Here is a 56,264-nt window from a genome sequence, read left to right on the forward strand (position 1 = left end):
GGCCGGGCGCGCGCCGTTGGCGTCACGAAATAAAGCGCGCCCTTCGGCAGGCTCCAATCGGTCAGGATCGCTTTCAGGCGTCCATCGACCAGATACTCATAGGCCATGAATTCCGGCAGCTCGACAATGCCGAGACCGCGTAAAGCCATAGGTATCAGCGCCTCCGAATTGGTTGCTCTCAGCGGCCCCGTCGGCACGACGATCTCCTCTTCTCCCGCCGTGTTGCCGAAGCGCCAGATATCCTGCCGCGGCCGATAGGCGTAGCCGAGGCAATGATGGGCGGCAAGCTCGCGCGGATGCTGCGGGCAGCCATATTTCTCGAGATAGGAGGGGGCTGCGAGAATGAACGGTGCCACCGGCGCCAGCCGCTTTGCAACCAGCGAGGAATCCGGCAGCACCGCGATGCGCAGGGCTGCATCGAAGCCTTCGCCCACGAGATCGACCACCGCATCGCTCATATGCATATCGATCGAGACATCGGGGTAAGTCTCGAAGAAATCGGGCAGGATCGGCGCCAGCCACTGCCGCCCGAAGACCATCGGCACGGCAAGGCGGATCAGCCCGCGCGGCTGGCTGGAAAGTTCGCGTGCCGCATTCTCCGCCGCTTCCGCCTCCGCATAGATGCGCTGCGCGCGGTCGACGAGCCGCAGGCCGAAATCGGTCAGCGCCAGTTGCCGGGATGTGCGGTTGAAGAGCCGCGCCCCGAGCCGGTCTTCCAGCCTGCTGACCGCCCGCGACACGGTCGGCACAGACACGCCGAGGGTCTTGGCGGCACGAGCGAAGGAGCGCTCCTCTGCGACCTTGGCGAACATCGCCAGCCCCTCGAAATCCGGAAAACTCATCGTTTCATTCCTGCAATGATACCTTTCATTTCTTTCTATTCAGAAACAAAAGCGGCGTCCACATCTTCAGTTCAGTCGAACAACAGGAGACGACAATGACCCAAACACTGAATGGATCGCAGAGACTGAATGGAAAGATCGCGGTCATCACCGGTGCTACTTCAGGCATCGGCCTTGCCACCGCAAAGCGCTTCGCAGCCGAAGGCGCGCGCCTCTTCATCACCGGTCGCCGTAAAGAGGTGCTGGATGCGGCTGTCGCCGAGATCGGTGGCAACGTGACAGGCATCCAGGCGGACTCGGCAAAGCTTGCCGATCTCGATCGCCTCTACGATCAGGTGAAGGCAGAGGCCGGCCGCATCGACGTGCTCTTCGTCAATGCCGGCGGCGGCTCGTTTGCGCCGCTCGGCGCCATCACCGAGGAACAGTACGACGATACCTTTGGGCGCAATGTGAAGGGCGTGCTCTTTACGGTGCAGAAGGCGCTGCCGCTGCTTGGCAAGGGCTCGTCGGTCATCCTGACCGGCTCCACGGCGGGAGCGTCCGGAACGCCCGCCTTCAGCGTCTACGCGGCCTCCAAGGCCGCAATCCGCAACTTCTCACGCAACTGGATCCTCGACGTGAAGGACCGTGGCATCCGCATCAACACGCTAAGCCCCGGCCCTACGGAGACGACCGGGCTCGTCGAGCTCGCCGGCCAGGACAAGGCACAGCAGCAGGGCCTGCTGGATTATATGGCCTCGCAGGTTCCGATGGGCCGCGTCGGCCGCCCGGAAGAAATCGCCGCAACCGCTCTTTTCCTCGCTTCCGATGACTCGAGCTTCATCACCGGCGCCGAAATCTTTGTCGACGGCGGTATCGCCCAAGTCTGAAACTCCTGATGGTCTGAATGGTACCACGGCCCGCTTTAAAGCGGGCCGTCTTGGCTCTGGCATCCGTCCCGCCTTTCCGCTACTGCTCCCGCAGTCGCCGAAATAAGAGGAATGATTGATGACCGGCTTTGAGATGTTCTGGCCCCTGCTTGCCCACGTCCTGCTGGTCTATCTCCTCTACGGGCTGCTCAGCCTGCGCCGGGGCAAGGATGTCCGCGAAGGCCGGATGAAGAAGGCCGGTTACCGCGAAAATCGCGATGAGCCTGTCGAAAGCCTTTACGTCAAGAACAGCATCGCCAACCAGTTCGAGTTGCCGGTGCTCTTCTATGCCTGCTGCATTCTTCTTTACGTTACCGAGGCTGATAATCTGGTTGCCGTCGTGCTTGCCTGGCTTTTCGTCGCCCTGCGATATGCTCATGCCTATGTGCATGTCACCAGCAACGATCTGCGCTTGCGCAGCCCGCTCTTCGCCGCCGGTTTTGTCGTGCTCGGTGCCATGTGGGCGTGGCTTGCCGGGTGGATGCTGTTCTCCTGATCCGGAGCCGGCAGTAACACAGTTTTGTTCCTGCGTTATCGGGCACTGACCTATGTTCTCTCCTGCCGATTGGGCGCGAGGTAGAGACCAGAGGAGGACTGTCATGGAAAAGCCCGTCATTACGCAGGCAATGATCAACGCCTATGATGAATATACTCATCTGACGTTGGATCGCCGCAGCTTCATGGACAAGCTCACGAAACTTGCCGGCTCGGCAACTGCGGCTGCGGCCATCGCGCCGCTGCTCGCCGCCAACAAGGCAGCCGCCGAGATCGTCGCCGAAAATGATGACCGCCTGATCGGGCAGGATATTACCTATCCCGGCAGCAGCGGTGACATGAAGGGCTATCTGGTGCAGCCGAAGAATGCCTCCGGCAAACTCGGCGCCGTCATCGTCATCCATGAGAACCGCGGCCTCAACCCGCATATCCGTGATGTCGCCCGCCGCATCGCGCTAGAAGGCTTCGTGGCGCTTGCGCCGGATTTCCTCTCGCCGCTGGGCGGCACGCCTGAGAATGAGGATCAGGCGCGCGACATGTTCAGCAAGCTCGATGCGGCCACGGTTGCGGCAAACGGCAAGGCGACGGTTGTCTATCTCTCGAAGCTCGATGTGACGAACGGCAAGGTCGGCGCAATCGGCTTTTGCTGGGGCGGCGGTGCCGTCAACAATCTCGCGGTGAAATCACCGGAACTGAAGGCGGCCGTCGCCTATTATGGCGCCCAGCCGCCGGCGTCGGACGTGCCCAATATCAAGGCGGCGCTGCTGCTTCACTACGCCGGCCTCGATGACCGCATCAATGCCGGCATCGAAGCCTACAAGAAGGCGCTGGAGGAGAATGGCAAAAAATTCGAGATCTATATCTATGACGGCGCCAACCACGCCTTCAACAACGATACGTCCGCTGCCCGTTATGACAAGGCGGCGGCCGATCTTGCCTGGGGTCGCACGGTCAAATTCCTGAAGCAGAACCTCGCCTGACCTCGCTTCGGCAGTATACCGCGCGGCAACGAAGCGGGCCGGCGAGCAGTCAGCCGGCCCTCTGAATGAAGTGCTACGAGGTCTCTTTGGACTGACCAAAACGGGGTGTAATGCTCCGTTTCGCCTGTGCTCTTGCCATTGGTTAAAATCCGACCATTTCCATTTACGACGGATGAATACGTGCATGTCATATCGACCTCACGCGCCGGTATGACACCTCGCTTCCGTCGCTCAATAACAAGACAGATGGGAACCAAATGGGCGCGGAGAGTTCGGATCGCATTGCGCTTCGCAGGAAGCCGAAACAGGAGCGCAGCATCCAGCGGCTGGATCTGATCCTCAACGCCGCCGCCACCATCATCGCCGAAAAGGGCGTCAGCGCCATGCGTATGACCGAGCTTGCGGTCGCCGCAAAGGTTCCGATCGGGTCTGTCTATCAATATTTCCCGGAAAAGGCGGCGATCGTCAAAGCGCTGTTCGACCGTCACGCCCAGGCGATCCAGCAGAAGACGGCGGAAATGTTCGCCAACGTTCAGTCCGTCGACGAAGCGCTCGACCTGATCGCTACAATGATAGATTGGTATTATGCCGAATATCGCAACGATGCTGCCTATCTCGGTGTCTGGATGGGCACGGAAACGGATCAGGATCTTCTGCGCCTGAACATCGAGCATAGCGGGCAGGTTGCAGAGATCTTTCAAGCCGCCGTGCGCCGCTTGGCGCCGGAATCTTGCGATGAGCAGATGCAAGCGCGTACTTACCTTTTCAGCCACCTGATCGGCGCGGCCATCCGCCTTGCGGTCCTCAGCGAAGACGGTTTCGGAGAGCGTATCCTTGATGAATGGAAGCGCGTCATCCGCGCTTCCCTCTTTGCTCCGACCTCCGCTTCGGCAGCCTGATATTACCAGCTCGGCATCATGCTGGCCGCAGCCTTGAGCCGCGGATAGTGACGAGCATAACCCGTCTTCACATCCTGCTCCAATCCGTCTTCGATGACGGTCGGCGTGATGTTGTCCAGGCAGGCTGTGATATGCGCAGTGATCGCATTCATCAGCGACAGCGAAACGCCGGGCCGCTTCATGATGCCGATTTGCACCGGCGGCAGTGCCGGGAAGCCGTCCGCCTGGCTCAACACCTTCATGCCCGTCCGCAGCGCCGATTCCGGCATGACCGAAACCGCCATGCCGGCGAGCACCGCGGAAGCGACAACAGTGCAGGACCAGCTCGTGAACAGGACCTGATACTCGCGGCCGACCGCATCGAGGGCCGAGCAGGCGAGCTGGCGCCACTGGCAGTCGCGCCGGCCGACGGCAAGCGGCACCGGGGCGTCGTCGCGGATCGGATGGTTGGCCGAGCTCACCCAGCAGAGCGGCTCCGTGCGCACCACGTCCGAAATGCGTTCGCGCGGATTGTGGGTGACGAGCGCGATATCGAGTTCGCCCTTGTGCATGCGCTCGGCCAGGTCGACCGAAGGCTCGCAGACGATATAGAGCTCGACATTCGGATGCGTCTTGGCGAAGCGGCCGATGATCTCGGGCATGTAGCGGTCGGCATAATCGTCGGGCGTGCCGATGCGCAGGGTGCCTTCCAGCCTGTTGTCGTCGAAGGCGGCGATCGCCTCATTGTTCAGGCGGATGATCCGGCGCGCGTAATTGAGCAGCTTTTCGCCCTCGACCGTCAACCGATTGCCGCGGCCGTCCTTGATGAAGAGCTGCTTGCCGATGCGCTCTTCCAGACGGCGCATCTGCATTGAGACGGCCGACTGTGTCTTGTAGACCTTGTCGGCGGCCTTCGTGAAGCTGCCGGAGTCCACGATTGCGATGAAAGTCTGCAACTGGTCGATATCAAGCGGCGCCGACATGATCATGTCCATCCATAAAGATCGCTGATGCTAATCATTAGAAACATTCGTTGGACTGATCAATAGCTCTTTGGCATCTTCGGGATGCAAATCAAGCAAAGTGAAGGACAGACGCCCTGCCTGTCCAGCCTGTGACCAGCCTTCACCCCACCTGCACGACCTCGCAGGCGGGGCGGGCTGTTCTGCGCCCGAAGAAAGGAGAGTTCGATGCGCACTCATGAACAGACACTAGAACTCGACTGCGGCAAGCTCGCCCCGACGTTTACCCAGCGTCTCATGGCCGCCCTTGCGCCGCTGGCAGCCGCTCTTCGCATTGTGCGCAATCGCTCGCAGGTGAATGGGCTTTACGACCTCGATGATAATCAGTTGCGGGATATCGGCCTGACGCGGGCCGATCTTACCTCCGCTTTCCTTGCTTCGACCTTCTTCGAAGATCCGTCGGAGCATCTGACGCAGGCAGCCAAGCGCCGCTGGCGCACCTCGGCCACGCCCCCCTACAGGGACTGAGCGCACACGTTTCCCCGCAGGGTGATAGCCAATAGCCCTGCCGCTTAACCCGGTGATCGGCTTTCCCAGCCATCTCCGGGTTTTTTTATGTCTTGGCAGCGGGAGAAGGGTCTTCAGGGGAGGTCGCCGTCTTCGGCCGGTAGGCCTCAAAAATCGCTTCGAGGCCCTTTTGATAGCTTTTCTGCACTTCGAGACCGCTGTCGAACATGGTGTTCAGCATCTGCGCGTAGCTATCGTTTTCGGCCTTCGGCTCCTCCTTCGGCGGCTCGGCAGCCTTCGCTGCCGGCTGTTGAAGCCCCGCCATCATGTCCTGGAATGCCTTGGCGAAAGGATTGTCGAGGAAGGGATTCGCCGGCTGCGGCTGAGGTTCCGGCTTCGGCACGCTGAACATCAGCTGCATGGCCTGAGTGAACGGATTGTCGAAAATGCTGGGTTCGGGTGCCGCTTTCGGCTTCGGTGCAAAGCCGGTGCTCTCTAGCCATTTCTGGATCGTCTCGCCCATGGCGGTATTGACGAAAGGATTGACCGGCGAGGCCATCTGACCGGTCGATTGCTTGAAAAGCCCGCCCATCAGCGTTCCGGCCATGACTGGCAGCATCTGCTTGTAGATTTCCTGGCCGATGCCGGTCATCTGTGCCGCCTGCGCGGCAACGGCGCGCGAGACTTCCTTGGAACCGAAAAGCTGGGAGAGGACGTTGTTGCCGTCGGAAATGCCTTCGGGTGTGAAAGCCTTGCTCATGTCCTCGAAATATTTGGCATAATTGCCTGATGCCACCGCCTGCATGAGGCCGACGAAATCATAGGGGTTGCTGGTGCTGCGCTTGAGGCCGGCAGAAAAAGCCGGCATCAACGCTGCCATCGCCTTCGCCGCCTGTTCCTGTGCGAGGTTGAACTGCCTAGCGATGGCATCCATCGCCGCCCCGTTCTGCGCCTGCATCATCATGTCGAAAAGCGGCAGCATGAAAGTCCCTTTCCCAGATTCGCGGCACATATGCCACTATAGCTCGAAATGGGAATGCGCAAACGGCTTTTTGGAAAGGGCGAACCGCCTCTTAGTATTGATATTCCTGGAAGACCGGTTCGACCGAGCCGTTCCAGCGGCCGTGATAAAGCGCCAGCAGATCCTCGGCCAGCGTCGCCTTCTTGGCCAGAACCTCGTCGAGTGGCTGAAGGAAGACGCTTTCGTCAACGCCGTCGCCGTTCAGCCTGTTGCGCGCCTTGAGACCCGCCCGGGAAATATTGACGACTTCACGCGCCGTCTCGATCAGCGCGTGGCCGCGGAAGGTGGCTTTAAGGCCGTCGTCCGGCACCACGTTGCGCAGAGCATTGACCTCGTCGAATCTCCAGTCCTTCGTCAGTTCGTCGGCCGCCTCGAGAGCGGCATCGTCGTAGAGCAAGCCGACCCAGAAGGCCGGCAGGGCACAGATACGCCGCCACGGACCGCCATCGGCGCCGCGCATTTCGAGAAAGCGCTTCAGGCGCACATCGGGGAACAGCGTCGAAAGATGGTTCGTCCAATCGCCCATCGTCGGCTCATATGCCGCGATCTCGCCCTTCAGCGCGCCGTTCATGAACTGGCGGAAAGTAACATGCGTCGCGCGGTGATAATGGCCGTCGCGCATCACGAAATACATCGGCACGTCGAGCGCCCATTCGGCATAGTCCCTGAAACCGAAATCGTCGCGGAACGTGAAGTCGAGCAGGCCGCTGCGCCGGTTGTCCACGTCGCGCCAGACATCGCCGCGCCAGGAAAGCGCGCCGTTCGGCTTGCCTTCGGTGAAGGGAGAGGAGGCGAAGAGCGCGGTCGCCAGCGACTGCAGCTTCATCGACACGCGCATCTTGCGGCGCATATCCTCCTCCGAGGAGAAGTCGAGGTTCACCTGGATCGTACAGGTGCGGTACATCATGTCGAGACCACGAGTGCCGACCTCAGGCATGTAGCCGGTCATGATTTCGTAGCGCGACTTAGGCATATGCGGGGTTTCCGCATAGGTCCATTTCGGGCTGCCGCCGATCCCAAGGAACCCGATGCCCATCGGCTCGGCGATCTCGCGCACCTGTGCCAGATGCTGGTTGGATTCCTTGCAGGTCTGGTGGATGTTTTCGAGGGGCGCGCCCGAGAGCTCGAACTGGCCGCCGGGCTCGATCGAGATGGCGCCCATGCCGCTTTGCTCGCCAAGGCCGATGATATTGTCGCCGTCCAGGATCGGCTCCCAGCCGCTCTTGGCCTGCAGGCCTTTCAACAGCGCTGAAATGCTGGCCTCGCCGAAATAGGGAACCGGACTGTTGTCCTTGCGGAAGAAGACGAACTTCTCATGCTCGGTGCCGATGCGAAAACGCTCCTTCGGCTTATTGCCGGCGGCGAGATAATCGGTCAGCTCCTGAACCGAAGAGATCGGCGTCTGGTCGGTAGTATCGCGAGCCATGAAAGTACCTGTATTCGAAGGCGCCGGGGCCGGGGCAGTTGGAAGGGTGATTAGTGCGCAAGCCAACCAAGTTGCAAGTGAAATTGTTTCAACAGGTCATCAAAAAAATAGCGGCGCCTTAGCCCAATCGGCATGCGGCACTCAATTCCAGTCGCCGATGGCAGCCTGTATCACCGCCATGGCTGCGACGGCAGCCGTATCGGCACGCAGGATGCGCGGCCCGAGCGGAATAGCGGTCACGAAATCGAGGCTGCGCAGCCGCGTCCGCTCCTCTTCCGAGAAACCGCCTTCCGGGCCCACCAGCAGCGCGAGCTTCCTTTCCCTCACCCGGGAAAGCAGCGGCAGCGGATTCTGCCCGGCATCGCCCTCGTCACAATAAATGATGCGACGGTCTGAAGACCAGCGGTCGAGCAGATCGGCAAGGCGCACCGGCTCGGCGACTTTCGGTAGGCCGAGGATGCCGCACTGTTCTGCCGCTTCGATAACATTGGCGCGGATCTTGTCGAGATTGGTAATCTTGCCCTGTACATGCTGGGTCATGACCGGCTGCAAGAGGCCGGCGCCCATTTCCACCGCCTTCTGGACTAGATAATCCATACGGCCGACTTTCAGCGGCGCGAAGAGATAGTGAAGGTCGGAAGGAGCAGGCTGCGGCCGGGTTTCCTCGGTCGCCGTCAGCAGGATGCGCTTGCGGGTCGGGAAGGAGAGGTTCGCCTTCCATTCTCCGTCGCGGCCGTTGAAGAGCAGGATTTCCGCGCCCTCTTCCATGCGCAGCACGTTGGCAAGATAGTTGAACTGGTCGGAATTGGCCTCGAAGGCGGCGCCTTTTGACAAGGGAACATCGATGAAAAGCCGCTGCATGCGGAAATTGGCGCGCATTCTGAAATCCCGACTTACATGAAGAGCGCGAACATAACCCAATAAATCACTGCCGCAAGCGCGGCCGAGACCGGCACGGTGATGATCCACGCCCCGACGATCGTCATGAAATGCGAGCGTCGGACGAGATAGCGTCGCCTGGCTTCATGAACGTTCGGCTCCGGCTCTTCGATCTCGAAAGTCTCGGCCTTGCGACGCACGAATTCGATACGGCGCTTTGAATAGCGCGTGTACCATTCGCGAAAAAAGCCGACCCCGAAGACCGAGCCGACGGCAATATGGGTAGTACTGACCGGCAGGCCAAGCCAGGAGGCGACGATGACGGTGAAGGCGGTCGACATAGCAACGCAATAAGCGCGCGTCGGATCGAGCTTGGTGATTTCCGAACCCACGAGCCGGATAAGGCGCGGCCCGAACAGCAGGAGGCCGACCGAGATGCCGAACGCGCCGATCAGCATGACCCAGAGCGGCGGGCGGCCGATCATGCTGCTGTCGGCGATACCAGCCGAATGAACGATTGCCGAGAGCGGGCCGACCGCGTTGGAAACGTCGTTTGCGCCATGCGCGAAGGAGAGCAGGGCGGCCGAGCCGATCAGCGGAAAATGGAACAATGTCCGAAGCGAGCTGCGACGATTTTCGAGATTCTCTGACTGCCGCAGGACGGCAGGCCGCACGGCCAGCCAGCTGACGATGCCGATTCCGATACCGATCAGGAGGATCGTCAGCGACGGGTATCGTCCATGCGGCGAGAGCTGCAGCACCATATAAGCCATGAAACCGCCGGCCATCACGGCGATCATGACAGGCACCCATTGCTTGGCAGCGGCGATCTTGTCCTCGCGATAGATAATCAGGGTCTTGACCAGATAGAGGAGCCCTGCGGCGATCAGCCCGCCGATCAATGGCGACGTTATCCAGCTCGCGGTGATTTCCAGCATCACCCGCCAGTTGACCGGGTGGAGCCCGACCGCTCCGATGCCGGCACCGATCACGGCGCCGACGATCGCGTGGGTGGTCGAAACCGGCGCATTCATCCAGGTGGCGAGGTTGATCCAGAGCGCGGCGGCCATGAGCGCAGCCATCATAATCCAGCCAAGCATGGCCCGTGGCACCGCCACGGTATCGACGATACTGGAGGAGATCGTCTTGACGACTTCGCCGCCGGCAATCGTCGCACCCAGCACCTCGAAGATGGCGGCTATGATCAGCGCCTGCTTCATGGTGATGGCGCGGGCGCCAACGGCCGCGCCCACATTGTTGGTCACGTCGTTGGCGCCGATATTCATCGCCATGTAGGCGGCGAGGGCTGCAGCCGCGATCACAAGCACTGCGCCCGGTCTGTCGAACACGTAAACGCCGGCAAAAAGCATGGCGAGGCCGAGAAAGATCAAGCCAAGCCCCGGCGCTACCAGCCGTCGCGAAACATATTTGGCAGCATCCTCGACATGGGTGACCTTGTCGAGATCCTTATCAAGCGTGCGTTTCGTAAGGACGGCGTTGCGTTGCTGCATTCTGGTTCCTGGCTGAGCATTGCTTTTGCGCTGCCATGCTTAGCAGCACAAGATGGCAAGACTCATTCTGCCGGAATTTGTTTCGGCATCCTGCCGGAACGCCGCTCCGCCATGCGTTGCTTGAAGGCAAGGAAGAGATCGCGCAGATCGGGTTCGTTCACGCGTTTGACGGCCTCATCGCAGGAAACCCACTCGATCGTCCTTTCACCCTTTTCCTTGAAGTTCTTCGCCATGCTTGTCACTTCAAGAGCAAAGACCTGGACCTTGCAGGTTACTTTGAGACCGTCGCGCAGAACCTTCGAATAGGTGTAGTGGCCGAGCGTTTCCGTATCGACCGTGCCGTGTATGCCGGCCTCCTCGAAAGCTTCCTGGGCTGCCACCTCATAGGCACATTTGCGCGCCATCGGCCAACCCTTAGGGATCACCCAGCGGCCCGTGTCGCGGCTGGTCATCAACAGAACTTCGAGCTCGCCCGTCTTCTTTTTGATCCGATAGCAAAGCGCAGCATATTGCTGTCGCGGCGGACGCCGAAACATCAGTTGCACATCGGAAGCCAAGCGGGCAAGAAGAGTCAATTGTCGGTTCACCTTTACGATCGTCAAGCCGAGTCGTTACTATATTAGTATGATATGGAAAGCTTGCGCGATCCATACGTTCAAAACGGCCGGCACAAGATTTGATTCATTGTACATAGGGAAAATCGAAGCTCGGCAGGTTCGGAAATTCCGCCATTTCCTGTCCCGAATGCGTCGTTTGCGCAGGTGTACAATATGGGCCGATCCGGCATCCTAATCAATGTCGCGATCATTTGTTCCAGCAGCATTTTCCGAAGTGTGGCAACCATGAGACTCCCACCCCTCAATGCGATCCGCGCCTTCGAAGCGGTCTGTCGTCACGGCAGCATTCTGAAGGCGGCCGAAGAACTGGGTGTGGTGCGCGGCGCCGTGCGCCAGCAGGTATCGACACTCGAAGATCACCTGGGCAGCAAGCTCTTCGTGCGTGACGGCCGCAGTCTGGTTCCGACCGAAAAGGCGCGCGCCTTTGCCGAGGCAGCAGGAGTGGCGCTTGCCATGTTGAGACGCGCCGCCGAAGAATTCGAAGAGGCGGACAAACGGCGCATTCGTATTGGCGTGCCCTCGGCTTTCGCAATCTGGTGGCTGATGCCGCGTGTGGCCGACATGCAGGCAAGCCTTGGTGATATCGAGATCGATATCGTGCCGATGACGGTGGTCGAACCCTTGTCGCAACATCCTGACTTTGATGCGGTGATCATGGGCGGCGAGATCAGATCCTCGGCCGGTATCGCCGAGACACGCTTCATGGAGGACGAATTCGGTCCTGTTGCAACGCCCCCAATGGCCGCCAGGCTTGCAGTGGATGTTGCGGCCTTGGCGGCATCAAACATTCTTGTCAGCCGCAGCGCGCCAAAACTCTGGACGGAATGGTTTGCAGAAAGTGGCACGCCGCCTGTTGCCTTTTCCCGTCGCCGGGAGTTTGAAGATATTGTTCTGGCTGTCGGCGCTGCCCGAGCGGGCCTCGGCGTTGCGATGGCGCCGAAAGCCTCGATCGGGGACGATCTCGCCCGCGGCATTCTGGTCGCCCCTTACGGCTTCATCCGTCGGCCTGCCGGCTACAGCCTCTGCTGCCGGATATCAGACGCGAAACGGCCGGCCATCGCGGCGCTCCGCAGCTGGCTGCTGCGCTCAGGCGGCGCGTCCTGAAAGAGCAGTTTTTCTGCCCTTTCATCAGAAGTATCTCCATGCCCGTCCTATCTTTGCCTCGCTAGGACAGAGGGGAACGAAAGGGCATGAGATGGAAGAACCTGCGACACGCATAGACTGGATCGGTAATAGCTGCCGCCTGCTGAAGGCAACGGCGGCGGAACTCAAAAGGACGCGCCCCTTTGCCGGTCTTTCGATCGGCACCGGCATCCATCTGGAGCCGAAGACGGCCGCTCTGCTGATGACCCTGCGGGCCGGCGGGGCGCGGCTGATCTGCACCGGCAATCTGAACAGTACGCAGCCGGCAACCGTGGAATTCCTGCGCGCGCATGGCGTCACTGTCTTTGCGACCCAGACGACCGATCCAGTCGCCCATGCGAAAAGCCTTGAGGCCGTCGTTGCCGAGAAGCCCGATCTCCTGCTGGACAATGGCGGCGATCTTTTCGCCATTGCCGCCGACAAGCCCTATGCCAATCTGCTCGGCGGCACCGAAGAAACGACCTCGGGCCGCACCCGGCTGCTGCCGATGCGCGAAAAGCTCGCTATGCCGATCCTCGTCATCAACGACAGTCCGATCAAGCAATTCGCAGAAAACAGGCATGCTGTCGGCCAGAGCCTGTTCGAAAGCTATATGCGCTTCACCAACCGTTCCACCAATGGCAAACGCGTGACCGTCTTCGGTTACGGCGCCTGCGGCAAGGGCACCGCAACTGCGTTCCGCAATGCCTTCTCGACGGTCAGCGTCGTCGATATCGATCCCGTCACCAGACTTGAGGCGCATCTCGACGGCTTCGTCACGCCGCTCCGCGAACAGGCGATTCGCTCGGCGGACGTGATCGCCACTGTTACGGGTTTCCCGAACATCGTCACAGCAGCCGATCTGACGCTGATCAAGGACGGCGCAATCCTCATGAACGGCGGACATTTCCCGCATGAGATCGATGTGGCCGCTTTCCGCAGCCATCCCGACATTGTCGATATCGACCGTTATGAAGCCGATGATATCGAGACCTTCCACCTGAAGGACGGCCGCTCATTCCACGTTCTCGGCGGCGGCCATATGGCCAACCTGGCCGGCCCGCGTCCGCTTGGCAATTCCGTGGAATCCATGGACCTCGGCTTCACCCTGCAGGCCCGCTGCCTGGAGCGGGTCGCAAAGCGCGGCGTCGGCGCCGAATCCTGCCTCGTGCCGGTTCCGGCGGATATCGATGCGATGGTTGCGAGCGCCTACCTCGATCTGGCGCGCTAGAGCAATTTCAGCAAAAGTGCATCGTGATTTTGCGTCCGGAATTGCGGAAGGTCGTCAGATGTCGACGACCACCTTGCCTTCAGCCTGCCGGCTTTCGAGCAGCCGGTAGGCTTCGTCCACGTCTCCAAGCGAAAATTGCCGCCGGTCGAGATTCGGCATCAGCGAGCCGGCTTCGACGCGTGATGCGACCTGCTTCAGGATCTCGCCATGATGGGCGCGATCTTCACCCGTCAGCAGCGGCGCCAGCGTGAACACGCCGGAATAGGTCGCGCCCTTGAACGACAACGGTGCCAGCGAATGCGTGCCCCAACCCAGGCTGGTGACGACATGGCCAAACTTGGCGACAGCCTGGAAGGCGGCGTCGAGCCCCTTGCCACCGATCGTGTCATAGACGATGTCGAAGCCTTTTCCGTCGGTATACCGGCCGACATAAACTTCCGTCGTCTCCATGGCATAGTCGATCGGCGTTGCCCCGATGCTGCGGATATATTCGGCCTTCGAGCCGCCATCGACGGCAAAGACTTGGGCACCGGCGGCAGCCGCCATCTGAACGGCGATATGGCCGACGCCGCCACCGCCGCCGATGACCAGCACCTTTTGCCCGGCCTTCACCTGCGTACGTTCCTCCAGGCCTTCCCAGGCGGTAATTGCAATCAGCGGCAAGGCCGCCGCTTCACGCATGGAGAGATTACGCGGCTTGAGGGCCACGAGTTCGGCATCGACGGCCGCAAATTCGGCGAGCGATCCCTGCAGGCCGCCGACACCACCGGTCATGCCATAGACTTCATCACCGGGGCGAAAGCCTTCGACGCCTGGGCCGACTGCTTCCACGATACCTGCCATGTCGATGCCGAGAATGGCGGGCAGGGGGTGACGGGCATGAGCGGCCTCACCGGCCCTGATCTTCAGATCCAGCGGATTGAGTGCGGCCGCCTTGATGCGGACGAGGATCTGGCCGGCCTGGGTCGATGGCTTCGCGATATCGGCAATCTTGAATTCTGAATTCTGTGCTTCGATAAGCGCGGCTTTCATCGTGCTCATGGAACTCTCCTTGGTTTGCTGGACGCAGAATGCCTCATTGAATTATGAATGAAAATGAAAGATAAAGAATGAAGATCATACAATTTTGTTTGAGGCCAGACCTTTGGAATGGAGCGATCTTAAACTCTTCCTCGCAATCGCGCGCCTCGGAACACTCGGCGCCGCGGCCCGCAGCCTCGGGCTGACACAGCCGACCATGGGTCGCCGCCTGCGGGCGCTTGAGATCTCGCTTGGCCAGACGCTCTTCCAGCGCACCGCCGATGGTTTTGTCCTGACGGACGAAGGCACGACTGTCTTTGCCCATGCCGAGCGCATGGAAGAGGAGGCACTCGGGCTGGAGCGCGAGCTCGCCGGCCAGGGCAGACAGCTCGACGGGTTGCTGCGGCTTTCTTCATCGGACTGGTTCGGCGCCCATGTTCTTTCACCCGTGCTTGCCGAGTTCTCTGCTGCCTATCCCAAGGTCGTCGTCGAACTGCTGACCGACAGCCGACTTCTTAGCCTCTCACGCCGCGAAGCCGATATCGTCTTCCGGATTGCGCCTTTCACCGAGGCCGAGGTCATCTCCCGCAAGCTGCTGCATATCGACTATGGCCTTTATATCCGTCGCGGTCTGCCGCATCCTGTGGCGGGCGATGGCAGAGGCGCCCGGCTCGTCACCATGGACGAGGCCTTCGGTGGCATGCCCGATGTCGGCTGGTTGCAGCGGCTGTTGCCAAAAGCGGATATCGCCATGCGCAGCAATAACCGCGATGTGCAGGCGACCCTGTGTGCTAGAGGCGCCGGCCTTGCCGTCCTGCCACGCCCGCTTGGCGATGCCATTACGGCCATCGAACCTGTCGATCTCGGCGAAACGCCGCCGGGTCGCGATACCTGGGTTGGTTATCACCGCGATATGAAGCGGCTGGCGCGGCTGAGGGCGCTTCTCGATCTGGTCATCGAGCGGCTGGCACAATAATCGTCCGCTTCAGCGCTCCCAGTAAGGGACTGGACCGTAAAGGTCGGCAAGATAATCGATGAACAGCCGAACCTTGGCAGGCAGGAACTGCCGGCTTGGATAGACCGCCGAGAGCGTGACATTGTGCGAGCCCTCGTATGCCGGCAGCACCTGCACCAGCTTGCCGCTCTTCAGTTCCTCGCCGATGTCCCAGGTCGACCGCAGCGCAATGCCGAGACCGGCAATGACCGTCTCGCGGATAACCTCGCTGGAATTGGTAGTCAGCATGCCCTCGGGCCGCAGGCTGAACGCGCCATCCGGGCCATCCAGTCGCCAGACGTCATTGTTATGGGCCGGCAGACACCGATGCTGCTTCAGCTCGTCGATATGTCTGGGCATGCCACGGGCAGCGACATAATCAGGCGAGGCGCAGAGCACGCGGCGCACTGGGGCCAGCCGCCGCGCCACGAGACTGGAATCGGTGAGTTCCGCGATCCGGATGGCGAGATCGAAGCCGCCGCCGACGATGTCGCTGAATTCATCGGTCAGCACCAGATTGATCGCCAGCTCCGGATGCGCCTCCATGAAGGCTTTCAGATACGGCGCGATATGCATGCGGCCGAAGGAAGTGGGGGCGGAAATCTTCAGCGTGCCGTGCATCTGCGCGGAGCGGCCGGAAATATAGAATTCCGCCTCCTCTAACCCCGCCAGAATGCCGAGAACCCGATCGTAGAAGCCCTGGCCGGCCTCGGTGAGCGAAATCTGCCGCGTCGTGCGCTGCAAAAGCCGCGTGCCGAGCCGGTCTTCAAGCCGCTTGATGCGCTTGGAAACGACGGCAGGGGAGAAACCAAGCGCACGGCCGGCGAGCGACATGCTGCCGGTGGAAACGACTTTGGCAAAGATTTCGAGATCACCGAGATTGGTCATAAGCGTCTGTAACTTTTTCCACTTTCGGCATAAGTGCTTAACATTTGCGCCGGTTTCGGGAAAGTGCTAAGCCGAAGCGATCGGTCACAGGGAGGAATTGCGGCCGGTTTTCGTCATGCCGGCCGAGGGAGAACGCCATGTCCGACGCCATTTCGTTTCTCGCTCCGCGCCCCGACGTTCTTGCCCGCCGCAAGGAAATCGTCGCCGATCTCGTTGATCTCCTGCCGCCCGAATGTCTGATCCACGAAGCGCGCGAACTCGTGCCCTTCGAGACAGATGCTTTCGTGTCTTATCGTCGCCTGCCGCTTGCCGTCGCCCTGCCGCGCTCGACGGCGGAAGTCGCAGCCGTCATGAAATATTGCCATCGCTACGGCATTCCGGTCGTCCCCCGCGGCGCCGGCACTTCGCTTTCGGGTGGTGCCATCCCGCAGGAAGATGCCGTCGTGCTCGGTCTGTCGAAGATGAACCGAATCCTGGACATCGACCTTGCCAATAGGTGCGCGGTCGTCCAGGCCGGTGTGACTAATCTCAATATCTCCGAAGCGGTCTCGGCGGACGGTTTCTTCTATGCGCCGGACCCGAGCTCGCAGCTTGCCTGCACCATCGGCGGCAATATCGGCATGAATTCCGGCGGCGCGCACTGCCTGAAATACGGTGTAACCACCAACAACCTGCTCGGCGTCAAGATGGTGCTGACCGACGGCACGGTGATCGAACTCGGCGGCAAGGCGCTGGATGCCGCAGGCTACGATCTGCTCGGCCTCGTCTGCGGCCATGAGGGCCAGCTTGGCATCGTCACTGAAGCGACCGTGCGCCTGATCGCCAAGCCGGAGGGCGCCCGCCCGGTGCTGTTCGGTTTCGAAAGCTCGGAAGAAGCCGGCCGCTGTGTGGCCGATGTCATCGCCGCCGGCATCATTCCCGTCGCCATCGAATTCATGGACAAGCCGGCAATCGAGATCTGCGAGGCCTTCGCCCATGCCGGCTATCCGCTCGATGTCGGCGCGCTCTTGATCGTCGAGGTCGAGGGATCGGAAGCGGAGATGGACGACATGCTGAAAAGCATTGTCGAGATCGCCCGCACCCACGGCGTCAAGACGGTGCGCGAATGCCAGTCGGCGACCGAGGCGGCGCTCATCTGGAAAGGGCGTAAGTCCGCCTTTGGTGCCACAGGCCGTATCGCCGATTACATCTGCATGGATGGCACGGTGCCGCTTAGCCAGCTGTCCTTCGTGCTGCAGCGCACGTCGGAAATCGTCGCCTCTTATGGTCTGCGCGTCGCCAATGTCTTCCATGCCGGCGATGGCAATATGCACCCGCTCATCCTCTTCAATGCCAATGATCCCGAAGACGCGGCAAGGGCCGAGGCGGCCGGCAACGATATCCTGAAACTCTGCGTCGACGCCGGCGGCTGTCTGACCGGCGAACACGGCGTCGGCATCGAAAAACGCGACCTGATGCGCCATCAATATTCCGAGGCCGATCTTGCCCAGCAGATGGCAGCGCGCGCCGCTTTCGATCCGCAATGGCTGCTGAACCCGTCCAAGGTCTTCCCGCTCGAGGGGCGTTCGGCTGCATGATCGATCTGGTACCGGCAAGCGAAGAGGAGGCCGCGGCCATCATCCGCGCGCATGCGCAAGAGGGCAGGGCGCTCGCCATCAGCGGCGGTGATACGCGTTCTGGTTTCGGCAATGCGGTCGAGGCGAAAGATCGCCTGCGCTCGACTGGCCTGTCCGGCATTGTCTCCTACAATCCCGGTGAGATGGTGATGACTGCGAAAGCGGGCACGCCGCTTGCGGACGTCGAAGCCGCCCTTGCCGGAAACGGCCAGATGCTCGCCTTCGAGCCGATGGATCATCGCGCTCTGATGGGCACCTGCGGCGAACCGACGATCGGCGGCGTCTTTGCGGCCAACGTCTCCGGTCCGCGCCGTTTCGTGGCGGGTGCGGCACGCGACAGCCTGCTCGGCATCCGCTTCGTCAACGGCAAGGGCGAAATCGTCAAGGCCGGTGGCCGGGTAATGAAGAACGTTACCGGCCTCGATCTGGTGAAGCTGCTCGCCGGCTCGCACGGCACGCTCGGCTTCCTGACCGAGGTGACTTTCCGTGTACCGCCGTGTGCGAAGACGGAGGAGACCGTCGTCATCTCCGGCCTCAACGATGCCGAGGCCGCAAATGCGATGGCAGCGGCCATGGCTTTGCCTGTGGAGGTTTCGGGTGCTGCCCACCTGCCTTTGACGGTGACCTGGAAATTCCTCGCCGGCAAGCTGCCGGAGGGGGAGGCAACGGCGCTGCGCATCGAGGGCCTGCCGGGTTCGGTGGACTCGCGCGCCGCAAAGCTTCTGTGGGCGATGGGGGCGTTCGGTCAGGCCGCCAGGCTCGATCAGACTGCCAGCCGGCTGCTTTGGCAGGAGATCCGCGACGTGGCACCCTATGCCGATGGAACCGCGCGGCCTGTCTGGCGCGTCTCCATGGCGCCTAGCATCGGCCATCAGCTCGTTGCGGCCCTGAGGCTCGAAGCCGGCGTCGATGCTTTCTACGACTGGCAGGGCGGTCTCGTCTGGATGCGCATGGAAGCCGATCCGGAAGCCGATCTCGTCCGCCGCTTCGTCAAGGCGCTCGGTGGTGGCCATGCGACGCTGATCCGCGCGTCGGCTGAAGCGAGGGCCGGGATATCGGCGTTCCATCCCGAGGAGGAAGCGGTGGCCTTGCTGTCGCGGCGGGTAAAGCAGAGTTTTGATCCGGCGGGAATCTTCAATCCGGGCAAGATGGGATGATGGAGATGCCTACTCGGGAATATGGACGCTTGATGAATCGCACAATGGCGCCTCTTGCTCCCCCTTCGCCCCAGCGGGGAAAAGGTGCCCGCAGGGCGGATGAGGGGGCCTCACCCGCAGAGAGCGCGGAAGGGCAGCGGACGACGTGCCGTGCGGCCCCCTCATCCGACCCTTCGGGCCACCTTCTCCCCGCTGGGGCGAAGGGGACAGCGGAGATCGCGTGAATGCAGACCAACTTCACGCTCGCCCAGCTTGCCGACCCGCATCTCGCCGAATCCGAGCAGATCTTGCGCAAATGCGTCCATTGCGGCTTCTGCACCGCCACCTGTCCGACCTATGTGACCCTCGGCAACGAGCTGGACAGTCCGCGCGGGCGCATCTACCTCATCAAGGACATGCTGGAAAATGGCCGCGCGGCCGACGTCGAGGTCGTCACCCATATCGACCGTTGCCTCTCCTGCCTCGCCTGCACAACGACTTGTCCATCCGGCGTCGACTACATGCATCTGATCGACCATGCCCGGGTCCACATCGAAAAGACCTACAAGCGGCCGTTCATGAACCGGCTGACCCGTGCCATCCTGGCAGCGGTCTTGCCCTATCCCGGACGGTTTCGCGCCGCGCTCACGCTAGCCCGCATCGGTCGTCCCTTCGCCGGCCTGATGCGCGGGCCGGCGTTGAAGCGTTTTGCCGCGATGCTGGCGCTGGCGCCGCGCAGCGTTCCGCCGCCATCGCCATTTGCCCGGCCCGGCCGGCACGAGCCGCAAGGCGAACGCCGTGGCCGCGTCGCGATCCTCACCGGCTGCGCGCAGCCGGTTCTCGATCCCGCCATCAACGAAGCAACCATCCGGCTGCTGACTCGCATCGGCGTCGAGGTCGTCGTGCCCGAAGGTGAAACCTGCTGCGGCTCGCTGGTCCACCATATGGGCCGTGAGGAACAGGCGCTCGCCTCGGCTCGCGCCAATGTCGATGTCTGGACCCGCGAGATGGAGGCCGGCGGCCTTGACGCGATCATCATTACTGCATCCGGGTGCGGCACGACGATCAAGGATTACGGCCACATGCTGCGCCTCGACCTTGCCTATGCCGGCAAGGCGGCGCGTGTTTCGGCGCTTGCCAAGGATATCACCGAATATCTGGCTGGACTCGATCTGCCTGCACATATGCCGAAAGGCATCACGGTCGCTTATCATTCCGCCTGCTCCATGCAGCATGGCCAGAAGATCACCACGGCGCCGAAGCACCTATTGAAGGCGGCCGGTTTTACGGTCCGTGATCCGGCCGAGGGACATCTCTGCTGCGGTTCGGCCGGCACCTATAACATCATGCAGCCGGATATTTCCGCAGCCCTCAAGGCCCGCAAGTTGAAGAACATCGAGGCGACCAAGGCCGATATCATCGCGACAGGCAATATTGGCTGCATGACCCAGATAGGATCCGGCACGGCTATCCCGATCCTGCACACCGTCGAGCTTCTGGACTGGGCCTATGGGGGCGCTGTGCCTGAAAAATTAAGGGATTTGCCGCTAGCCTGAAAGCACCGATTCATTGATGGATCGCAGGGCCGATCTCAGGAGCTTTGACCATGTGGCGTGGATTGATGGTGCTTGCCGTATTGTTCGGCGCGGCTGGTGCAGCGCACGCTGATGTCAGATATTTCTGTTCTGCGGACGACAAGGATGTGCGCTTCACGCTCGAAAGCGCTTTCGCAGATGGAGGCGGCCACCCGCTGATCCATTTCCGTGGTGCGCTGATGCTCAAGGACGCCGGCAAAACCAAGAATTTCGCCAAGCGGATCCTCGAATCGAAGGATCTGACGAATCGCTGGTCGCGCGATGGTGATCTGCGTCTGGAGGTCTTCGCGACGGAAGGTGCTGAAGGTGAAAGCGAGTCTCTGGATCTCGCAGTTATTGCCGGTCAGCACGGCAAGACTTCGCCGAATTTCAGCGGCACTTATGCCTTGCGCGTCGAAGGCAGCACCAGCTTCTTCGTCGTCGAAGGCAAAGTGAGCTGCGGTACGAAATAGGCCCGCAGCTCTGATTCCCATTACCAGTGGTACGAAATACCAACGTTGACCGCGTTGGTGACGATGTTCGTCTTCAGGCGATCGCCGCTGTCGATCGGAACGTCGACGCGCGAATAGGTGCCCTTGTATTCTACGAAGGTCGACCAGTTGTCGGTGATGCGGAAATCGACGCCAGCCTGCGCCTGAAAGGTCACGCCGCCGAATTCGTAGTCGAAGGTCGTGCCCTGGGGACGAGTGACTTCGACATGCGGAATGTTCACACCGACGCCGGCACCGAGATAGGGCGTCCAGCGGCGAGCAGGATCCTTAAAGCGGTAGAGCCCATTGATCGTCAGCAGGTTCAAGCCATCGGTGAATTCGAAATGCGTCCAGCCCGGCGTGCGCGCCATGGTATCGTCGTCGGCATAGACCTTGTCATGGGTGTAGTCGAGAGATACGCCCCAGTTCGGCAGGTTGAAGTCACCCAGCCACCAGGTCACGCGGCCGCCGTAATAGGGCGGGCTTCCGAAGGACTTGCCCTCCCAGCCGGCGCTGAAGGAGGTTCCGTCGGAAACGTCGACATGGCTGTGCGGCGCGGTCTGGTAACCACCGTAGATGGAAAACTCCAGATCTTCGGCCGAAGCCGTGCCAGCCACCAATGCAATCGCCGAAAACGCGATGCCTCCCAGAAGCGTGGTGGAAAGACGCAACGCAGATGTCATTGAATATCCCCGGAATACCAGAAAATTATCTGATCGATTCTCTGGCAGAATTCTGCCTTAAAATCTCAAAAATAAAAAAGGCGCATCCGAATGCGCCTTCATTTTTCCGAAAAGTGTTGCTCATCCGCCAAACATGGTGCGCAGTATATCAATGCCCTTGTCCTGGAAGGCGACATTGCCCTGCTTGTTGCCAGGCCCGACGACGATGACCTTGGTGCCGATCGAAACGCGGTCGTAGAGATGCGCAACATCGTCGTTCATCATGCGGATGCAGCCCGATGACATGTTGAGGCCGATCGTCCAGGGCTGGTTCGTGCCGTGAATACGGAATATCGTGTCGTGGCCACCCTTGTAGAGATACATGGCGCGCGCGCCGAGCGGATTGTCTGGGCCGCCGGGCTGCACGGCCGGAAGATTGTGGCCCTCGCGGGCTTCACGGGCGCGCATCTCGGCCGGCGGCGTCCAGCTCGGCCATTCGGCCATGCGTCCGACCGTCACGACACCCGACCAGCCGAAGCCGTCGCGACCGACGCCGATGCCATAACGCGTGGCGCGGTTGTTGCCTTCGACGAGATAGAGAAACTTGTTGTTGGTGTCGACGATAACAGTGCCAGGTTTTTCGCTGGTGGCAAGACGAACCACGCGCTTACGGAACTGCGGCTTGATCTCGTGGGTCTGCTTGACGCCGCGCACCGCGTCGGTTGCCGTCATGACCGGTTCCGCGCTGACGGTCACAACTGTACAGGACAGCGCAACGGCAGCCGCCGCTGCGAGCCTAAGAAACTGCTTCATTTTCGATACCCTCTCCTTCAGGACCGCGTAAGGCTAGTCAAATCGGGTTGAATTTCAAGTCGGAGAGGTGAGACGCGGTTTTTTGCAGTTCGGCAGGCGGCTGTTCTTGCCGCCCGCCGGGCTTTGTTTGGCCTTTACATCACGATGACGCGGGTGCCGACTTTAACCCGATCGTAGAGGTCGACCACGTCCTCGTTGCGCAGGCGGATGCAGCCGGAGGAGACGGCGCTGCCGATCGTCCAGGGAGCGTTGGTGCCGTGAATCCGGTAAAGTGTGGAGCCGAGATACATGGCGCGGGCGCCGAGCGGATTTTCCGGACCGCCATCCATGCGGGCAGGAAGATAGTGACCTTTGGCAGCTTCGCGGCTCACCATTTCCGACGGCGGCGTCCAGTCTGGCCACTCCGATTTGCGGGTGATCGTGTGCGCGCCCGCCCATTCGAAACCTGGCTTGCCGACACCGACGCCATAACGACGCGCCTTGCCGCCCTCCATGACGAGATAGAGGAAGCGATTATTGGTATCGATGACGATCGTGCCGGGTCTTTCCTTTGTGTCATAGTCGATGATCTGCGGCAGGAACTGCGGCTCGACCTGCCCGCGGATGACGGGAATGCCAGGACGGACGGCCGAAACCGTCTGTGGCGCCGGTTGTGGCGTACGCTGCATGAAGGTGCGGCGCGGTTGGAAGAGACCACGCTGCTGCACGATGACCGGCCGTTGATAGACGATGGGGCGAACCGAGCCGCCGCCGAGCTGGTTGACCCAGGGGGCAGTGAGATCGGGGCTGAGCACGACGGGCGGGCGGTTGGCATAGCGGTCGTCTGCAAGGGCGGCCGTGGACAGAATGCCGAGCATGGCTGCGGCAAGAATAAGGGGTTTCATCATCGGACGAACTCTCTACAAATGACCGAAAATGCGCTGGCGGAATTGCCCGCCTGCGGTCATGCTGCCATCGCGTCCGCCAGCGAATGGTAAATGCGGATTCATTAAAGGGCGAAGGACGGGATAAACTTTTCGTCAGGGTTACCGTTGGGTTTGGAAAGAAGGTTTGCAAATGGTAAAGCCGGGTTCGCAAGCAAAATACGAGACGAAAATATGAGCGAATCCGGCCTTATAACAGGCGAAGACGGCAGGAGCCGCTGCCATTGGCATGCGAATCTGCCTGACTATCTGCGCTATCACGATGAGGAATGGGGCAGACCGGTGACCGATGATATCAGGCTGTTCGAAAAGATCTGCCTCGAAGGTTTCCAGTCCGGCCTTTCCTGGCTGACGATCCTGCGCAAGCGCGAGAATTTCCGCGCCGCCTTCGCCGGTTTCGATTTCGAAAAAGTGGCGCGCTTCGGCGACGAGGACATTGCCCGCTGTCTTGCCGATGCCGGCATCATTCGCCATCGCGGCAAGATCGTCTCGACGATCAACAATGCGCGGCGTGCGATCGATCTGAGGAATGAATTCGGCTCTCTGGCTCGTTATTTCTGGAGCTACGAACCACGTCCCGAGGATCGGCCAGATATCGTCGATCGCGAACATCTCGTTGCCAACCCGACGACTGAAACGTCGGTCAGGATATCAAAGGATTTGAAGAAGCGCGGCTGGACCTTTGTCGGGCCGACCACAGTTTACGCCTTCATGCAGGCAATGGGTCTCGTCAACGATCATCTCGAAGGCTGCTTCTGCCGTGCGGAAGTGGAGGCGATGCGCGCAGCATTGGTACGTCCATGAAGTCGTCGATTATTATGCTTGCCGCAGCGCTGCTTCTTTCCGCTTCTGCAGCCCTGGCGCAAACGCCGCAGCTCGATCCCGGCGAAAAGCTTGAAAAGCTGCAGTTTCCAGCCGTGACCATGCAGCTGAAAGGTTGGACCAAGTTCGGCAACAGCCATGTTTATACGCTGCCCGTACGTACCGGCCAGCATGTGAAGATCAGTTTCGAGACGAAGAGCAAATTCGCTTTTCTTGCGATCTTCGATCTGTCTAAACCCGATGATGAGGCCTTCTTCGGCACCGACGAGGACGGCTCAAGCTACGAAACGACGATCAGGGAAAACGCCACCTGGCTGCTGCGGCCTTATTATTCCAAGGTCTCGCCCCGTCGCGGGCTGGGCGCACCCTACAGTATTCTGATTGAGCCACTTGCCGCTGCGCCCCAGCCTTTGCAGCCGGCGCCCGCCCAGCAAGAGCGGCCATCGCTCTTTCCGAAGCGGAAATAGTTCGCTTGAAGCATGTTGCGCAAATGTGTGCAGCGGTTTGCGGTGACGACATGCGAAAACAACGCTTAAAGCGAGGAAAGCGAACCTGAAAGATCGCCACACGCTTTAGTGCAATCCGTCGATCAACCCATGCAGTTCGCCAAGATGATCGATCTTGCGGAAGCGCGGCGCGTCCTTCGGTTCCTCGACCCGCTCCAAGACCCAGGTGAGCTCATGCGGCACGAAGACGCCGTAGCTTCCGGCGGCAATGGCCGGCACGATATCGGACTTCAACGAATTGCCGACCATCATCGCCCGCTCCGGCCCGTCGCCGACCTTGGAGAAGATGCGCCGATAGGTGACGGCCGTCTTGTCCGAAACGATCTCGACTGCGTCGAAGAAGTCCCCGAGCCCGGACTGGGCAAGCTTGCGCTCCTGGTCGAAAAGATCGCCCTTGGTTATCAACACCAGCAGATACTTCCCCGCGAGCGTCTCCAACGTTTCGCGCACATGCGGCAGGGTCTCGACCGGATGGGATAGAAGATCGCGTCCAGTATCGAGAATTTTGGAGATCACGCTCGACGGCACCTTGCCCTCGGTGATCTCGATTGCCGTCTCGATCATCGACAGTGTAAAGCCTTTGATGCCGAAGCCGTAATGGGCAAGGTTGCGTTTCTCCGCTTCGAGAAGCCGCTCGGAAATCTTTGCTCCATCGGCGAAATCGGCAAGAAGGCTGCTAAAATGCTCTTCCGTCAGCCGGTAATAATGTTCGTTCTGCCAGAGCGTATCGTCGGCGTCGAAACCGATCGTGGTCAATGGTCGGGCGGTCATATGCGCACCTCTAAAAATACGGCAAGCAATCTATTCCCGGCCTGTGTCGAGACAAGGGCGTTGCTGCTGGTTTGAACGAGGCCGTGTTCCATTGAAAAGCGCGACCCGGAGACCTACATGAAGGTTGCCTCACCTTGCAGCCAGCCCCGGCTGTGCCTGTCACGCTCAGGCCAATAATCAAAAAATAGAGTTCAGCAGTCCGCAAGCCCCTATTGCGGCAGACACAAGGGAATTTCTCGACATGCGTTACAATCAACTCGGAAATACCGGACTTTTCGTATCTGAAATCTGCCTTGGCACTATGACTTTCGGTGAAGCCAAGGAAGGCACCATCTGGGGTTCCATCGCCGATGTCGATCAGAAGGTCGCCGATGAAATCGTCCAGCGCTCGCTGGATGCCGGCGTCAATTTCATCGACACCGCAGACGTCTATTCCTTTGGCGAATCCGAGCGGTTGCTCGGCCAGGCGCTGAAGAATCTCGGTGTTCCGCGCAAGGATGTCGTCATCGCCACCAAGGTCTATGGCGTCATGGGCGACAAGCCGAATGATCGTGGCGCCTCGCGCGGTCATATCATGGATTCCGTCGAAGCCAGCCTGAAGCGCCTGCAGACGGATCATATCGACCTCTATCAGATCCATGCCACCGATCCGGTTACGCCGATCGACGAGACGCTACGCGCACTCGATGATCTCGTCTCTCGCGGCATGGTGCGTTACGTCGGCGTGTCCAACTGGCAGGCCTGGCGCATCGCCAAGGCGCTCGGCATTTCCGAGCGCAAGGACTATGCCCGTTTTGAGACCGTACAAGCCTATTATTCGATTGCCGGCCGCGACCTCGAACGCGATATCGTGCCTCTGCTGCAGGAAGAAAAGCTCGGTCTCATGGTCTGGTCGCCGCTCGCAGGGGGCCTGCTCTCGGGCAAGTATGGCCCGGGCGCACCGGGCAATGGCGAAGGCCGCCGCGCCAATTTCGACTTCCCGCCCGTCGACAAGGACCGGGCTTGGGCCTGCGTTGCCGTCATGCGCGAGATTGCTGAAAAACGTGGCGTGAGCGTCGCCACCGTGGCGCTGGCTTACATCCTTGCCAAGCCGTTTGTGACAACTGTCATAATCGGCGCCAAGCGTGTCGACCAGCTCAACCAGAACCTTGCCGCCGTCAAACTGAAGCTCGATGCCGACGAGATCAAGCGCCTCGACGAGGTCAGTGCTCTGGCTGCGGAATATCCGGGCTGGATGCTGTCCCGCCAGGCTGCCGGCCGCCGCCCGGCCGATTTCGAACCGAAGGCCTGATTGAGCGAAGGGCCGCCGTCGACGACGGCGGCCCTTGCATTGCGAAAGCTTACTTGGCGTGTGCCTTTAGCCAGGCATTCATCTCAGCTATTTCCGCCTCCTGGGCCTTGATGACGCTTTCAGCAAGTTTGCGGATCTTTGGATCCTTGCCGTATTGCAGCTCGATCTTCGCCATGTCGATCGCGCCCTGGTGATGAGGGATCATGCTGCGGACGAAATCGACGTCGGTATTGCCGCTGAGTTCGATCATCATGTTCTTGTGCATTCTGTCATTGGCCTCGGTGAAAGCCTGGCTGGACGGACCGTTGCCGCCCATGTGCTTGGCCATATCCATGCCCTGCATATCCTCGGCCAAGGCCGGCACAGCAAAGGCGATAGTGGCGGAAAGTGCGATCAATTTCAGAGACATGAGTATTCCTTCCTCTGTCTGACAATAGGTTGGGTAGCAGCCTGCGGCTGCCGCTCTGCGAGAAGGATCGGTCAGATGAAACGGGGAGGCGGCGCCTGGGGCGCGGGTTTGGTGTCTCTCAGCGCACGATCGAGCGCCGGAGATGGATAGGCGAAAACATGTTTGCCGCCGTCGGCAAACAGATCGGCCACCGGCAGAACCATGCAGGCCGCACAGAGCGGCATATGGGCGATACCCGTGGCGCACGGATCTTTCGCAGAATTGGCCTTGGCTGCCACCTCGGCCATGTTCATGCCATCGGCGTGATGATGCGGCGAGCCAGCCTCGGCCTGAACGGCCATGCTCATCGACGCGCAGGTCGGACAGCCTGCCCATGCGGACATGGTGCTGTAAACCAGCCAGCCGAAGAACATCGCGATAAGAGCCAAAGCGCGCATGCGAAAAACATAGGCAGGTACAAACGAAAAGCCAAGCGCCTCACCACGCAGCAATGACCTTATGAACGATCTGATAGTCGCGGCTTTCCTCACCGAGGGGCGCAACCGGCCAGTCCCAGCGAGCCTTGGCCTCGGGTGGCGCCACGCCATGCAGCAGATCGGCTTCCTCGTGCACCTTGCCGGTGCGATCAATGACGGCATAGGAAATGTCGGTTACCAGACAGGTACGGCAGGGGAGGTCAGCCAGCCCTTGAAGATGCGCCGAGATCAGCCTCTCGACGCTATCGGCCGGCATTCCGGATGAGACTTCGGTTTCGAATTGCCGTTTCACGCCACGCCCGATCTGCGAGAGCAAATTGGCGGAAACGACGAAATCGAGATAGGGTACGCCGCGCAGGAAGCCGAACGGTTCTGGGTCACGACCCGCCTTCAGGTCGTCATAGCCAGAGAGATCGCGCTCGATCAGTCGCACGTTCCGATAGCGCTTGCCCTTCAGCCGCAGGCGCACTGACACCAGATGCACGAGGTCGACAAGAACCACCGTGTCGAAGCTCTCAGCCAGATCCTCGATCGGCACATCTTTGAGCAATCCCGAGCCGAGCACCACGGCAGTCCGCCGCTGCGAGAGCCCTGATATCGCGGCGCGAACTGCATCCTTGCAATTCGCTTCATGTGAGGCCCAGTCCTTGCTGCAGCGGCTCGCGCGGGACCAGAGATTGACCGAATAGCGGATATAGCGGCGGTGCTGGCTGCCCGTAAGCGCTGACGTGGCGAGATACTGCAGGGCTTCCGCGATCATTGATATATCCTGATGACAGGTCGTTTCCGCATCGATCCATCGATTCTGGTCGCCATATCAAGACCCTTGCCCTTGCCGCTCCCCGCCCAATCCGCTAGGAAACCGCCACTGTCACATATGTGGAAATCCCCCGAAATGAACGACAAGCAGAAGAAACCGCAAAAGCTCAAGGCCCGCCTTCCGCGCGGGTTCGTCGACCGCTCCGCAGCCGATCTCCGCGCCGTCAACGAAATGACCGCGAAGATCCGCAAGGTCTATGAGCATTATGGTTTCGATCCGGTCGAAACGCCGCTGCTTGAATACACTGATGCCCTCGGCAAGTTCCTGCCCGATAGCGACCGCCCGAACGAGGGCGTCTTTTCGCTGCAGGACGATGACGACCAGTGGATGTCGCTGCGCTACGACCTGACGGCGCCTCTCGCCCGTCACGTCGCCGAGAATTTCAACGAGATCCAGCTTCCCTACCGCACCTACCGCGCCGGCTACGTCTTCCGCAACGAGAAGCCGGGTCCAGGCCGTTTCCGCCAGTTCATGCAGTTCGATGCCGACACAGTCGGCGCACCGGGCGTCCAGGCTGATGCCGAAATGTGCATGATGATGTCGGATACGCTGGAAGCGCTCGGCATCAAGCGCGGCGACTATATGATCCGCGTCAATAACCGCAAGGTTCTGGACGGTGTGCTCGAAGCAATCGGCCTCGGCGGCGACGACAAGGCCGGTCAGCGCCTCAACGTGCTGCGCGCCATCGACAAGCTCGACAAGTTCGGCCCTGAAGGCGTCGCCCTGCTGCTCGGCCCCGGCCGCAAGGATGAATCCGGCGACTTCACCAAGGGTGCCGGCCTTGACCAGAGCCAGATCGAGAAGGTGCTGTTCTTCGTCGGCATCAAAGACTATGCCGAAAGCGCAGCCCGGCTCGCCGAGTTGGTCGCCGGCACCGAGAAGGGCGTCGAAGGCGTCGAGGAGCTGAATTTCATCGGCGCGCTGGTTACCAGCGCCGGCTACCAGTCCGACCGCATCAAGATCGATCCCTCTGTCGTCCGCGGCCTCGAATATTATACTGGCCCGGTCTACGAGGCCGAGTTGCTCTTCGACGTCACCAACGAAAAGGGCGAGAAGGTCGTCTTCGGCTCCGTCGGCGGCGGCGGCCGGTATGACGGTCTCGTTTCCCGCTTCATGGGCCAGCCCGTCCCGGCAACCGGCTTCTCCATCGGCGTCTCGCGACTGATGACGGCGCTGAAGAATCTCGGCAAGCTTGGCCAGCAGGACATTATCGAGCCTGTTCTCGTCACCGTCATGGATGGCGATGTCGGGGCCATGGGCCGCTACCAGCGTTTCACGCAGGAGCTTCGCGCAGCCGGCATCCGCGCGGAAATGTTCCAGGGCAACTGGAAGAAGTTCGGCAACCAGCTGAAATATGCCGACCGCCGCGGCTGCCCGATCGCCATCATCCAGGGTGGCGACGAGCGCGCTCAGGGCGTTGTCCAGATCAAGGATCTGATCGAGGGTAAGCGCCTCTCCGGCGAGATCGAGGACAACACGACTTGGCGCGAGGCGCGTGTGGCGCAGGAAACCGTTGCGGAAACCGATCTCGTCGCCAAAGTGAAGGAAATCCTCGCCGCCCAGGCGGAGGACCGGAAGAGGGCTGCGAATGCGCAGTAGACCCCTCCCCCACCCCGCCCCACAAGGGGGAGGGGCTCACCGCGGCACTGGCCTGCCAAAGGCGACGTTTGCCTCCGCTTCAACGAATCTGATGTCGTGGGGCGAGCGCTCCAAGTTAGCCCCTCCCACCTGTGGGGAGGGGTTGGGGAGGGGACTTTACCCAGGAGCACAACGATGCCCCTGATCAACCTCCCTGATTTCTCCGGCGAGCTTCTGGACGAATTCTCCGCTCGCAAGGCGGAGCGCATCGACACGCCGGTCATCCAGCCGGCCGAACCGTTTCTCGATATCGCCGGAGAAGATCTTCGCCGGCGCATCTTCATGACGGAAAGCGAGACCGGCGCCAGCCTCTGCCTGCGCCCGGAATTCACCATTCCCGTCTGTTTGCGTCATATCGAGAGCGCCACGGGCACGCCAAAGCGTTATTCCTACCTCGGCGAAGTCTTCCGCCAGCGCCGCGATGGTAGCAATGAATTCTATCAGGCCGGCATCGAAGACCTCGGCGATATCAATCTCGCCAGCGCCGACGCTCGCGCGATCGGCGATGCCGTCGGTATACTTTCCCGCCTGCTGCCCGGCCGGCAGCTCTCCGTCACCATCGGCGATCAGTCCGTGTTCGAAGCCGTCGTGCAAGCGCTCGGCCTGCCGCTCGGCTGGCAGAAGCGGTTGATCCACGCCTTTGGCAACATGATCCAGCTGGAGAGCCTGCTGGCGAGGCTCGTCAGCCCGCAATTCGTGACCGGCCTCGACGACAAGGTCGCTGGCCTCGTTGGCCAGGACGACGAGAAGGCGCTGATCGCCTTTATCGACGAGACGATGCAGGCGACCGGCTATTCCACCAATGCCAGCCGCTCGCCGCAGGAGATCGCCCGGCGGCTGAAGGAAAAGCTCGTTCTCGCCGAGACCCGGCTGGATGACGCGGCCTTCCAGGTTCTGGAGCAGTTCCTGTCTCTGAACGTGCCGCTCGTCAACGCGTCCGCCGCCCTCTCGCATTTCGCTGATGCAGCCGGGCTGAAGCTTGGCAATGCACTGGCGCGTTTCGATGGCCGTGTTGCAGCGCTCTTCAATGCCGGCGTCGATCTCTCGCTTATCGAATACCGTGCCGCTTTCGGCCGGCCGCTCGATTATTATACCGGCCTCGTCTTCGAGGTGATGGTCGAGGGCTCCTCGGCGGTACTGGCCGGTGGCGGCCGTTTCGACAGACTGATGACTTTCCTCGGCGCCAAGGACCGTATTCCCGCCGTCGGCTTCTCTCTCTGGCTCGACCGTATCGAAACCGAAAGGGCAGCCGCATGACGATCACCATTGCGCTTCCCTCCAAGGGCCGCATGAAGGACGACTGCTCTGATATCTTCGAGCGCGCCGGCCTGAAAATCCATGCCGTCGGCAATGAGCGCTCCTATCGCGGCCGCGTCGAAGGCTGGGACGATGTGGAGATCGCCTTCCTCTCGGCCTCGGAAATTTCACGCGAGCTCGGCAACGGCTCGATCGATTTCGGTGTCACCGGCGAAGACCTCGTGCGCGAAGGCCTTGCGGAAGCTGACAAGCGGGTCGAATTCTGCGCCCGGCTCGGCTTCGGCCACGCCGATGTCGTCGTCGCCGTGCCTGAAATCTGGCTGGACGTTGATACGATGGCCGATCTCGTTGACGTCGCTGCCGATTTTCGTGCCCGTCATGGCCGTCGGCTGGCGATCGCCACGAAATACTGGCGTCTGACGCAGCAGTTTTTCTCCAGTCAGCACGGCATTCAACTGTATCGTATCGTCGAAAGCCTCGGCGCTACGGAAGGAGCGCCCGCTTCAGGTTCGGCCGATATCATCGTCGATATTACCTCGACAGGCTCCACCCTGCGCGCCAACCACCTTAAGGTGCTCTCCGATGGCGTCATTCTGCATTCGGAAGCCTGCCTGGTGCGCGCCCGCAAGGACGCCCATGCCGATATGCCCGCCGTAGCGGCGATTATCGAGGCTGTCCGCTCGGTTCTCTGAATGGAATTACTGAACATGCAAAACCCGCCGTCAGAAGACGGCGGGTTTTGCATGTTTGGGAGGAGATGGAATTAGCGGGCAGCGACGGCCTGCAATCCGCGGCGGCGTGCGTCGATCGAATAGGCACCGGCACCGACTGTGGCGAGCAGGATGTACGCGCCGGCCAGCGTGATGTTCTTCATGACCATGATCTGGTTGAGGATATTCACGAGTTCCGCACCGCTTGCGTAGGGCAGGTGGAAGACAACGGCCGTGAAGACACAGAAACCGGCAAGCAGCCAGCCAACGATGCGCACCTGGAAGCCCGTGAGAACTGCAAGGCCGGTCAGCAGTTCGAAGAGGCCTGCGACATAGGCCAACAGGGTAGCGGCCGGCAGGCCGGCACCGGCGATCATGCCTGCAGTACCGGCAGCATCGGTTATCTTGCCGAAGCCGGCAAGGATGAACATGAAGGACAGGAGGATGCGGGCAAGAAGGATGAGGACGTTGTTCGTATTCGACATGGACGTTGCTCCGTTGAACGACTTTGGAGGTCTTGATGCCCCTGCACCATGTTGGACCTCGAATGCCTCCTATTTCGCCTTTTTCTGCGATCAGGGAAAGATAAACGCCAGCGGACAGTTTGTTCACTAATATGAAACGATGCGGTGACTTGCCTTGCGGGGTGGGCGTCTTCTATGGTCGCCGCCTCACCCAAGGAGAACTCTGATGGACCTATCGGTATTTCCGATCACCAGCCGCTGGCCGGCGAAAAATCCAGATATAATCCAGCTTTATTCCCTGCAGACACCGAACGGCGTGAAGATATCGGTGGCGCTGGAGGAGCTCGCTCTGCCCTATGAACCCCATTATGTCTCCTTCGCGGCCACCGATCAGAAGACGCCGGAATTCGTCTCGCTGAATCCGAACGGGAGAATCCCGGCAATTATCGATCCCAACGGTCCGGACGGAAAACCGATCGGGCTTTTCGAGTCGGGCGCCATTCTGCTCTATCTTGCGGAAAAGACCGGCAAGCTGATCCCGGCGGATGCCGCCGGCCGCTACGAAACTATCCAGTGGGTCTTCTTCCAGATGGCCGGCATCGGCCCGATGTTCGGCCAGTTCGGCCATTTCCACAAATTTGCCGCAGACAAGGTCGCCAACAATTCCTATCCGGTGGAACGCTATCGTGACGAAGCAAAGCGCCTGCTCGGCGTGCTGGAAAGCCGCCTGCAGGGCCGCCAGTGGATCATGGGCGATCAATATACCATCGCCGATATCACCACCTTCCCGTGGATTCGCGGCGCCGACATCTTTTATGGCGGTCGCGAGATCCTAGACTACGCGAAATTCCCTGCCGTCATGGATTGGTTGCAGCGCTGCATCGCCCGTCCGGCAAGCGAGAAAGGCCTCAATATTCCGGTGAAGCCGGTCTGAACACGTTTCAGGCCCGGAATTGCGCCAGAACAAAAGGGGTGAAGCAGAAAAGGCCGGTCGCAGGACCGGCCTTTTCTCATGCTCGTGCAGGCAAGTTACTGGCGGCTGGCGATCTGGCCGGCGCCTTCCAGCTTGAAGCGCGGGAAGATGAAAACGCCGACCATGCTGCCGCTGTACTTTTCTTCCAGACCGTTGGATTCCCCCATGCAGAAAAGCGGCTGGCGGAGGCCGTTCGGCATGACGATGGTCGTTGAAAAACAGAAGGATGAAGAAAGCGTCGCCGCCTGTTCGAAGAGCTGCAGAATATGGTTGCGGTCTTTGGCGTCATAGCAGCGCACCAGGCTCAAAAGGCCGCATTCCTGCGCCGAGAGGCCGTGCAGCATCGCGCTCCACTCTCCGAGCCTGATGACTCCGGTCGAGAAATCTCCGATCCAGCTTTCGGAGACGGAAAACTGCGCCAACATGTCGTGATTGTGATTGTTGTAGTCCAGCGAGCCGGGCATCAAGGGTGCGGCAGCATTGGCTTTGGCGATCTTAAACAAGGCGTTCCCCAGTTCGGGTGCGGCTCCCCTGCCACACTCGGCAAACACAAAGAAACAGGATCATGTAGCGCCAGGCATCATGCCTGTGCTGCGTCTCGAAGGAACAGCTGCTCGGCCGCGCCTTTGATGGTCGCCGCTCGAATACCTCCCGCAATGTTTACTTTCGTATCTTGGCGGAGACCTTCGAAAGCCCGAATGTTCATGCACAGTGTCTTTAGGCGTCCGGTGCGAACGTCAATTGCAGCGCGGATTTATAGGAGCTTTTGCGCAAACGGCAACGGCTTTTTCCGGGGCGTTAGGTCGACGTTATGATCGGGATTTGGGAGGAAATTGCGCGTTTTTCACTAATTCCTGTCGTAAAAAGTATCATTTTTGCGTTGTGGAAACGGTTCCACCCACACCGTAGCATGCAATCTCGTAAGTTAGAGGGCCCGGATGGAGAATCTCCCGCGGCTGGAAAATATTGTAGTGCGCAAGCTTCGCGAAAGCTTCGAACCAAAACGTCGCCGCCAGCGGCTGGTTGAAACGCTCAGGCGACGAGGTATTTTCGAATCGCCGCATAAGAGAAAAGGGCGGCCCGAAGACCGCCCTCCACGAACTGAACCGGATAGCTCAGATGTATGACCAGAAGGGTCTCACATCATGTCCATACCGCCAGTTCAGCGCGCTTGACGCGCTGAACCACTTTTAGAGGATGGGCGGTTTTATGGACGATGCTGTAAGAGCCCCTCGGCTTCTTACATCATGTCCATACCGCCCATGCCGCCCATGCCGCCCGGCATTGCCGGAGCGTCCTTCTTCGGCAGCTCAGCGATCATGGCTTCCGTGGTGATCAGCAGCGAAGCAACCGAGGCTGCGTTCTGCAGAGCCGTGCGGACAACCTTGACCGGGTCGACGATGCCGAGCTGGATCAGGTCGCCATATTCGCCGGTCTGGGCGTTGTAACCGTAGTTGTCTTCGTTCTTGTCGAGGATCTTGCCGACAACGATCGAAGCTTCGTCACCAGCGTTTTCAGCGATCTGGCGAACCAGAGCCTGGAGAGCGCGGCGAACGATGTTGATGCCGGCTTCCTGGTCGTCGTTTTCGCCCTTGGCCTTGATCTTCGTGGAAGAACGCAGCAGAGCGACGCCGCCGCCCGGTACGATGCCTTCCTGAACAGCAGCGCGCGTCGCGTTGAGCGCGTCGTCGATGCGGTCCTTCTTTTCCTTCACTTCGACTTCCGTCGAGCCGCCGACGCGGATAACGGCAACGCCGCCGGCGAGCTTCGCAAGACGTTCCTGCAGCTTTTCGCGGTCGTAGTCGGAAGTGGTTTCTTCGATCTGGGCCTTAATCTGGGCAACACGGCCTTCGATGTCGGACTTGGCGCCGGCACCGTCAACGATCGTGGTGTTTTCCTTGGAGATCGAGACCTTCTTGGTGCGGCCGAGCATGTCGAGGGTGACAGACTCGAGCTTGATGCCGAGGTCTTCGGAGATGACAGTGCCGCCCGTGAGGATGGCGATGTCTTCCAGCATGGCCTTGCGACGGTCGCCAAAGCCCGGAGCCTTGACAGCAGCGATCTTCAGGCCGCCGCGCAGCTTGTTGACGACGAGGGTCGCAAGGGCTTCGCCTTCGACGTCTTCAGCGATGATGAGGAGCGGCTTGCCGGTCTGAACGACAGCTTCGAGAACCGGGAGCATGGACTGCAGGTTCGAGAGCTTCTTTTCGTGCAGGAGGATGAAGGCGTCTTCGAGGTCAGCAACCATCTTTTCCGGGTTGGTGACGAAGTAGGGGCTCAGATAGCCGCGGTCGAACTGCATGCCTTCGACGACTTCGAGTTCGGTTTCAGCGGTCTTGGCTTCTTCGACGGTGATAACGCCTTCGTTGCCGACCTTCTGCATTGCTTCAGCAATGTCGAGACCGACCTGCTTTTCGCCGTTTGCGGAGATCGTGCCGACCTGGGCAACTTCTTCCGACGTGTTGATCTTCTTGGCCTTGGCCTGGAGATCCTTGACGACTTCAGCAACAGCGAGGTCGATACCGCGCTTCAGGTCCATCGGGTTCATGCCGGCAGCAACTGCCTTTGCGCCTTCGCGAACGATGGCCTGTGCGAGAACCGTTGCAGTCGTGGTGCCGTCGCCGGCAACATCGTTGGTCTTCGAAGCAACTTCGCGGACCATCTGGGCGCCCATGTTTTCGAACTTGTCTTCGAGTTCGATTTCCTTGGCGACAGAAACACCGTCCTTGGTGATGCGCGGAGCACCGAAGGACTTGTCGATAACGACGTTACGGCCCTTCGGACCGAGGGTGACCTTCACTGCGTCAGCGAGGATATCGACGCCGCGCAGCATCTTTTCGCGCGCGCCACGGCCGAATTTTACTTCTTTAGCTGCCATTTTGAGAACTCCTGAAAAGGGGTGTCAACGTATCAGGTGAAAGACATCAGGCTGATTAGCCGATAATGCCCATGATGTCGGCTTCCTTCATGATGAGAAGGTCTTCGCCGTTGATCTTGACTTCCGTGCCCGACCACTTGCCGAACAGAACGCGGTCGCCGGCCTTGACGTCGAGCGGAACGACCTTGCCGGACTCGTCACGGGCGCCGGAGCCGACAGCGACGATTTCGCCTTCCTGCGGCTTTTCCTTAGCGGTATCCGGGATGATGATGCCGCCCTTGGTCTTCTCTTCGGATTCAACGCGGCGAACGACGACGCGATCGTGAAGCGGACGGAAATTGGTGCTTGCCATTGTCTAATCCCTCGATCAAATGACATTCGCGGACCGGGTGGCCCACAAGGATGATGTTAGCACTCAACTGCTGTGAGTGCTAGCGCCGTGCATTTAGGGATGGCTCCGAAAGGAGTCAAGAAGAGCCTTCACGGATTTTTGCGCCGGAATTGTGGAGGCGGGCGGGATTCGTCAATATGGTTATCGAGCCCGGGCCACGTCCGGCTTTAATCCCGCCATCTTTATCCTCCTCCCTCACACTCTTCAAACGCAGAAAATGCCTTGCCATCGAAGCCCGCCTTTGCAATGTCACCGGGGACCGAAAGCGAAGCAGGAAAGCGGAATGGCAAAGCGGATTGCGAACTTCTCTGAGATTACCGATCGATATGACGCGGTGCTCTGCGATGTCTGGGGTGTCGTCCATAACGGCGTCGATCCGTTTCCCAAAGCTGGCGAGGCGCTGCAGGCCGCTCGCGCCGCGGGTCTGACTGTCGTTCTCATCACCAATTCACCACGCGTCTCCTGGCAGGTCGTCGAGCAGTTGCGCCAGATCGGCGTGCCCGACGGGGCCTATGACCGCATCGTCACCTCAGGCGATGTCACGCGGGCACTGATTGCCGAAGGTCCGCGCAAGGTTTTCCTGCTCGGCCCCGAGCGTGACAACCCAATTCTCGAAGGCCTGGATATCGAGCGTGCTTCAGCCGGCGAGGCCACCTCCGTTGTCTGCACCGGCTTTTTCGATGACGAGACGCAGAAGCCCGAGGATTACACAGATATGCTGTTGGAGTTCAAATCCCGCAACGTGCCGATGATCTGCGCCAATCCCGATCTCGTCGTCGAGCGCGGCCACCGCATCATTCCCTGCGCCGGCGCCATGGCCGCCTACTACGAGCAGCTTGGCGGTTCCACCCGTATTGCCGGGAAGCCGCACCGGCCGATCTATGAAGCAACGCTTGCCGCAGCCCGTGAAGTGCGGGGCAATTTCCCGATCGAACGCGTTCTGGCGATCGGCGACGGCATGCCGACAGATGTTCGCGGCGCCTTGAATTATGGCCTCGACCTGCTCTACATCAGCGGTGGTATCCATGCGAAGGAATATACGTTGAACGGCGAGACCGACGAGGCGATCCTGCACGCCTATCTCGAACGGGAAAAAGCCGCACCCGAGTGGTGGATGCCGCGCCTCGCATAAGAGAATTCAATCCGATGACCGTTTTCCACCGCAACGAAACCCGCGACCCCCTGCCTGAGCACCTCAAAGGCGGCGTTATCGCCATCGGCAATTTCGATGGCGTCCATCGCGGCCATCAATCGGTGTTGAACAGGGCGCTCGATATCGCGCGGGAGCGCGCTGTTCCAGCTCTGGTGTTGACCTTCGAGCCGCATCCGCGCACCGTCTTCAAGCCGGACGCGCCGGTCTTCCGTCTGACGCCGGCGCCCCTCAAGGCGCGCATCCTGGAAGAACTCGGCTTCAACGCGGTCATCGAATATCCGTTCGACTATGATTTTTCACAGCGTTCGGCAGAGGATTTCATCCATTCCATCCTGAAGGACTGGCTCGGAGCTTCCGAGGTGGTGACCGGCTTCGACTTCCATTTCGGCCGTGGCCGGGAAGGCGGCCCTGCCTTCCTGATGGATGCGGGCAACAGATATGGCTTCGGAGTCACCCTGATCGACGCCTTCCGCGACGAGAACACCGATGTCGTCTCCTCGAGCCATGTCCGGGCACTTTTGAAGGAAGGCGACGTCTCAGCCGTCGCTGCCATGCTCGGCTATCACTATACGGTACAGTCGAAGGTCATTGATGGCGAGAAGCTTGGACGGCAGCTCGGCTTTCCGACAGCCAATATGCAGTTGCCGCCGGAAGCGGAACTCGCCTCCGGCATTTACGCAGTCCGCTTCCGTCTCGAAAACGGCAGGCTCTACGATGCGGTGGCAAGCTACGGCCGCCGCCCGACGGTGACGGAAAACGGTGCGCCGCTGCTTGAAACCTATCTTTTCGATTTCAGCGGTGATCTCTATGGCCAGACCTGTTCAGTCTCCTTCTTCGGCTATCTGCGCCCCGAACTGAAATTCGACGGGCTCGATCCGCTCGTCGCGCAGATCAAGCGCGACGAGGAGGAGGCGAGGGCACTGCTATCAGGTGTGAGACCGCTCGGCGAGCTCGACCGGAAGCTCTGTTTCGACTGAGCAATTCCAGCAAAAGTGCTCGGATGTTTTGCGTCCGGAATTGCGTAAAAACGAAGACCGTTCAGGCCGTGCCGAGCGCCGGCTGCGCCTTCTGCCGCGGTAGCGGCGGGAAAGCGAGCGCAATCGCTGCCGCACCGAGCCCGACCAACGCTGAGCCGATGAAGAGCCACGAATAATTGGCATAGGTATCGTAGATCCAGCCGCCGATCAGCGGGCCGAAGGCCATGCCGATACTGGAGAGCATCGTTGCCGCCCCGAACACCGTGCCGATGATGCGCGGGCCGAAATATTCACGCGCCAGCACGGCATAGAGCGGCATCACCCCGCCATAGGCGCTGCCGAAGATGACGGCGAGCGCATAGAACTCCCCAAGCTTGCTGACGGCGAGATAGGTGGCAAGGGCGGCCGCCTGCACCAGCAGGCCCGCGATGATGACCGGCTTCACGCCGATCCGGTCCGCCAGCGTGCCATAGAGCAGACGCCCGCCGAGACCGGCAAGACCCTCGACACTGTAGATACTGACGGCAGCCATCGGGGCGACGCCGCAGAGCGTTGCGTAGCTCACCATATGGAAGATCGGGCCGGAATGGGCGGCACAGCAGGCGAAGAAGGTCAGTCCGAGCACGATGAACTGCGGCGAGCGGAAAACCTTCCACAGATTGGGGGCACTGCCATCGGCCGACACGATGGCCTCATGGGCATCCTGCGGCGGCGACGGCGGCCGGCGCACGAGAAGTGCTGCCGGGATCATCAGGATCAGCGCGCCGATGCCGATGATCATCATCGCTGGGCGCCATTCATAGGCGGTGATCAGCCAACGCGCGAAGGGCGAGATCGTCATCGGCGCAACACCCATGCCTGCCGAGACCAGTGAGACGGCCAGACCGCGGTTCTCGTCGAACCATGCGGTTGTCGCGGCAATCATCGGCGCGAAGAAGGCGCTGGCCGAAAATCCGACGAGCACGCCATAGGTGAGCTGGAATTGCAGAAGCGTTTGCGCGCGGCTGGCGAGAACCAGGGCCAGCCCGAGGATGACGGCACCGATCAGCACCACCGGGCGCGGTCCGAACCGATCGCTGGCAGCACCCCAGAAAAAGCCGCCTATGCCCATGACGATGAAATTCAGCGTCATGGCACTGGCAATGCCTGCATGCGACCAGCCTGTCGCGTCGGCGATCGGTTGCTGGAAAATGGCGAGAGAAAACATGGCGCCGAGAGCAACGCACGTCATCAGTGCGCCGGCAGCGACAATAACCCAACGATAGGAACTGCTCATATCGACATCACTCCTTGCGGGCGGGTTTGACCGGGATGATGAATTTCTTGTGCCCACGAGTCAAAGACGTTTGGCCAACGAGGAATTCGACAGCGGTTTTGGATTTTTTGCATCGGTAGCAACAAGGTCGCAGCCACGGCGTGTCGCCACTGCTTGTCGGTCGTTTTTGGTGCGTCAGGCGCTCGGCCTGCGGTTATTCGTGAGATAGCGGGACTGAAATCCCTCTTCCTTTTCCGCTGAAAAGCGCCTATGAACCGGCCCGATGAGTAAATTCCGGCTGGCGCACTCGATACGAATTATCGGCCCGGTCTTCCGCGCGCGCTGAGCGGCCGGAAGGTCCGGGTTTTCGGCGCTTGGATTGAACGAGCGCTCTCCGTCACCACAGATTTCATATCCGCGTGCCCTTGTTGGGCCGCCAGAAACGATTGTCCCACATGACCGACACAGCCGAAAAGATCGATTACTCGAAGACCCTCTATTTGCCTGAGACGGATTTCCCGATGCGCGCTGGCCTGCCGCAGAAGGAGCCGGAACTCGTTGCCCGCTGGCAGCAGATGGACCTCTACAAGAAGCTGCGCGCCTCCGCCGCTGGCCGCGAAAAATTCGTCCTGCACGACGGCCCGCCCTATGCGAACGGCAATATCCATATCGGCCACGCGCTGAACAAGATCCTCAAGGACGTCATCACGCGCTCTTTCCAGATGCGCGGTTACGACTCCAACTATGTTCCGGGCTGGGATTGCCACGGCCTGCCGATCGAATGGAAGATTGAGGAAGAAAACTATCGCGCCAAGGGCAAGGCCAAGCCTGACCTGACAGAGCCGTCGGCGATGATCGAATTCCGCCGCGAATGCCGCGCCTATGCCGAAAAGTGGATCGCCATCCAGGGCAGTGAATTCCAGCGCCTTGGTATCGTCGGCGATTTTGAAAACCCGTATCTGACGATGAACTTCCATGCGGAAAGCCGCATCGCCGGCGAGCTGCTGAAGATCGCCAGGAGCGGCCAGCTCTATCGCGGCTCCAAGCCGATCATGTGGTCGGTCGTCGAGCGCACGGCGCTGGCGGAAGCCGAAGTCGAGTATCATGACTACGAGAGCGACACGATCTGGGTGAAGTTCCCGGTCGCGAAGGCTTCTGATGGTCTCAAGGATGCCTTCGTCGTCATCTGGACCACAACCCCCTGGACGATCCCCGGCAACCGGGCGATCGCCTATTCCTCGCGCGTTTCCTACGGCCTTTACGAAGTGACGGCCGCCGAGAACGATTTTGGCCCGCGTCCAGGCGAGAAGCTGATCTTCGCCGATAAGCTCGCCGAAGAATCCTTCACCAAGGCAAAGCTGCAATACAAGCGTCTCGCTGACGTCACGGCCGCAGATCTCGCCAGCATCATCTGCGACCATCCGCTGAAGGGTCTCGACGGTGGCTATGAATTCACTGTGCCGCTGCTCGATGGCGATCACGTCACCGATGATGCAGGTACCGGCTTCGTCCATACCGCGCCGAGCCACGGCCGCGAAGACTTTGATGTCTGGATGGCGCATAGCCGCGAGATCGGGGCACGCGGTATCGAGACCAAAATCCCGTTCCCGGTCGACGATGGCGGCTTCTACACCGCTGACGCGCCCGGCTTCGAAGGCGCGCGCGTCATCGACGACAACGGTAAGAAGGGCGATGCCAACGACCGCGTCATCAAGGCGCTGATCGAACGTAACGCGCTCTTTGCCCGCGGCCGCCTGAAGCATCAGTATCCGCATTCCTGGCGCTCCAAGAAGCCGGTGATCTTCCGCAATACGCCGCAGTGGTTCGTCTATATGGACAAGACGCTCGCCGACGGAACGACGCTGCGCACTCGGGCGCTCAAGGCGATCGACGATACCCGCTTCGTGCCGGCTGCCGGCCAGAACCGCCTGCGCGCGATGATCGAGCAGCGCCCGGACTGGGTTCTGTCACGTCAGCGCGCCTGGGGTGTGCCGATCTGCGTCTTCGTCGACGAGCACGGCGAAGTGCTGCAGGACGATGCCGTCAACCAGCGCATCCTCGATGCGTTCGATGCCGAAGGCGCCGATGCCTGGTTTGCCGAAGGCGCCAAGGAACGTTTCCTCGGCAATGAGCATGACCCGGCCAAGTGGTCTCAGGTCATGGACATCCTCGATGTCTGGTTCGACTCGGGCTCCACGCACACTTTCACGCTGGAAGACCGCCCCGACCTGAAATGGCCGGCCGATCTTTATCTCGAAGGTTCCGACCAGCATCGCGGCTGGTTCCATTCGTCGCTTCTGGAATCGGCGGCGACGCGCGGCCGTGCGCCCTACAACGCCGTCCTTACCCATGGCTTCACCATGGACGAGAAGGGCGAGAAGATGTCAAAGTCGAAGGGCAATGTCACTTCGCCGCAGGAGGTGATGAAGGATGCCGGCGCCGACATCCTTCGTCTCTGGGTCATGACCTCTGACTATGCGGACGATCTGCGCGTCGGCAAGACGATCATCCAGACCAACGTCGATGCCTATCGTAAGCTGCGCAATACCATCCGCTGGATGCTCGGCACGCTGGCGCACGACAAGGGCGAGGTCATCGCGCTCGCCGATCTGCCGGAGCTGGAACAGCTGATGCTGCATCGCCTGTCAGAGCTCGATCAGCTCGTGCGGGAGAACTATGACGCTTTCGACTTCAAGAAGATCGCCCGAGCATTGATCGACTTTGCAAATGTCGAACTCTCGGCCTTCTACTTCGACATCCGCAAGGACGCGCTCTACTGCGATGCGCCTTCCAGCCTTCGCCGCCGCTCGGCGCTCTATGTCATCCGCATGATCTTCGATTGTGTGGTGACCTGGCTTGCGCCGATGCTGCCCTTCACGACCGAAGAAGCGTGGCTCTCGCGCAATCCGTCGGCCGTCTCTGTGCATCTGGAGCAGTTCGCTCCGGTCGCGAAAGAATGGCGCAACGACGCTCTGGCCGAGAAGTGGAAGAAGATCCGCGCGATCCGCAGCGTCGTGACCGGCGCGCTCGAAATCGAGCGCAAGGACAAGCGCATCGGCTCGTCGCTCGAGGCAGCACCGGTCGTCTATGTCACCGACGCGGAATTGTTGAAGGCGCTCGAAGGTCAGGATTTCAGCGAAGTCTGCATCACCTCCGGTATCGCGATCGAGCCGGATGCCGGCCCGGCTGACGCTTTCCGGCTGCCGGAAGTCCCTGACGTCGCTGTCGTTCCCAAGCTTGCCGAAGGCGTAAAGTGCGCCCGTTCCTGGCGCATCACCACCGATGTCGGTTCCGATCCTGATTATCCCGACGTCTCGGCGCGTGACGCGGCCGCACTCCGCGAACTCGGCATCAGGGCCTGAAGATATTTGCCGGGTGAATTGCCTTTGCGGCGTTCATCCGGTAAAAGCTGCCTGAAAATGGCCGGATTTTTGCGTCAGGGGGACGATTGTCCGGTGGGCAGTACTGATTCCGGCATGCGGGAAGGGATTTCATGTTAGCGACGCATTGGTTCCGTTTGGGCGCCTGCCTGTCTCTTGCGATGGCGGGAAGCTCCATGATGTCAGGTTGCGCCAGCAGCCCGACCTACGGCACCGACAAGACCGCCATGGAACAGCTTGCCGACGACCTCGGCCAGTCCGTTTCGCTGACCGGCCCCGGCCCTAAGAATTCCGGCGTCAAGTATACGCCGCGACCGACGCTGGTCATGCCCGCGAAGGACCAGAAGGAAACGCTGGTTCAGCCGCAGGAAACGGTAGCCAACAAGGACAATCCGCAGTGGGTTGAATCCCCGGAGGAAGCCCGCAAGCGCCTTGTCAAGGAAGCCGACGAGAACTCGGACAATCCGAGCTATCGCTCGCCGCTCGCCAGCTCCGCCATCGAAGGCGGCCGCCAGACGACGGAAGCCCAGACCAAAGCCTATCGCGAAGCTCGCGCCCTGCAGAAGGGTGCCTATATCGACCAGCGCCGCTATATTTCCGATCCGCCGACCGAATATCGCGCCGTCGACGATCCGGCAAAGCTCGATGACCTCGGCACGCCGGAGCAGAAGAAGGAAAAGCAGCGCAAGAAAGACGCCGCAGTCGCAAACAGCGGCACCAAGTGGTGGCAGATCCTTCAGTAGGATCGGCTGACGGCTGTTCGCCGAGAATCGGCGTTGGGTCAGCATGGTGTGAGATGGCTCGCAAACGGAGCGTGCACATCACGGCAGGTCGCGTTTCCCGGAAAAGAATGTGCGCAACAGATCCGCAGATTCGGTCTCGTTGAATCCGGAATAAACTTCCGGTGCGTGATGGCAGGTTGGCTTGGCGTAGAAGCGCACGCCATTATCGACAGCGCCGCCCTTCGGGTCTTCTGCTCCGTAATAGAGCCTTCGGATCCGGGCAAAGGAAATGGCGGCCGCACACATGGTGCAAGGCTCGAGTGTGACATAGAGATCAGCGCCGACGAGCCGCTCCTGGCCAAGCTTGTCGGCAGCCATGCGGATCGCGGCGATCTCCGCATGGGCGGTGATGTCGTTGAGTTCCCGCGTGCGGTTTCCGGAGCTTGCGACTGCTTCGCCATCGACGACGACGACGGCACCGATCGGCACTTCGCCGCGTTCTCCGGCGGCGCGCGCTTCTACAAGTGCCATCTCCATAAATCGATTTGTCTTCACGTTCGCAAGAATTTCCACTTAACCGCGGGTGCATGACCTGATAGACAGGCCGGAAAAGGCAGGCAAACAACAAATGACATCCAAAGACAAGCCAAAACGCCCAGGCAGCAAGGTTCCGGCGCGCGAAGCCCGGTCCAAAAGCGGCCCGAAGACCGGTAGCGAGAAGCCGTTCAAGGCTGCTGCGGCGAAAGTCGCGGCTAACGAAGCGGATGGCGACCCCAAGGCGGAACGCATCTCCAAGGTGATGGCGCGCGCCGGCGTCGCCTCCCGTCGCGATATCGAACGCATGATCATGGACGGCCGCGTCACGTTGAACGGCAGGCTCTTGGACACGCCCGTCGTCAACGTCACGCTCGAAGACAAGATCGAAGTCGATGGCGTGCCGATCCGCGGCATCGAGCGCACGCGCCTGTGGCTCTACCACAAGCCGCAGGGACTTGTGACGACGAATTCGGATCCGGAGGGACGACCGACCGTCTTCGACAATCTGCCGGAAGAGCTTCCGCGGGTCATGTCGATCGGCCGCCTCGACATCAATACCGAAGGCCTGCTGCTGCTCACCAATGATGGCGGCCTCGCCCGTGCACTGGAGCTGCCGACCACGGGCTGGCTGCGCCGCTACCGTGTGCGCGCCCATGGCGATATCGATCAGGACGCGTTGGACAAGCTGAAGGACGGCATCGCCGTCGATGGCGTTCTCTACGGCTCCATCGAAGCGACGCTCGACCGCACTCAGGGGTCCAACGTCTGGATCACCATGGGGCTGCGCGAAGGCAAGAACCGTGAAATCAAGAACGTGCTCGGCGCGCTTGGCCTCGAGGTCAACCGCCTGATCCGCGTCTCCTACGGCCCCTTCCAGCTTGGCGAACTGCCCGAGGGCCAGGTGATCGAGGTCCGCGGCCGCACGCTGCGCGACCAGCTTGGCCCGCGCCTCATCGAAGATGCCAAGGCGAATTTCGATGCGCCGATTTATAACGCGCCCGCGGTTGCCGCCGAAGAGGCCGAGGAGCCGGCGCCCGTTCGTCGCGAGCGCCCGCGCCGCGACGAAGACAAGCGCGAGCGTGCTCTCAGCCGCCTCGACACCAGGCGCGACGACCGCCGGGATGATCGAAAGGATGACCGCCGCGGTGACGACGACAGACCGAAGCGCCCCGCGCTCGGCAGCCGCCGCAATGCCAATGTCTGGATGGCGCCCGGCGCCCGTCCGCTCGGCGAGAAAGCTGCGGCCAAGGCCGCCAAGAATGCGCAGACCGCCCGCCGCCGCGGTGAAACATCCGCCCCGGCAAAGGAACCGCGTTTCGACCGCACGAGCGATCGTCCGCGTCCGCAGATCAATCGCGTCCACGAAGAGGATGGCGAGTGGATTCGTTCGAGCGAGGCACCCCGCAAGCGCGACGAGGACGAAGGTTTCGGCCGCAAGCGCTCCTTCGGCGATCGCCCTGCGCGCGAAGAAGGTGGCGAGCGTTCGCGCCCGGCCAGAAGCTTCGGCGGTGAGGGCCGCTCCGATCGTCCTCGCGGTGATCGGCCCTTTGGTGATAAGCCGCGTGGCGAGCGCCGTTCGCGCACGGAAGGGGAGGAACGTCTGCGTTCCTTCCGCGATCGTCCGCGTGACGAAGGCGGCGAACGCTCATCGCGTCCGGCGCGCAGCTTCGGTGGCGAGGGCCGTTCGGAACGTCCCCGTGGCGGAAAATCCTTTGGCGACAAGCCTTTCGGCGCGAAGCCGCGCGGTGAGCGCCGTCTGCGTGCGGAAGGTGAAGAAGGTGCGCGCCCCTTCCGTGAGCGCTCTCGCGAGGAGGGCGGAGAGCGTTCCCGTCCGGCTGGAAGCTTTGGCGGTGAGGGCCGTTCGGAACGTTCGCGCGGCGACAAGCCTTTTGGGGACAAACCCCGTGGCGGAAAGAGTTTTTCCGGCAAGCCGAAAGGCGATCGGCCGGGTGGCGGCGGCAGGCCTTCCGGCGGGCCGTCCAGAGGTGGTGCGAAAGGCAAGGGAATGACGCGCGGTGCGGATCGTCGGCGGTGAGTTTCGCGGACGGCCGCTAGCCGTACCAAAATCCAACGACATCCGGCCGACTGCGGACCGGACGCGTGAGAGCCTGTTCAACATTCTGAGCCATGCCTATCCGGAATGTATCGACGGCACCCGGATTCTCGATCTTTTCGCCGGCACCGGGGCCGTCGGCCTCGAAGCCGTTTCACGCGGCTGTCGCCATGCGCTGTTTGTCGAAAACAGCGTCGAGGGCAGGGCGCTCCTCTGGGAAAACATCGATGCGCTCGGCCTGCATGGCCGCACGCGTATCCTGCGGCGTGATGCGACCGACCTCGGCAGCATCGGCAATCTCGAACCTTTTGACGTGCTTTTTGCCGACCCGCCCTATGGCAAGGGTCTGGGCGAGAAAGCGCTTGCGGCGGCGGCCGACGGCGGCTGGTTGAAGCCCGATGCGATCGTCGTTCTCGAAGAGCGCGCGGAGGTTGCTGTTTCGGTTCATCCCTCCTATGTTTTCCTCGAAAGCCGAATATTCGGCGACACCAGAGTGCATTTCTTCCGGTATCAGCCGCAGTAGCCGGCACGTTGGGAGCAGATCGTGCCGCAGGCGGAAATCATCAGTCCGAAATCGCCTGCGATCAGCGATCTTCCGACGGTCGCCGTCGCCTTCGGCGGTGGCGGTGCGCGCGGCCTCTCGCATATCCATGTGATCGAAACGCTGGATGAACTCGGTATCCGTCCCGTGGCGATCTCAGGCTCTTCCATCGGCGCCATCATGGGCTCCGGCATGGCGGCCGGCATGTCGGGCGCTGAAATCCGCGAACATGCCCTGGCGACTGTGGGCAACAAGGCCGCAGTCGTCAGCCGTATCTGGGGATTGCGACCGACGACTGTGCGCGATGCCGTGGCCAAGGGTATTCGCATCGGTCAGTTCAATCTCGAACGTATTCTGAAAGCCTTCCTGCCATCTGAGCTTCCCCAACGTTTTGAAGATCTGCTCGTGCCTATGAAGGTGATCGCCACCGATTATTACGGCCAGGCCGAGGTCATAGTCGAGCATGGACAGCTTTTTCCGGCGCTAGCCGCATCGTCGGCCATTCCTGCCGTCTTCATGCCGGTGAGGCTGCATGGCCGGGTGATGATCGACGGCGGCATCGCCAATCCAGTACCCTACGAATGCCTGATGGACCTTGCCGATATCGTCATCGGCATCGATGTCGTCGGTGCGCCCGAGGGCGATGGAACCCACATCCCGAACCGCATGGAAAGCATCTTCGGTTCCGGTCAACTGATGATGCAAGCAGCGATTTCCTTGAAGCTGAAGCTCCTGCGCCCGCACATCTTCCTGCGCCCGACGGTTGGCCGCACCGGCGTCATGGATTTCCTGAAGGCGCGCGACGTGCTCGCAATGTCCGTTGGTGTCAAGGATGAACTGAAATATGCCCTCGACCGGGAAATAGAAGCGCGGTTGAAGCGCTAATTCGGCACCCATGTGGAAGTTTAGGCATCGGCCGTCACGTCTGATCTGTTTGCCAGTGGATCGGTGTCGAAAGGATCGGGTGCGCGCTTGGGCTTGACCAACGGTTCCGGCTTGATCGGCGTTGAGAACAAGAGATCTTGGCCCGCCTGCAAACCCTCGGATACCTGCAGAACCAGCCGCGCCTCGTCGCGCTTGCGAATGTCTTCGCCGATCTCATAGGCATCGACCTCGGAAACGCCGAGCGCTTCCAGCGTCCGCCGGCCGAAGAGCAGACCGGATTCCAGCGTTTCGCGCAGCTCGTAATCGACGCCCTTGTTGCGCAACTCGATGGAGTGGATGCGGTCATAGGAACGCACGAAGAGTGTCGTCTGCGGGTAATCGGCCTGGATCAGTTCGACCACCTTGTCGGTAATTTCTTTCTTCTGGGTGCAGACGAGTACGATCTTCGCCCGGTCGATGCCCGCCGAGCGCAGCACGTCCTTGCGGGTGCCATCGCCGAAATAGATGCGGAAACCGAAGGAGGAGGCCTGGCGGATGCGGTCGGCCGAAAAGTCGATGACGGTGACGCTTCGCCCGCCGGCAAGCAGGATCTGTGCGGCGATCTGACCAAAACGCGAGAAGCCGACCATCAGGACGTCAGCACCGGCACCCTCGAAATCCTCGTCCAGTTCCTCATGCGCGTCTCCCGTCAGCATCCGCTTGGAGAGGGCCGCACCCAGGGGCGTCAGTGCCATGGAAAGGGTGACGATTGCCACAAGAAGCGAGGCCGTGCTGCTCGGCATCAACCCGGCAACGGCAGCTGCGGTGAACAGCACGAAGCCGAATTCGCCGCCTTGCGGCAGCAGGAAGGCGATGCGCACGGCATCGTCATGCGAAGAGCGTGTCAGGCGGCAGAGCGCATAGATGATCAGCGCCTTCACGGCCATGACAACTGGCACAGCGATGATGATGAAGAGCACGTTGTCGAGCAACACCTGAAGCTGCAACGACAGACCGACGGCAATGAAGAAGATAGCGAGCAGCACGCCGCGGAAAGGCTCGATATCGGCTTCCAACTCATGTCTGTAGGAGGATTCCGCCAGCATGACGCCTGACAGGAAAGCGCCCATCGCCATCGAAAGCCCGGCAAGCTGCATCAGGCTTGCCGACCCCATGACGACGAAGAGGGCGGCTGCGATCATCGCCTCGCGCGCGCCGGTGCGGGCGATGATCTGGAAGAGGGGCGTCAGCAGATATCGGCCCATGATGATCATTGCACCAACCGCCGCAACGGAGATGGCGAAATCAGCAAGCGGATTGCCGCTGCCCTTGTTGCCATCGAGGATGGTGACGACGGCCAGAAGCGGCACGATCGCAAGATCCTGAAAGAGCAACATGGAGAAGGAGCGCTGCCCATAGCGCGTGTTCACATCGCCGTCGCCTTCGAGGATCTGCATGGCGAAGGCAGTTGACGAAAGCGCCAGCCCGAAGCCCGCGACGATGCTGCCGCGCCAGTCGAGAACGCCGCAGACCCAGGCGAGTGCGGTCAGGGCCAGGCCCGTCACCACCACCTGTGCCGTACCCAGGCCGAAAATGTCGCGCCGCATCTGCCAGAGACGGGAGGGCTTCAATTCAAGCCCGATGATGAACAGCAGGAAGACGACACCGAGTTCGGCGACATCGAGGATCTGCTCGCCATCGGTAATGCCATGAAAGATCGGTCCGATGACGACGCCAGCCGCCAGATAGCCGAGAACGGTTCCTAGTCCGAGCTTCTTGAAGATCGGTGCGGCTACGACCGCACCGCCGAGCAGCAGGATGGTTTCGGAGAAAAGCGCGTTGGGTGCGGACATGCTTCGTTTCTTTCGACGGCGGGGCAAGCAGGCAGCCAGGAAAAGAATCGGCATCCACGGCCTTGATGCTTTCGGGAGTGCACAATAAATGGAACTGGAAGGAAAGGCCAAATCATGTCCCCTAAAATCGATTCCTCGACGCTTCTTTCCCGTGCAACTCAATTGATCGATCTGGCGAAAAAGGCAGGTGCCGATGCCGCCGACGCTGTGGTCGTCCGCTCGCGTGCGCAATCGGTCAGCGTTCGCTTAGGCAAGGTTGAAGGAACGGAGTCCTCCGAGAGCGACGACTTTTCGCTCCGCGTCTTCATCGGCAAGCGGGTGGCAAGCGTTTCGGCCAATCCGGGTTTCGACTTGCAGGCGCTCGCCGAGCGCGCCGTCGCCATGGCAAAGGTCTCGCCGGAGGATTCGTTCGCGTGTCTTGCTGACGAGAGCCGGCTCGCGAAAACCTATCCCGATCTGCAGTTGCTCGATACGACGGAGGTCGGCACCGATCAGCTGCGGGAAGCAGCCCTTGCTGCAGAAGCGGCCGCCCTTGCAGTCAAAGGTGTCACCAATTCCTCCGGCGCCGGCGCTTCGGCCGGCATGGGCGGGCTGGTGCTTGCTACGTCGCACGGCTTCGAAGGCAGCTATATGGCATCCCGCTTCGGCAACTCCGTCAGCGTCATTGCCGGCGAAGGCACCGGCATGGAGCGAGACTACGATTTCGACAGCCGCCTCTATTATATCGAGTTGGATGATCCCGCCGAGATCGGCCGGCGTGCCGGCGAGCGCGCCATCAAGCGCGTCAATCCGCGGCAAGTTCCGACCGGCAAGGACATTACCGTCATCTTCGATCCGCGTGTCGCTCGCGGTTTCGTCGGCCATATCGCCGGCGCTATCAATGGCGCGTCGGTCGCCCGCAAGACAAGTTTCCTGCGTGACAAGATGGGCCAGCAGGTGCTGAAAGCAGGTCTGTCGGTCACTGACGATCCTCTGATCGTGCGCGGGCCGTCCTCTCGTCCCTTCGACGGCGAAGGCGTGTCTGGCGAGCGGCTGGTGATGATCGAGAACGGCGTGCTCAAGCACTGGTTCCTGTCTACCTCGACCGCGAATGAAATCGGTGGCCTGGAGACCAATGGCCGCGGCGTGCGCGGCGGCACTTCGGTCACGCCCGCCTCTACCAATCTGGCACTGGAGCCCGGTGACATATCGCCTGAAGAGCTGATCCGCAGCGTCGGCAACGGTTTCTACGTGACCGAGTTGATCGGCCAGGGCGTCAATATGATAACGGGTGAATACAGCCGAGGTGCGACCGGTTTCTGGATCGAGAACGGCGAACTCACTTTCCCCGTATCGGAGGTGACGATCGCCTCGAACCTCAAGGATATGTTCATGCGGATGACGCTCGCCAATGACATCGACCGTAAGTTCGGCGTGGCGGCTCCGACCTTCGCGATTGAAGGCATGACGCTTGCCGGCCGCTGATGAACGGATCGATGCGATGAGCGATACGGACAACCGCTGGCAAAGCGATCTCGCACTGATCGCCGATGCTGCAAAACAGGCGGGCGCCATCGCACTCGGTTTCTTCAACAAGTCGCCGGAAGTCTGGTGGAAAAACGAGGATCGCTCACCGGTCAGTGCAGCCGATTTTGCGGCCAATAAAAAGCTCGAAACCATTCTGCGCAACGCACGGCCGGCCTATGGCTGGCTGTCGGAAGAGACCGACGACGATGCGGGGCGATTGGAACAAGAGACGCTATTCATCGTCGATCCGATTGATGGCACACGGGCCTTCCTCGCCGGCAAGGTTCTCTGGTGCGTTAGCGTTGGTATCGTTCATCGCGGTCGCCCCGTCGCGGGTGTACTTTATGCGCCGGCGCTCGACGAGCTCTATGAAGCGGTGGAAGGCGGTCAGGCCCTGAAAAACGGCAAGCCGATTTCCGTTTCCACGCGCGGCGAGACCGACCTCAGTCGGCTTGCCGTCAGCGAGGAATTGTTCAAGATTCTGCCGGCGGCGGTTCGTGAACGCAGCGAGCGCGTCAAATATATCCCCTCGCTTGCTTACCGCATCGCCATGGTGGCTGACGGCCGGCTGGACACGACGTTTGTCGGTCGGAATGCCCATGACTGGGATATCGCGGCAGCGGATCTTATTCTCGAACGTGCCGGCGGCGGCCTCGTCGATCTCTCCGGGCATCCGACAACCTATAATAGAGAGAAAATCAGCCACGAGGCTCTCTGCGCTTCGCCTGTCCCGCGTCTCCGCGAATATCTGGACTTGTTCACTCAGCTAAGAGACGGTTGACGTTTCCGTCAAAATCCCTCAGATGAGGGGCCGGAGGAGAATAGCAGAAAGAGAATAAAAATGACGGACTCCGGCGGTAAAAAGCAGCTCTTGCACCTCGTCTTTGGTGGCGAACTCGAAAGCCTTGAAGGCATCCAGTTTCGGGATCTTAGGGATCTCGATATTGTCGGTATTTTTCCCGACTATGCCACGGCATTGACGGCTTGGAAGGCCAAGGCGCAGCAGACGGTCGATAACGCGCATATGCGTTACTTCATCGTCCACATGCATCGTCTGCTCGACCCGCAGGATACGACCGGGAGCAAGTGAGCCCCAACAGCAATAGGCTGGCTTTCCGCTGTCCACAGCGGAGGCCTTTGCGCATCGGTTTCGCGCTTCCGTGGACGCATTCTGAACAAATTAATCGGTCATTGCGGCCGCAACGATAATTAGGGAATTGGATCGATGTCGATCTGCATGGATCGGAGATCTGCCGAATGAGCTCCCGGATGGCGCGGGTCGGTCTGAACGCGTACCGTCTGGCGGGAACCGTGGCTTCGCCGGTCGTCGGCCTCTACATCACCTACCGCACGGCCAAGGGCAAGGAAGACCGTGCCCGCCGGCTGGAACGGTTTGGGTATGCAAGCGCCAATCGGCCGCAAGGCCCGCTCGTCTGGTTCCATGCCGCAAGTGTGGGCGAAACCAACGCCGTCATTCCCCTGATCCGTGAAATTCGCCGCCGTGACATCCATGTCATCCTGACGACAGGCACCATCACCTCGGCAAAGCTTGCTGCTGAACGTCTCGGCACCGACGCCATCCATCAATATGTACCGCTCGATCTGAAGCCCGCTGTCGGCCGTTTCCTCGATTATTGGCAGCCCGATTGCGCCATCATCGCTGAATCCGAAATCTGGCCCGCGACCGTGCTGGAACTTGGGCGGCGGCGCATTCCGCAGATCCTCGTCAATGCCCGTATGTCGGACCGCTCGTTTGCCCGTTGGCGCCGCCGCCCGTCGCTTGCCGAGGCTCTCTTCGAAAATCTGGCGCTGGTCATAGCCCAGTCTGATTTGGACGCCGAACGTTTCCGTGATCTTGGCGCCGTGCCGGTAATCACCTCGGGCAACCTGAAGGTCGACACCGACGCTCCGCCATATGATAGCGCTGTCTTCGCCCGCTATAAGAAGCAAATCGGCGACCGCAAGACATGGGCGGCGATCTCCACCTTCGACGGCGAGGAAAATGCGGCTGGCATCGTCCACCGGGCGCTCCGCGACCGCGACAAGCAGCTCACGATCATTGTGCCGCGCCATCCCGAGCGCTCTGACGAGATCGAGGCAACTCTTGTCAAGCAGGGACTGAAGGTCGCTCGCCGCACACGTGACGATGTTCTGACGCCTGATGTCGATATCTTTCTTGGGGATACGATTGGCGAAATGGGCCTTTATCTTCGTCTGACGGAAGTGGCCTTCGTCGGTCGCTCGCTCTTTGCCGAAGGCGGCCAGAATCCGCTGGAGCCGGCCATGCTCGGCTGTGCCATCCTCTCGGGCGGCAATGTGCAGAACTTCCGTGAAGCCTATCAGAAGCTCGCCCGCAGCGGCAGCGCCCGCATGGTGCGCGATACCGAGATGCTGGCGAAGGGCGTGCATTACCTGCTGACCAACGATGAGGCGCGCGGCAAGATGATCCAGGCCGGAATCGCCACCGTTCATGAAATGCGCGGCGCGCTGAGCGCCACCTTGAAGGGGCTGGAGCCCTATATCAACCCGCTGACGGTGAAGGCGCGCTTGTTGCCCAAAACCGCGGCGCAGGCCTGAGGAGCAATCATGTCGGCGGAGGTGAAGATCAGGGGCATCCTGTTCGACAAGGACGGCACGCTGCTCGACTATGATGAAAGCTGGCTTCCGGTAAATCGCGAGCTTGCCCGCATCGCTGCCGAAGGTGATGCCGCTCTCGCCGACGATCTTCTGGCCCAGTGCGGCATGGACCCGGTGACCGGGCATATCGTACCCGACAGCCTGCTAGCTGCCGGCAACACCCGCCAGATCGCCGAAGGCCTGGTCGCTGCCGGCTCGAGGGTCGATGTCATCGAACTGACGATCAAGCTCGACAACCTCTTTGCCAATGCCGCCGAATTCTCCGTCCCGGTGACGGACCTCGCCGCTTTCTTCGAGCGCCTGCACAAGAGCGGTTTCAAGCTCGGCATTGCCTCCAGCGATAACGAGCGCTCTATCCGCCAGACGGCCCAGCGTTTCGGCATTTCCCAATATGTCGATTATATCGCCGGTTACGACAGCGGCTTCGGCAGTAAGCCGGAGCCTGGCATGGTGCTCGGCTTCTGCGCTGCGACCGGTCTCGCGCCGGAAGAGGTCGCCATGGTCGGCGACAATAACCACGATCTCCATATGGGCAGGAACGCCAAAGTGGGCCTGACGATCGCGGTTCTGACTGGCACCGGCTCGCTTGAGTCGCTCTCTGCGGCTGCCGATCATGTCTTAGACGACATCACTGGCATTGTGGCCCTGCTGCCGGATCTTCAGCCGGCCTGACGCGCAAAGACTTGCATTTTCATGCGTTTTGGCTTCTCAATCCGCCCGATTGATTTTGGAGGACCTCGTCCTGACGGCCGGGGCAAGGGAAACGGGACGGCATTATGATTTCAGAAGCGCCGCCTTTCTGGTGGAGGCGGGCAGGCTGGCAGGCTTGGGTTTTATCGCCCCTTTCTTTCCTCTATGGCCGCGTGGCGGGTTACCGCATGATCCATGCGCGCCGCGCCTCGGTTCCAATCCCCGTCATCTGCGTCGGTAATTTCACCGTCGGCGGCGCTGGCAAAACGCCGACCGCGATTGCAATTGCCCGTGCCGCGAAGGCTAAGGGTCTGAACCCCGGTTTCCTCAGCCGCGGCCATGGCGGCTCCCTTGATGTGACAACAGTTGTCGATCCCGCGCACCATCGCGCTGTTGCCGTCGGTGACGAGCCGCTGCTGCTGGCGCAGGAAGCACTGACGGTGATCTCCCGCCGGCGTGTCGATGGTGCGATCAGACTGGTTGAGGAGGGCGCCGATTTCATCATTATGGATGACGGCTTCCAGAGCGCGCGCCTCGCGATCGACTATGCACTTCTGGTAATTGATGCGACGCGCGGTCTCGGCAATGGCTATATTGTGCCAAGCGGACCGGTGCGCGCACCGGTGCGCCTGCAACTGCGCCAGGCAACCGCGCTTCTGAAGGTTGGAGATGGCAATGCGGCCGACCGCATCGTCCGTATCGCAGCCCGCGCGGCAAAGCCCTATTTCACGGCTGCGCTGAAGATCTCGGGCGAAAACTACCTGGAAGGCCTGAAAGTGCTGGCCTTTGCGGGCATCGCCGATCCCGAGAAATTCTTTCGCACCGTGCGTTCGCTTGGCGCGACCATCGAGGTCGCGACCTCCTTCGGCGATCACGAACACCTTAGCGAAGAAGAGATCGAGGGTCTTCTGAAGACTGCGGACCAGCAGAACCTGACGATCGTTACGACCTCGAAGGACTTCGTGCGGCTCGCCGGTCATCACGGCAAGGCCGAACAGCTAGCGGTCCGCTGCCGGGTCGTCGAGGTGGAAATGGCCTTCACGGATCCACTTGCCCCTAGCCTCATCATAGACCGAGCTTTCGAGGCCTGCCGTCAACGGCGGCTCAAAGAGGCGAAGGCAAAAAGTTAACGCTGGGTCGGCAAAACACCGGCGCGGCGGTCGGCTTCGAGCGCCGATGCGACGTCTGCGTAGG

56 protein-coding genes (2 of these 56 only partly in view) are annotated in these 56,264 nt (G+C 60.8%); 32 read left to right on the plus strand and 24 right to left on the minus strand.

Going from position 1 to position 56,264, the window contains the following annotated elements:
- Positions 1-842 carry the 5' portion of a LysR family transcriptional regulator gene (locus tag FHX15_RS07635; protein WP_184395135.1) on the minus strand. The gene continues 73 nt to the left of window position 1, outside the view, so 842 of the gene's 915 nt are visible here — the first part of the coding sequence; the start codon lies at positions 840-842; its stop codon lies beyond the left edge, outside the window.
- A 95-nt stretch (positions 843-937) separates the two neighbouring features.
- Between FHX15_RS07635 and FHX15_RS07640 the strand changes: the two genes are divergently transcribed.
- From FHX15_RS07640 to FHX15_RS07655, 4 genes are all read left to right on the plus strand, one after another.
- Positions 938-1,711: an SDR family oxidoreductase gene (locus FHX15_RS07640; protein WP_184395137.1), complete on the plus strand. Its 774-nt coding sequence runs from the start codon at positions 938-940 to the stop codon at positions 1,709-1,711.
- Positions 1,712-1,829: 118 nt separating this feature from the next.
- Positions 1,830-2,246, plus strand: a complete 417-nt coding sequence (locus FHX15_RS07645; protein ID WP_184395139.1) for an MAPEG family protein — start codon at positions 1,830-1,832, stop codon at positions 2,244-2,246.
- A 103-nt stretch (positions 2,247-2,349) separates the two neighbouring features.
- Positions 2,350-3,225, plus strand: coding sequence for a dienelactone hydrolase family protein (locus tag FHX15_RS07650; RefSeq protein WP_184395141.1), 876 nt, complete (start codon positions 2,350-2,352; stop codon positions 3,223-3,225).
- 257 nt (positions 3,226-3,482) lie between these two features.
- Complete coding sequence (locus FHX15_RS07655) at positions 3,483-4,124, plus strand: TetR/AcrR family transcriptional regulator (protein WP_184395143.1); 642 nt, start codon at positions 3,483-3,485, stop codon at positions 4,122-4,124.
- A 2-nt stretch (positions 4,125-4,126) separates the two neighbouring features.
- On the opposite strand, the gene FHX15_RS07660 is transcribed toward FHX15_RS07655, so the two are convergent.
- A complete protein-coding gene (locus tag FHX15_RS07660; protein WP_210290613.1) occupies positions 4,127-5,086 on the minus strand; it encodes a LysR substrate-binding domain-containing protein in 960 nt (319 codons plus the stop codon).
- Positions 5,087-5,293: 207 nt separating this feature from the next.
- On the opposite strand from FHX15_RS07660, the gene FHX15_RS07665 reads away from it, so the two are divergent.
- Positions 5,294-5,593, plus strand: coding sequence for a DUF1127 domain-containing protein (locus tag FHX15_RS07665; RefSeq protein WP_184395148.1), 300 nt, complete (start codon positions 5,294-5,296; stop codon positions 5,591-5,593).
- 85 nt (positions 5,594-5,678) lie between these two features.
- Here FHX15_RS07665 and FHX15_RS07670 read toward each other — a convergent pair whose 3' ends face one another.
- The 5 genes from FHX15_RS07670 to FHX15_RS07690 form a co-directional block, all read right to left on the minus strand.
- A complete protein-coding gene (locus FHX15_RS07670) occupies positions 5,679-6,554 on the minus strand; it encodes a DUF937 domain-containing protein (protein WP_184395150.1) in 876 nt (291 codons plus the stop codon).
- Between the two features lie 91 nt (positions 6,555-6,645).
- Positions 6,646-8,019: a glutamate--cysteine ligase gene (locus FHX15_RS07675; RefSeq protein WP_184395152.1), complete on the minus strand. Its 1,374-nt coding sequence runs from the start codon at positions 8,017-8,019 to the stop codon at positions 6,646-6,648.
- A 141-nt stretch (positions 8,020-8,160) separates the two neighbouring features.
- The gene (locus tag FHX15_RS07680; protein ID WP_184395154.1) at positions 8,161-8,898 is read right to left on the minus strand and encodes a 16S rRNA (uracil(1498)-N(3))-methyltransferase; all 738 of its coding nucleotides are present in this window, start codon (positions 8,896-8,898) and stop codon (positions 8,161-8,163) included.
- A 14-nt stretch (positions 8,899-8,912) separates the two neighbouring features.
- Entirely contained in the window at positions 8,913-10,409 is a 1,497-nt protein-coding gene (locus tag FHX15_RS07685; protein WP_184395156.1) for an inorganic phosphate transporter, read from the minus strand.
- Positions 10,410-10,471: 62 nt separating this feature from the next.
- Positions 10,472-10,984, minus strand: coding sequence for an NUDIX hydrolase (locus FHX15_RS07690; RefSeq protein WP_184395158.1), 513 nt, complete (start codon positions 10,982-10,984; stop codon positions 10,472-10,474).
- A 267-nt stretch (positions 10,985-11,251) separates the two neighbouring features.
- Here FHX15_RS07690 and FHX15_RS07695 point away from each other — a divergent pair, with 267 nt between their 5' ends.
- Entirely contained in the window at positions 11,252-12,130 is an 879-nt protein-coding gene (locus FHX15_RS07695; RefSeq protein ID WP_184395160.1) for a LysR substrate-binding domain-containing protein, read from the plus strand.
- Between the two features lie 91 nt (positions 12,131-12,221).
- Positions 12,222-13,379, plus strand: coding sequence for an adenosylhomocysteinase (locus tag FHX15_RS07700; RefSeq protein ID WP_184395162.1), 1,158 nt, complete (start codon positions 12,222-12,224; stop codon positions 13,377-13,379).
- Positions 13,380-13,433: 54 nt separating this feature from the next.
- Here the strand turns inward: FHX15_RS07700 and FHX15_RS07705 are convergent, their stop codons facing one another.
- Positions 13,434-14,420 (minus strand): zinc-dependent alcohol dehydrogenase family protein, encoded by a 987-nt coding sequence (locus FHX15_RS07705; protein WP_184395163.1) that lies wholly within the window; start codon positions 14,418-14,420, stop codon positions 13,434-13,436.
- 103 nt (positions 14,421-14,523) lie between these two features.
- Here FHX15_RS07705 and FHX15_RS07710 point away from each other — a divergent pair, with 103 nt between their 5' ends.
- Entirely contained in the window at positions 14,524-15,375 is an 852-nt protein-coding gene (locus FHX15_RS07710; protein ID WP_184395164.1) for a LysR family transcriptional regulator, read from the plus strand.
- Positions 15,376-15,384: 9 nt separating this feature from the next.
- On the opposite strand, the gene FHX15_RS07715 is transcribed toward FHX15_RS07710, so the two are convergent.
- Positions 15,385-16,281 (minus strand): LysR family transcriptional regulator, encoded by an 897-nt coding sequence (locus tag FHX15_RS07715; RefSeq protein WP_184395165.1) that lies wholly within the window; start codon positions 16,279-16,281, stop codon positions 15,385-15,387.
- Between the two features lie 137 nt (positions 16,282-16,418).
- Between FHX15_RS07715 and FHX15_RS07720 the strand changes: the two genes are divergently transcribed.
- From FHX15_RS07720 to FHX15_RS07735, 4 genes are all read left to right on the plus strand, one after another.
- Positions 16,419-17,858, plus strand: a complete 1,440-nt coding sequence (locus tag FHX15_RS07720) for an FAD-linked oxidase C-terminal domain-containing protein (RefSeq protein WP_184395166.1) — start codon at positions 16,419-16,421, stop codon at positions 17,856-17,858.
- A complete protein-coding gene (locus FHX15_RS07725) occupies positions 17,855-19,054 on the plus strand; it encodes an FAD-binding protein (RefSeq protein ID WP_184395167.1) in 1,200 nt (399 codons plus the stop codon). Before FHX15_RS07720 ends, FHX15_RS07725 begins: the two co-directional genes overlap by 4 nt.
- Positions 19,055-19,278: 224 nt before the next feature.
- Positions 19,279-20,589: a glycolate oxidase subunit GlcF gene (gene glcF / locus FHX15_RS07730; RefSeq protein WP_184395168.1), complete on the plus strand. Its 1,311-nt coding sequence runs from the start codon at positions 19,279-19,281 to the stop codon at positions 20,587-20,589.
- 50 nt (positions 20,590-20,639) lie between these two features.
- Complete coding sequence (locus FHX15_RS07735) at positions 20,640-21,080, plus strand: hypothetical protein (RefSeq protein ID WP_184395169.1); 441 nt, start codon at positions 20,640-20,642, stop codon at positions 21,078-21,080.
- A 20-nt stretch (positions 21,081-21,100) separates the two neighbouring features.
- Here the strand turns inward: FHX15_RS07735 and FHX15_RS07740 are convergent, their stop codons facing one another.
- The 3 genes from FHX15_RS07740 to FHX15_RS07750 all read right to left on the minus strand — a co-directional run bounded on the left by FHX15_RS07740 (position 21,101) and on the right by FHX15_RS07750 (position 23,460).
- A complete protein-coding gene (locus FHX15_RS07740) occupies positions 21,101-21,781 on the minus strand; it encodes an outer membrane protein (protein WP_184395171.1) in 681 nt (226 codons plus the stop codon).
- A gap of 120 nt (positions 21,782-21,901) precedes the next feature.
- The gene (locus FHX15_RS07745) at positions 21,902-22,573 is read right to left on the minus strand and encodes a L,D-transpeptidase (RefSeq protein WP_184395173.1); all 672 of its coding nucleotides are present in this window, start codon (positions 22,571-22,573) and stop codon (positions 21,902-21,904) included.
- A 134-nt stretch (positions 22,574-22,707) separates the two neighbouring features.
- Positions 22,708-23,460: a L,D-transpeptidase gene (locus tag FHX15_RS07750; RefSeq protein ID WP_184395175.1), complete on the minus strand. Its 753-nt coding sequence runs from the start codon at positions 23,458-23,460 to the stop codon at positions 22,708-22,710.
- A gap of 210 nt (positions 23,461-23,670) precedes the next feature.
- Between FHX15_RS07750 and FHX15_RS07755 the strand changes: the two genes are divergently transcribed.
- Positions 23,671-24,300: a DNA-3-methyladenine glycosylase I gene (locus tag FHX15_RS07755; RefSeq protein ID WP_184395177.1), complete on the plus strand. Its 630-nt coding sequence runs from the start codon at positions 23,671-23,673 to the stop codon at positions 24,298-24,300.
- Positions 24,297-24,785 (plus strand): hypothetical protein, encoded by a 489-nt coding sequence (locus tag FHX15_RS07760; RefSeq protein ID WP_184395178.1) that lies wholly within the window; start codon positions 24,297-24,299, stop codon positions 24,783-24,785. Before FHX15_RS07755 ends, FHX15_RS07760 begins: the two co-directional genes overlap by 4 nt.
- A 105-nt stretch (positions 24,786-24,890) precedes the next feature.
- On the opposite strand, the gene FHX15_RS07765 is transcribed toward FHX15_RS07760, so the two are convergent.
- Positions 24,891-25,595, minus strand: a complete 705-nt coding sequence (locus FHX15_RS07765) for an HAD family hydrolase (RefSeq protein ID WP_184395180.1) — start codon at positions 25,593-25,595, stop codon at positions 24,891-24,893.
- A gap of 241 nt (positions 25,596-25,836) precedes the next feature.
- On the opposite strand from FHX15_RS07765, the gene FHX15_RS07770 reads away from it, so the two are divergent.
- Positions 25,837-26,886 (plus strand): aldo/keto reductase, encoded by a 1,050-nt coding sequence (locus FHX15_RS07770; protein WP_184395182.1) that lies wholly within the window; start codon positions 25,837-25,839, stop codon positions 26,884-26,886.
- Positions 26,887-26,935: 49 nt separating this feature from the next.
- Here FHX15_RS07770 and FHX15_RS07775 read toward each other — a convergent pair whose 3' ends face one another.
- The 3 genes from FHX15_RS07775 to FHX15_RS07785 form a co-directional block, all read right to left on the minus strand.
- Positions 26,936-27,295, minus strand: coding sequence for a DUF305 domain-containing protein (locus FHX15_RS07775; RefSeq protein WP_184395184.1), 360 nt, complete (start codon positions 27,293-27,295; stop codon positions 26,936-26,938).
- Between the two features lie 71 nt (positions 27,296-27,366).
- Positions 27,367-27,732, minus strand: coding sequence for a hypothetical protein (locus tag FHX15_RS07780; RefSeq protein ID WP_184395369.1), 366 nt, complete (start codon positions 27,730-27,732; stop codon positions 27,367-27,369).
- Positions 27,733-27,772: 40 nt separating this feature from the next.
- A complete protein-coding gene (locus FHX15_RS07785; protein ID WP_184395186.1) occupies positions 27,773-28,531 on the minus strand; it encodes a hypothetical protein in 759 nt (252 codons plus the stop codon).
- A 135-nt stretch (positions 28,532-28,666) separates the two neighbouring features.
- Here FHX15_RS07785 and hisS point away from each other — a divergent pair, with 135 nt between their 5' ends.
- The 3 genes from hisS (at position 28,667) to hisG (ending at position 32,178) form a co-directional block, all read left to right on the plus strand.
- Positions 28,667-30,190, plus strand: coding sequence for a histidine--tRNA ligase (hisS, locus tag FHX15_RS07790; RefSeq protein WP_184395188.1), 1,524 nt, complete (start codon positions 28,667-28,669; stop codon positions 30,188-30,190).
- 174 nt (positions 30,191-30,364) lie between these two features.
- A complete protein-coding gene (locus tag FHX15_RS07795; RefSeq protein WP_184395190.1) occupies positions 30,365-31,486 on the plus strand; it encodes an ATP phosphoribosyltransferase regulatory subunit in 1,122 nt (373 codons plus the stop codon).
- Positions 31,483-32,178, plus strand: coding sequence for an ATP phosphoribosyltransferase (hisG, locus tag FHX15_RS07800; RefSeq protein WP_184395192.1), 696 nt, complete (start codon positions 31,483-31,485; stop codon positions 32,176-32,178). The genes FHX15_RS07795 and hisG overlap by 4 nt, the downstream gene beginning before the upstream one ends.
- 71 nt (positions 32,179-32,249) lie before the next feature.
- On the opposite strand, the gene FHX15_RS07805 is transcribed toward hisG, so the two are convergent.
- Positions 32,250-32,681: a DoxX family protein gene (locus tag FHX15_RS07805; protein WP_184395194.1), complete on the minus strand. Its 432-nt coding sequence runs from the start codon at positions 32,679-32,681 to the stop codon at positions 32,250-32,252.
- Between the two features lie 202 nt (positions 32,682-32,883).
- Between FHX15_RS07805 and FHX15_RS07810 the strand changes: the two genes are divergently transcribed.
- Positions 32,884-33,594, plus strand: coding sequence for a glutathione S-transferase family protein (locus FHX15_RS07810; protein ID WP_184395371.1), 711 nt, complete (start codon positions 32,884-32,886; stop codon positions 33,592-33,594).
- Between the two features lie 95 nt (positions 33,595-33,689).
- Here the strand turns inward: FHX15_RS07810 and FHX15_RS07815 are convergent, their stop codons facing one another.
- The 3 genes from FHX15_RS07815 to groES form a co-directional block, all read right to left on the minus strand.
- On the minus strand, positions 33,690-34,136 hold the full coding sequence (locus FHX15_RS07815; RefSeq protein WP_184395196.1) for a hypothetical protein: 447 nt from the start codon (positions 34,134-34,136) through the stop codon (positions 33,690-33,692).
- A gap of 737 nt (positions 34,137-34,873) precedes the next feature.
- Complete coding sequence (gene groL, locus FHX15_RS07820) at positions 34,874-36,511, minus strand: chaperonin GroEL (RefSeq protein ID WP_184395199.1); 1,638 nt, start codon at positions 36,509-36,511, stop codon at positions 34,874-34,876.
- 55 nt (positions 36,512-36,566) lie between these two features.
- Positions 36,567-36,863 carry a co-chaperone GroES gene (gene groES / locus FHX15_RS07825; protein ID WP_012706990.1) on the minus strand — a complete coding sequence of 99 codons (297 nt, stop codon included), beginning with the start codon at positions 36,861-36,863 and terminating at the stop codon, positions 36,567-36,569.
- A 322-nt stretch (positions 36,864-37,185) separates the two neighbouring features.
- Here groES and FHX15_RS07830 point away from each other — a divergent pair, with 322 nt between their 5' ends.
- Positions 37,186-38,034, plus strand: coding sequence for a TIGR01459 family HAD-type hydrolase (locus FHX15_RS07830; RefSeq protein ID WP_184395201.1), 849 nt, complete (start codon positions 37,186-37,188; stop codon positions 38,032-38,034).
- A gap of 14 nt (positions 38,035-38,048) precedes the next feature.
- The gene (locus FHX15_RS07835; RefSeq protein WP_184395203.1) at positions 38,049-39,032 is read left to right on the plus strand and encodes a bifunctional riboflavin kinase/FAD synthetase; all 984 of its coding nucleotides are present in this window, start codon (positions 38,049-38,051) and stop codon (positions 39,030-39,032) included.
- A 61-nt stretch (positions 39,033-39,093) separates the two neighbouring features.
- Here FHX15_RS07835 and FHX15_RS07840 read toward each other — a convergent pair whose 3' ends face one another.
- Entirely contained in the window at positions 39,094-40,308 is a 1,215-nt protein-coding gene (locus FHX15_RS07840) for an MFS transporter (protein WP_184395205.1), read from the minus strand.
- Positions 40,309-40,742: 434 nt separating this feature from the next.
- Here FHX15_RS07840 and ileS point away from each other — a divergent pair, with 434 nt between their 5' ends.
- Entirely contained in the window at positions 40,743-43,649 is a 2,907-nt protein-coding gene (ileS, locus tag FHX15_RS07845; RefSeq protein ID WP_184395207.1) for an isoleucine--tRNA ligase, read from the plus strand.
- 131 nt (positions 43,650-43,780) lie between these two features.
- Entirely contained in the window at positions 43,781-44,410 is a 630-nt protein-coding gene (locus FHX15_RS07850) for a hypothetical protein (protein WP_184395209.1), read from the plus strand.
- Between the two features lie 78 nt (positions 44,411-44,488).
- On the opposite strand, the gene FHX15_RS07855 is transcribed toward FHX15_RS07850, so the two are convergent.
- A complete protein-coding gene (locus FHX15_RS07855) occupies positions 44,489-44,926 on the minus strand; it encodes a nucleoside deaminase (protein WP_184395373.1) in 438 nt (145 codons plus the stop codon).
- 91 nt (positions 44,927-45,017) lie between these two features.
- Between FHX15_RS07855 and FHX15_RS07860 the strand changes: the two genes are divergently transcribed.
- From FHX15_RS07860 to FHX15_RS07870, 3 genes are read left to right on the plus strand one after another with little or no spacing between them, the layout of a single operon-like run.
- Complete coding sequence (locus tag FHX15_RS07860) at positions 45,018-46,961, plus strand: pseudouridine synthase (protein ID WP_184395211.1); 1,944 nt, start codon at positions 45,018-45,020, stop codon at positions 46,959-46,961.
- Complete coding sequence (gene rsmD, locus FHX15_RS07865) at positions 46,942-47,502, plus strand: 16S rRNA (guanine(966)-N(2))-methyltransferase RsmD (RefSeq protein ID WP_184395213.1); 561 nt, start codon at positions 46,942-46,944, stop codon at positions 47,500-47,502. The genes FHX15_RS07860 and rsmD overlap by 20 nt, the downstream gene beginning before the upstream one ends.
- Positions 47,503-47,523: 21 nt before the next feature.
- On the plus strand, positions 47,524-48,405 hold the full coding sequence (locus FHX15_RS07870) for a patatin-like phospholipase family protein (RefSeq protein WP_184395214.1): 882 nt from the start codon (positions 47,524-47,526) through the stop codon (positions 48,403-48,405).
- Positions 48,406-48,425: 20 nt separating this feature from the next.
- On the opposite strand, the gene FHX15_RS07875 is transcribed toward FHX15_RS07870, so the two are convergent.
- Complete coding sequence (locus FHX15_RS07875; protein ID WP_184395216.1) at positions 48,426-50,237, minus strand: monovalent cation:proton antiporter-2 (CPA2) family protein; 1,812 nt, start codon at positions 50,235-50,237, stop codon at positions 48,426-48,428.
- A gap of 114 nt (positions 50,238-50,351) precedes the next feature.
- On the opposite strand from FHX15_RS07875, the gene FHX15_RS07880 reads away from it, so the two are divergent.
- The 6 genes from FHX15_RS07880 (at position 50,352) to lpxK (ending at position 56,200) form a co-directional block, all read left to right on the plus strand.
- Complete coding sequence (locus tag FHX15_RS07880; RefSeq protein ID WP_184395218.1) at positions 50,352-51,701, plus strand: TldD/PmbA family protein; 1,350 nt, start codon at positions 50,352-50,354, stop codon at positions 51,699-51,701.
- Between the two features lie 16 nt (positions 51,702-51,717).
- Positions 51,718-52,524, plus strand: a complete 807-nt coding sequence (locus FHX15_RS07885; protein WP_184395220.1) for a 3'(2'),5'-bisphosphate nucleotidase CysQ — start codon at positions 51,718-51,720, stop codon at positions 52,522-52,524.
- 60 nt (positions 52,525-52,584) lie between these two features.
- Positions 52,585-52,833 carry a DUF4170 domain-containing protein gene (locus tag FHX15_RS07890; RefSeq protein ID WP_184395222.1) on the plus strand — a complete coding sequence of 83 codons (249 nt, stop codon included), beginning with the start codon at positions 52,585-52,587 and terminating at the stop codon, positions 52,831-52,833.
- A 167-nt stretch (positions 52,834-53,000) separates the two neighbouring features.
- Positions 53,001-54,320: a lipid IV(A) 3-deoxy-D-manno-octulosonic acid transferase gene (waaA, locus tag FHX15_RS07895; protein ID WP_184395224.1), complete on the plus strand. Its 1,320-nt coding sequence runs from the start codon at positions 53,001-53,003 to the stop codon at positions 54,318-54,320.
- 9 nt (positions 54,321-54,329) lie between these two features.
- Positions 54,330-55,052 (plus strand): HAD family hydrolase, encoded by a 723-nt coding sequence (locus tag FHX15_RS07900; protein WP_184395226.1) that lies wholly within the window; start codon positions 54,330-54,332, stop codon positions 55,050-55,052.
- Between the two features lie 104 nt (positions 55,053-55,156).
- Positions 55,157-56,200, plus strand: a complete 1,044-nt coding sequence (lpxK, locus tag FHX15_RS07905; protein WP_184395228.1) for a tetraacyldisaccharide 4'-kinase — start codon at positions 55,157-55,159, stop codon at positions 56,198-56,200.
- Here lpxK and FHX15_RS07910 read toward each other — a convergent pair.
- A protein-coding gene (locus FHX15_RS07910) for a DUF2093 domain-containing protein (protein ID WP_184395230.1) crosses the window boundary here: on the minus strand, positions 56,197-56,264 show its 3' portion. It continues 160 nt past the right edge of the window; only the last 68 of its 228 coding nucleotides appear in the window; its start codon lies off the right edge, out of view; the stop codon is at positions 56,197-56,199. The genes lpxK and FHX15_RS07910 overlap by 4 nt on opposite strands.

It is taken from the genome of Rhizobium sp. BK650 (genome assembly GCF_014195325.1).
GTDB lineage: Bacteria > Pseudomonadota > Alphaproteobacteria > Rhizobiales > Rhizobiaceae > Rhizobium.

Coding starts and splice junctions, on each gene's coding strand:
- groES (WP_012706990.1), bottom strand. CDS start 36,863: ATGGCAAGCACCAATTTCCGTCCGCTTCACGATCGCGTCGTCGTTCGC.
- FHX15_RS07680 (WP_184395154.1), bottom strand. CDS start 8,898: ATGCGCGCCAATTTCCGCATGCAGCGGCTTTTCATCGATGTTCCCTTG.
- FHX15_RS07760 (WP_184395178.1), top strand. CDS start 24,297: ATGAAGTCGTCGATTATTATGCTTGCCGCAGCGCTGCTTCTTTCCGCT.
- FHX15_RS07695 (WP_184395160.1), top strand. CDS start 11,252: ATGAGACTCCCACCCCTCAATGCGATCCGCGCCTTCGAAGCGGTCTGT.
- FHX15_RS07770 (WP_184395182.1), top strand. CDS start 25,837: ATGCGTTACAATCAACTCGGAAATACCGGACTTTTCGTATCTGAAATC.
- glcF (WP_184395168.1), top strand. CDS start 19,279: ATGCAGACCAACTTCACGCTCGCCCAGCTTGCCGACCCGCATCTCGCC.
- FHX15_RS07775 (WP_184395184.1), bottom strand. CDS start 27,295: ATGTCTCTGAAATTGATCGCACTTTCCGCCACTATCGCCTTTGCTGTG.
- FHX15_RS07805 (WP_184395194.1), bottom strand. CDS start 32,681: ATGTCGAATACGAACAACGTCCTCATCCTTCTTGCCCGCATCCTCCTG.
- lpxK (WP_184395228.1), top strand. CDS start 55,157: ATGATTTCAGAAGCGCCGCCTTTCTGGTGGAGGCGGGCAGGCTGGCAG.
- FHX15_RS07665 (WP_184395148.1), top strand. CDS start 5,294: ATGCGCACTCATGAACAGACACTAGAACTCGACTGCGGCAAGCTCGCC.
- FHX15_RS07640 (WP_184395137.1), top strand. CDS start 938: ATGACCCAAACACTGAATGGATCGCAGAGACTGAATGGAAAGATCGCG.
- FHX15_RS07675 (WP_184395152.1), bottom strand. CDS start 8,019: ATGGCTCGCGATACTACCGACCAGACGCCGATCTCTTCGGTTCAGGAG.
- FHX15_RS07735 (WP_184395169.1), top strand. CDS start 20,640: ATGTGGCGTGGATTGATGGTGCTTGCCGTATTGTTCGGCGCGGCTGGT.
- FHX15_RS07840 (WP_184395205.1), bottom strand. CDS start 40,308: ATGAGCAGTTCCTATCGTTGGGTTATTGTCGCTGCCGGCGCACTGATG.
- FHX15_RS07750 (WP_184395175.1), bottom strand. CDS start 23,460: ATGATGAAACCCCTTATTCTTGCCGCAGCCATGCTCGGCATTCTGTCC.
- FHX15_RS07670 (WP_184395150.1), bottom strand. CDS start 6,554: ATGCTGCCGCTTTTCGACATGATGATGCAGGCGCAGAACGGGGCGGCG.
- FHX15_RS07885 (WP_184395220.1), top strand. CDS start 51,718: ATGAGCGATACGGACAACCGCTGGCAAAGCGATCTCGCACTGATCGCC.
- FHX15_RS07645 (WP_184395139.1), top strand. CDS start 1,830: ATGACCGGCTTTGAGATGTTCTGGCCCCTGCTTGCCCACGTCCTGCTG.
- FHX15_RS07875 (WP_184395216.1), bottom strand. CDS start 50,237: ATGTCCGCACCCAACGCGCTTTTCTCCGAAACCATCCTGCTGCTCGGC.
- FHX15_RS07835 (WP_184395203.1), top strand. CDS start 38,049: ATGACCGTTTTCCACCGCAACGAAACCCGCGACCCCCTGCCTGAGCAC.
- FHX15_RS07725 (WP_184395167.1), top strand. CDS start 17,855: ATGATCGATCTGGTACCGGCAAGCGAAGAGGAGGCCGCGGCCATCATC.
- FHX15_RS07850 (WP_184395209.1), top strand. CDS start 43,781: ATGTTAGCGACGCATTGGTTCCGTTTGGGCGCCTGCCTGTCTCTTGCG.
- FHX15_RS07880 (WP_184395218.1), top strand. CDS start 50,352: ATGTCCCCTAAAATCGATTCCTCGACGCTTCTTTCCCGTGCAACTCAA.
- FHX15_RS07890 (WP_184395222.1), top strand. CDS start 52,585: ATGACGGACTCCGGCGGTAAAAAGCAGCTCTTGCACCTCGTCTTTGGT.
- FHX15_RS07900 (WP_184395226.1), top strand. CDS start 54,330: ATGTCGGCGGAGGTGAAGATCAGGGGCATCCTGTTCGACAAGGACGGC.
- hisS (WP_184395188.1), top strand. CDS start 28,667: ATGAACGACAAGCAGAAGAAACCGCAAAAGCTCAAGGCCCGCCTTCCG.
- FHX15_RS07765 (WP_184395180.1), bottom strand. CDS start 25,595: ATGACCGCCCGACCATTGACCACGATCGGTTTCGACGCCGACGATACG.
- waaA (WP_184395224.1), top strand. CDS start 53,001: ATGAGCTCCCGGATGGCGCGGGTCGGTCTGAACGCGTACCGTCTGGCG.
- FHX15_RS07655 (WP_184395143.1), top strand. CDS start 3,483: ATGGGCGCGGAGAGTTCGGATCGCATTGCGCTTCGCAGGAAGCCGAAA.
- FHX15_RS07685 (WP_184395156.1), bottom strand. CDS start 10,409: ATGCAGCAACGCAACGCCGTCCTTACGAAACGCACGCTTGATAAGGAT.
- FHX15_RS07755 (WP_184395177.1), top strand. CDS start 23,671: ATGAGCGAATCCGGCCTTATAACAGGCGAAGACGGCAGGAGCCGCTGC.
- FHX15_RS07715 (WP_184395165.1), bottom strand. CDS start 16,281: ATGACCAATCTCGGTGATCTCGAAATCTTTGCCAAAGTCGTTTCCACC.
- FHX15_RS07795 (WP_184395190.1), top strand. CDS start 30,365: ATGCCCCTGATCAACCTCCCTGATTTCTCCGGCGAGCTTCTGGACGAA.
- groL (WP_184395199.1), bottom strand. CDS start 36,511: ATGGCAGCTAAAGAAGTAAAATTCGGCCGTGGCGCGCGCGAAAAGATG.
- FHX15_RS07740 (WP_184395171.1), bottom strand. CDS start 21,781: ATGACATCTGCGTTGCGTCTTTCCACCACGCTTCTGGGAGGCATCGCG.
- FHX15_RS07745 (WP_184395173.1), bottom strand. CDS start 22,573: ATGAAGCAGTTTCTTAGGCTCGCAGCGGCGGCTGCCGTTGCGCTGTCC.
- hisG (WP_184395192.1), top strand. CDS start 31,483: ATGACGATCACCATTGCGCTTCCCTCCAAGGGCCGCATGAAGGACGAC.
- FHX15_RS07830 (WP_184395201.1), top strand. CDS start 37,186: ATGGCAAAGCGGATTGCGAACTTCTCTGAGATTACCGATCGATATGAC.
- FHX15_RS07860 (WP_184395211.1), top strand. CDS start 45,018: ATGACATCCAAAGACAAGCCAAAACGCCCAGGCAGCAAGGTTCCGGCG.
- FHX15_RS07650 (WP_184395141.1), top strand. CDS start 2,350: ATGGAAAAGCCCGTCATTACGCAGGCAATGATCAACGCCTATGATGAA.
- FHX15_RS07660 (WP_210290613.1), bottom strand. CDS start 5,086: ATGTCGGCGCCGCTTGATATCGACCAGTTGCAGACTTTCATCGCAATC.
- FHX15_RS07855 (WP_184395373.1), bottom strand. CDS start 44,926: ATGGAGATGGCACTTGTAGAAGCGCGCGCCGCCGGAGAACGCGGCGAA.
- FHX15_RS07785 (WP_184395186.1), bottom strand. CDS start 28,531: ATGATCGCGGAAGCCCTGCAGTATCTCGCCACGTCAGCGCTTACGGGC.
- FHX15_RS07705 (WP_184395163.1), bottom strand. CDS start 14,420: ATGAGCACGATGAAAGCCGCGCTTATCGAAGCACAGAATTCAGAATTC.
- FHX15_RS07700 (WP_184395162.1), top strand. CDS start 12,222: ATGGAAGAACCTGCGACACGCATAGACTGGATCGGTAATAGCTGCCGC.
- FHX15_RS07780 (WP_184395369.1), bottom strand. CDS start 27,732: ATGCGCGCTTTGGCTCTTATCGCGATGTTCTTCGGCTGGCTGGTTTAC.
- ileS (WP_184395207.1), top strand. CDS start 40,743: ATGACCGACACAGCCGAAAAGATCGATTACTCGAAGACCCTCTATTTG.
- FHX15_RS07720 (WP_184395166.1), top strand. CDS start 16,419: ATGTCCGACGCCATTTCGTTTCTCGCTCCGCGCCCCGACGTTCTTGCC.